49 protein-coding genes are annotated in these 57,619 nt (G+C 70.2%); 22 read left to right on the top strand and 27 right to left on the bottom strand.

Annotated elements, in window-relative coordinates; genetic code table 11:
* Positions 1–270 precede the first annotated feature (270 nt).
* From ACO1X9_RS14545 to ACO1X9_RS14520, 6 genes are all read left to right on the top strand, one after another.
* Entirely contained in the window at positions 271–2,193 is a 1,923-nt protein-coding gene (locus tag ACO1X9_RS14545; protein WP_486351564.1) for an MDR family MFS transporter, read from the top strand.
* Positions 2,194–2,344: 151 nt separating this feature from the next.
* Positions 2,345–3,628: an ABC transporter substrate-binding protein gene (locus tag ACO1X9_RS14540; RefSeq protein ID WP_486351563.1), complete on the top strand. Its 1,284-nt coding sequence runs from the start codon at positions 2,345–2,347 to the stop codon at positions 3,626–3,628.
* 90 nt (positions 3,629–3,718) lie between these two features.
* A complete protein-coding gene (locus ACO1X9_RS14535; RefSeq protein WP_486351562.1) occupies positions 3,719–4,717 on the top strand; it encodes a carbohydrate ABC transporter permease in 999 nt (332 codons plus the stop codon).
* Positions 4,714–5,625 (top strand): carbohydrate ABC transporter permease, encoded by a 912-nt coding sequence (locus ACO1X9_RS14530; protein ID WP_486351561.1) that lies wholly within the window; start codon positions 4,714–4,716, stop codon positions 5,623–5,625. The genes ACO1X9_RS14535 and ACO1X9_RS14530 overlap by 4 nt, the downstream gene beginning before the upstream one ends.
* 38 nt (positions 5,626–5,663) lie before the next feature.
* Entirely contained in the window at positions 5,664–7,076 is a 1,413-nt protein-coding gene (locus tag ACO1X9_RS14525; RefSeq protein ID WP_486351566.1) for a GH1 family beta-glucosidase, read from the top strand.
* Between the two features lie 20 nt (positions 7,077–7,096).
* Positions 7,097–8,077 (top strand): LacI family DNA-binding transcriptional regulator, encoded by a 981-nt coding sequence (locus ACO1X9_RS14520; RefSeq protein ID WP_486351565.1) that lies wholly within the window; start codon positions 7,097–7,099, stop codon positions 8,075–8,077.
* Here the strand turns inward: ACO1X9_RS14520 and ACO1X9_RS14515 are convergent.
* Positions 8,034–8,777, bottom strand: a complete 744-nt coding sequence (locus ACO1X9_RS14515) for an MIP/aquaporin family protein (protein WP_486351560.1) — start codon at positions 8,775–8,777, stop codon at positions 8,034–8,036. The two genes, ACO1X9_RS14520 and ACO1X9_RS14515, sit on opposite strands and share 44 nt — an antisense overlap.
* Positions 8,778–8,812: 35 nt before the next feature.
* Here ACO1X9_RS14515 and ACO1X9_RS14510 point away from each other — a divergent pair, with 35 nt between their 5' ends.
* From ACO1X9_RS14510 to ACO1X9_RS14500, 3 genes are all read left to right on the top strand, one after another.
* The gene (locus ACO1X9_RS14510; protein ID WP_486351559.1) at positions 8,813–9,691 is read left to right on the top strand and encodes a metalloregulator ArsR/SmtB family transcription factor; all 879 of its coding nucleotides are present in this window, start codon (positions 8,813–8,815) and stop codon (positions 9,689–9,691) included.
* A gap of 62 nt (positions 9,692–9,753) precedes the next feature.
* Positions 9,754–10,170 (top strand): arsenate reductase ArsC, encoded by a 417-nt coding sequence (locus tag ACO1X9_RS14505; protein WP_486351558.1) that lies wholly within the window; start codon positions 9,754–9,756, stop codon positions 10,168–10,170.
* A 2-nt stretch (positions 10,171–10,172) separates the two neighbouring features.
* Complete coding sequence (locus ACO1X9_RS14500; protein ID WP_486351557.1) at positions 10,173–10,835, top strand: arsenate reductase/protein-tyrosine-phosphatase family protein; 663 nt, start codon at positions 10,173–10,175, stop codon at positions 10,833–10,835.
* Between the two features lie 6 nt (positions 10,836–10,841).
* Here the strand turns inward: ACO1X9_RS14500 and ACO1X9_RS14495 are convergent, their stop codons facing one another.
* Positions 10,842–12,236 carry a TrkH family potassium uptake protein gene (locus ACO1X9_RS14495; protein WP_486351556.1) on the bottom strand — a complete coding sequence of 465 codons (1,395 nt, stop codon included), beginning with the start codon at positions 12,234–12,236 and terminating at the stop codon, positions 10,842–10,844.
* A gap of 186 nt (positions 12,237–12,422) precedes the next feature.
* On the opposite strand from ACO1X9_RS14495, the gene nhaA reads away from it, so the two are divergent.
* Together nhaA and ACO1X9_RS14485 are read left to right on the top strand one after the other, a co-directional pair.
* The gene (nhaA, locus tag ACO1X9_RS14490) at positions 12,423–13,694 is read left to right on the top strand and encodes a Na+/H+ antiporter NhaA (RefSeq protein WP_486351555.1); all 1,272 of its coding nucleotides are present in this window, start codon (positions 12,423–12,425) and stop codon (positions 13,692–13,694) included.
* A gap of 54 nt (positions 13,695–13,748) precedes the next feature.
* Positions 13,749–14,042, top strand: a complete 294-nt coding sequence (locus ACO1X9_RS14485) for a GNAT family N-acetyltransferase (RefSeq protein ID WP_486351554.1) — start codon at positions 13,749–13,751, stop codon at positions 14,040–14,042.
* Here the strand turns inward: ACO1X9_RS14485 and ACO1X9_RS14480 are convergent.
* From ACO1X9_RS14480 to lplAB, 4 genes are all read right to left on the bottom strand, one after another.
* Positions 14,029–14,397: a hypothetical protein gene (locus tag ACO1X9_RS14480; protein WP_486351553.1), complete on the bottom strand. Its 369-nt coding sequence runs from the start codon at positions 14,395–14,397 to the stop codon at positions 14,029–14,031. The genes ACO1X9_RS14485 and ACO1X9_RS14480 overlap by 14 nt on opposite strands.
* 159 nt (positions 14,398–14,556) lie before the next feature.
* The gene (locus ACO1X9_RS14475; RefSeq protein ID WP_486351552.1) at positions 14,557–15,348 is read right to left on the bottom strand and encodes a heme ABC transporter ATP-binding protein; all 792 of its coding nucleotides are present in this window, start codon (positions 15,346–15,348) and stop codon (positions 14,557–14,559) included.
* Positions 15,345–16,373 carry a FecCD family ABC transporter permease gene (locus tag ACO1X9_RS14470; protein WP_486351551.1) on the bottom strand — a complete coding sequence of 343 codons (1,029 nt, stop codon included), beginning with the start codon at positions 16,371–16,373 and terminating at the stop codon, positions 15,345–15,347. The genes ACO1X9_RS14475 and ACO1X9_RS14470 overlap by 4 nt, the downstream gene beginning before the upstream one ends.
* A gap of 4 nt (positions 16,374–16,377) precedes the next feature.
* Positions 16,378–17,427: a lipoate-protein ligase LplAB gene (lplAB, locus tag ACO1X9_RS14465; protein WP_486351550.1), complete on the bottom strand. Its 1,050-nt coding sequence runs from the start codon at positions 17,425–17,427 to the stop codon at positions 16,378–16,380.
* 131 nt (positions 17,428–17,558) lie between these two features.
* Between lplAB and helR the strand changes: the two genes are divergently transcribed.
* A complete protein-coding gene (helR, locus tag ACO1X9_RS14460) occupies positions 17,559–19,682 on the top strand; it encodes an RNA polymerase recycling motor ATPase HelR (protein WP_486351549.1) in 2,124 nt (707 codons plus the stop codon).
* Positions 19,683–19,780: 98 nt separating this feature from the next.
* Here helR and ACO1X9_RS14455 read toward each other — a convergent pair whose 3' ends face one another.
* Positions 19,781–20,653, bottom strand: coding sequence for an alpha/beta hydrolase (locus ACO1X9_RS14455; protein ID WP_486351548.1), 873 nt, complete (start codon positions 20,651–20,653; stop codon positions 19,781–19,783).
* An 85-nt stretch (positions 20,654–20,738) separates the two neighbouring features.
* Between ACO1X9_RS14455 and ACO1X9_RS14450 the strand changes: the two genes are divergently transcribed.
* A complete protein-coding gene (locus ACO1X9_RS14450) occupies positions 20,739–21,164 on the top strand; it encodes a MarR family winged helix-turn-helix transcriptional regulator (RefSeq protein WP_486351547.1) in 426 nt (141 codons plus the stop codon).
* The gene (locus ACO1X9_RS14445; protein WP_486351546.1) at positions 21,161–22,480 is read left to right on the top strand and encodes an MFS transporter; all 1,320 of its coding nucleotides are present in this window, start codon (positions 21,161–21,163) and stop codon (positions 22,478–22,480) included. The genes ACO1X9_RS14450 and ACO1X9_RS14445 overlap by 4 nt, the downstream gene beginning before the upstream one ends.
* A gap of 25 nt (positions 22,481–22,505) precedes the next feature.
* On the opposite strand, the gene ACO1X9_RS14440 is transcribed toward ACO1X9_RS14445, so the two are convergent.
* Genes ACO1X9_RS14440 through ACO1X9_RS14425 form a run of 4 tightly spaced genes read right to left on the bottom strand, consistent with a single transcriptional unit; the run spans position 22,506 to position 30,799 of the window.
* A complete protein-coding gene (locus ACO1X9_RS14440) occupies positions 22,506–23,303 on the bottom strand; it encodes an HpcH/HpaI aldolase/citrate lyase family protein (protein WP_486351545.1) in 798 nt (265 codons plus the stop codon).
* The gene (locus ACO1X9_RS14435) at positions 23,300–24,769 is read right to left on the bottom strand and encodes an amidohydrolase family protein (protein ID WP_486351544.1); all 1,470 of its coding nucleotides are present in this window, start codon (positions 24,767–24,769) and stop codon (positions 23,300–23,302) included. The genes ACO1X9_RS14440 and ACO1X9_RS14435 overlap by 4 nt, the downstream gene beginning before the upstream one ends.
* Positions 24,770–24,792: 23 nt before the next feature.
* On the bottom strand, positions 24,793–25,530 hold the full coding sequence (gene cuyB, locus ACO1X9_RS14430) for a cysteate racemase (protein WP_486351543.1): 738 nt from the start codon (positions 25,528–25,530) through the stop codon (positions 24,793–24,795).
* Entirely contained in the window at positions 25,508–30,799 is a 5,292-nt protein-coding gene (locus ACO1X9_RS14425; protein WP_486351542.1) for a carboxypeptidase regulatory-like domain-containing protein, read from the bottom strand. Before ACO1X9_RS14425 ends, cuyB begins: the two co-directional genes overlap by 23 nt.
* Before the next feature lie 71 nt (positions 30,800–30,870).
* On the opposite strand from ACO1X9_RS14425, the gene ACO1X9_RS14420 reads away from it, so the two are divergent.
* On the top strand, positions 30,871–31,647 hold the full coding sequence (locus tag ACO1X9_RS14420; protein ID WP_486351541.1) for an IclR family transcriptional regulator: 777 nt from the start codon (positions 30,871–30,873) through the stop codon (positions 31,645–31,647).
* On the opposite strand, the gene ACO1X9_RS14415 is transcribed toward ACO1X9_RS14420, so the two are convergent.
* The 7 genes from ACO1X9_RS14415 to ACO1X9_RS14385 all read right to left on the bottom strand — a co-directional run bounded on the left by ACO1X9_RS14415 (position 31,607) and on the right by ACO1X9_RS14385 (position 39,817).
* A complete protein-coding gene (locus ACO1X9_RS14415; RefSeq protein ID WP_486351540.1) occupies positions 31,607–33,136 on the bottom strand; it encodes a M81 family metallopeptidase in 1,530 nt (509 codons plus the stop codon). The genes ACO1X9_RS14420 and ACO1X9_RS14415 overlap by 41 nt on opposite strands.
* Entirely contained in the window at positions 33,133–33,597 is a 465-nt protein-coding gene (locus tag ACO1X9_RS14410) for a RidA family protein (protein ID WP_486351539.1), read from the bottom strand. Before ACO1X9_RS14410 ends, ACO1X9_RS14415 begins: the two co-directional genes overlap by 4 nt.
* The gene (locus tag ACO1X9_RS14405) at positions 33,594–34,904 is read right to left on the bottom strand and encodes an aspartate aminotransferase family protein (RefSeq protein WP_486351538.1); all 1,311 of its coding nucleotides are present in this window, start codon (positions 34,902–34,904) and stop codon (positions 33,594–33,596) included. Before ACO1X9_RS14405 ends, ACO1X9_RS14410 begins: the two co-directional genes overlap by 4 nt.
* A 23-nt stretch (positions 34,905–34,927) precedes the next feature.
* Positions 34,928–35,929: a lactonase family protein gene (locus ACO1X9_RS14400; protein ID WP_486351537.1), complete on the bottom strand. Its 1,002-nt coding sequence runs from the start codon at positions 35,927–35,929 to the stop codon at positions 34,928–34,930.
* The gene (locus ACO1X9_RS14395) at positions 35,926–37,038 is read right to left on the bottom strand and encodes a hypothetical protein (RefSeq protein ID WP_486351536.1); all 1,113 of its coding nucleotides are present in this window, start codon (positions 37,036–37,038) and stop codon (positions 35,926–35,928) included. The genes ACO1X9_RS14400 and ACO1X9_RS14395 overlap by 4 nt, the downstream gene beginning before the upstream one ends.
* A complete protein-coding gene (locus ACO1X9_RS14390; protein ID WP_486351535.1) occupies positions 37,035–37,997 on the bottom strand; it encodes a 5-dehydro-4-deoxyglucarate dehydratase in 963 nt (320 codons plus the stop codon). The genes ACO1X9_RS14395 and ACO1X9_RS14390 overlap by 4 nt, the downstream gene beginning before the upstream one ends.
* Positions 37,998–38,092: 95 nt before the next feature.
* Complete coding sequence (locus ACO1X9_RS14385; protein ID WP_486351534.1) at positions 38,093–39,817, bottom strand: peptide ABC transporter substrate-binding protein; 1,725 nt, start codon at positions 39,815–39,817, stop codon at positions 38,093–38,095.
* Positions 39,818–39,938: 121 nt separating this feature from the next.
* Between ACO1X9_RS14385 and ACO1X9_RS14380 the strand changes: the two genes are divergently transcribed.
* A complete protein-coding gene (locus ACO1X9_RS14380; RefSeq protein WP_486351533.1) occupies positions 39,939–40,739 on the top strand; it encodes an IclR family transcriptional regulator in 801 nt (266 codons plus the stop codon).
* 13 nt (positions 40,740–40,752) lie between these two features.
* Here ACO1X9_RS14380 and ACO1X9_RS14375 read toward each other — a convergent pair whose 3' ends face one another.
* The 7 genes from ACO1X9_RS14375 to ACO1X9_RS14345 are packed head-to-tail and all read right to left on the bottom strand — an operon-like array spanning position 40,753 to position 48,399.
* Positions 40,753–41,523 carry a creatininase family protein gene (locus ACO1X9_RS14375; protein WP_486351532.1) on the bottom strand — a complete coding sequence of 257 codons (771 nt, stop codon included), beginning with the start codon at positions 41,521–41,523 and terminating at the stop codon, positions 40,753–40,755.
* Positions 41,520–42,242 carry an NAD-dependent epimerase/dehydratase family protein gene (locus tag ACO1X9_RS14370; protein ID WP_486351531.1) on the bottom strand — a complete coding sequence of 241 codons (723 nt, stop codon included), beginning with the start codon at positions 42,240–42,242 and terminating at the stop codon, positions 41,520–41,522. Before ACO1X9_RS14370 ends, ACO1X9_RS14375 begins: the two co-directional genes overlap by 4 nt.
* Positions 42,239–43,561, bottom strand: a complete 1,323-nt coding sequence (locus tag ACO1X9_RS14365) for a polysaccharide pyruvyl transferase family protein (protein WP_486351530.1) — start codon at positions 43,559–43,561, stop codon at positions 42,239–42,241. Before ACO1X9_RS14365 ends, ACO1X9_RS14370 begins: the two co-directional genes overlap by 4 nt.
* Positions 43,552–44,826 carry a mandelate racemase/muconate lactonizing enzyme family protein gene (locus tag ACO1X9_RS14360; RefSeq protein WP_486351529.1) on the bottom strand — a complete coding sequence of 425 codons (1,275 nt, stop codon included), beginning with the start codon at positions 44,824–44,826 and terminating at the stop codon, positions 43,552–43,554. The genes ACO1X9_RS14365 and ACO1X9_RS14360 overlap by 10 nt, the downstream gene beginning before the upstream one ends.
* Positions 44,823–46,436, bottom strand: a complete 1,614-nt coding sequence (locus tag ACO1X9_RS14355; protein ID WP_486351528.1) for a dipeptide ABC transporter ATP-binding protein — start codon at positions 46,434–46,436, stop codon at positions 44,823–44,825. The genes ACO1X9_RS14360 and ACO1X9_RS14355 overlap by 4 nt, the downstream gene beginning before the upstream one ends.
* Entirely contained in the window at positions 46,433–47,320 is an 888-nt protein-coding gene (locus ACO1X9_RS14350) for an ABC transporter permease (RefSeq protein ID WP_486351527.1), read from the bottom strand. The genes ACO1X9_RS14355 and ACO1X9_RS14350 overlap by 4 nt, the downstream gene beginning before the upstream one ends.
* Positions 47,321–47,325: 5 nt before the next feature.
* The gene (locus tag ACO1X9_RS14345; protein WP_486351526.1) at positions 47,326–48,399 is read right to left on the bottom strand and encodes an ABC transporter permease; all 1,074 of its coding nucleotides are present in this window, start codon (positions 48,397–48,399) and stop codon (positions 47,326–47,328) included.
* Between the two features lie 132 nt (positions 48,400–48,531).
* On the opposite strand from ACO1X9_RS14345, the gene ACO1X9_RS14340 reads away from it, so the two are divergent.
* Complete coding sequence (locus ACO1X9_RS14340; protein ID WP_486351525.1) at positions 48,532–49,350, top strand: NAD-dependent epimerase/dehydratase family protein; 819 nt, start codon at positions 48,532–48,534, stop codon at positions 49,348–49,350.
* Positions 49,340–50,398 carry an isocitrate/isopropylmalate dehydrogenase family protein gene (locus tag ACO1X9_RS14335; RefSeq protein WP_486351524.1) on the top strand — a complete coding sequence of 353 codons (1,059 nt, stop codon included), beginning with the start codon at positions 49,340–49,342 and terminating at the stop codon, positions 50,396–50,398. Before ACO1X9_RS14340 ends, ACO1X9_RS14335 begins: the two co-directional genes overlap by 11 nt.
* Before the next feature lie 95 nt (positions 50,399–50,493).
* Here ACO1X9_RS14335 and ACO1X9_RS14330 read toward each other — a convergent pair whose 3' ends face one another.
* Complete coding sequence (locus ACO1X9_RS14330) at positions 50,494–51,207, bottom strand: FadR/GntR family transcriptional regulator (RefSeq protein WP_486351523.1); 714 nt, start codon at positions 51,205–51,207, stop codon at positions 50,494–50,496.
* Positions 51,204–52,391, bottom strand: a complete 1,188-nt coding sequence (locus ACO1X9_RS14325) for a CaiB/BaiF CoA transferase family protein (RefSeq protein WP_486351522.1) — start codon at positions 52,389–52,391, stop codon at positions 51,204–51,206. The genes ACO1X9_RS14330 and ACO1X9_RS14325 overlap by 4 nt, the downstream gene beginning before the upstream one ends.
* Before the next feature lie 170 nt (positions 52,392–52,561).
* Here ACO1X9_RS14325 and ACO1X9_RS14320 point away from each other — a divergent pair, with 170 nt between their 5' ends.
* From ACO1X9_RS14320 to ACO1X9_RS14305, 4 genes are all read left to right on the top strand, one after another.
* Positions 52,562–54,256, top strand: a complete 1,695-nt coding sequence (locus ACO1X9_RS14320) for a gamma-glutamyltransferase family protein (protein WP_486351521.1) — start codon at positions 52,562–52,564, stop codon at positions 54,254–54,256.
* A gap of 2 nt (positions 54,257–54,258) precedes the next feature.
* Entirely contained in the window at positions 54,259–54,801 is a 543-nt protein-coding gene (locus ACO1X9_RS14315; RefSeq protein WP_486351520.1) for a MaoC family dehydratase, read from the top strand.
* Between the two features lie 101 nt (positions 54,802–54,902).
* Positions 54,903–56,384, top strand: coding sequence for an aldehyde dehydrogenase (NADP(+)) (locus tag ACO1X9_RS14310; protein ID WP_486351519.1), 1,482 nt, complete (start codon positions 54,903–54,905; stop codon positions 56,382–56,384).
* Positions 56,385–56,445: 61 nt separating this feature from the next.
* Positions 56,446–57,429, top strand: a complete 984-nt coding sequence (locus ACO1X9_RS14305; protein WP_486351518.1) for an SDR family oxidoreductase — start codon at positions 56,446–56,448, stop codon at positions 57,427–57,429.
* The last annotated feature ends 190 nt before the right edge of the window (positions 57,430–57,619 follow it).

Here is a 57,619-nt window from a genome sequence, read left to right as displayed (position 1 = left end):
GTTACACCTCCGGCAGACATCCGGCAACGTGGGTTGAGTGCCGCCGCAGGCGGTGTATCGAACCCTCCGTAAACTGTCGCGGTGACCGACCAGCCCGCACGCGCACCTGAGGGGTCTCGGCGGGCTGGTCGGTCACCGCGACAGTTTACGGAGGTTTCGATACACCGCCTGCGGCGGCACTCAACCCACGTTGCCGGATGTCTGCCGGAGGTGTAACTTTGCAGTCTGCGCAATTTTCTGCGCGCCGCTTCTCTCTCCGACGAAGGACCCATGTCCACGACTTCCGCCGCGCCCGCCACCGGGCAGCCCCTGCTGACGCACCGGCAGATCCTCTTCATCATCTTCGGCCTGATGGCGGCGATGTTCCTCTCGTCGCTCAACCAGACGGTCGTCGGCACGTCGATGCGCACGATCGCCGACGACCTCGGTCGTCAAGACCTGCAGGCCTGGGCCACCACGGCGTTCCTCATCGTGTCGACGATCACGACGCCGATCTACGGAAAGCTCAGCGACCTCTTCGGCCGCCGCCCGCTCTTCATCATCGCGATCGTGCTGTTCCTCGCCGGCTCACTGCTGTGCGGCTTCGCGAACACCATGTACGAGCTCGCGATCTACCGCGCCGTCCAGGGCCTCGGCGCCGGCGGCCTCATGTCGCTGCCGCTCACGATCATGGGCGACATCCTCGCGCCGCGTGAGCGCGCCAAGTACCAGGGCTACTTCCTCGCCGTCTTCGGTGTCTCGAGCGTGCTCGGGCCGCTCATCGGCGGACTCTTCGCCGGTCAGGCCGAGATCCTCTTCGTCGAGGGCTGGCGCTGGGTGTTCTTCGTGAACCTCCCGATCGGCGTCGGCGCGCTCGCCCTCGTGCTGGCCTTCCTGCACCTCCCGCGCCACACGCACGGCAAGGTGCGGATCGACTGGTGGGGTGCCGTCACGATCGTGCTCGGCATCGTGCCGCTCCTCCTCATCGCGGAGCAGGGCCGCGAGTGGGGCTGGGCGTCTCCCATCGCGTTCGCGTGCTACGTCGTCGGCGTCGCCGGCATCGTCGCCTTCGTCCTCGTCGAGCGCTCGATGGGCGACGACGCGCTGCTGCCGCTCAAGCTGTTCCGCTCACCGACCTTCTCGATGGCGACGGTGCTCGGCATCCTGGTCGGGTTCGGGATGTTCGGCGCGATGATGTCGCTCCCGCTCTACCTGCAGCTCGTCAACGGCGCGACGCCGACCGAGGCGGGGCTGTTCATGATCCCACTCGTGCTCGGGCTCATGATCTCGTCGATCGCGAGCGGACAGCTCATCTCGCGCACGGGCAGCTACCGCATCTTCCCGATCATCGGCACCGGCCTGCTCGCGGGGTCGTTCGCGTTCCTCGCGCTCGTCGCGAACTACACGACGCCCGTCTGGGTCATCATGATCGGGATGCTCGGTGCCGGCCTCGGGCTCGGTCAGCTCATGCAGACCCTCACCCTGGCGAGCCAGAACTCGGTCGGAGTGCGCGACATGGGCGTGGCCACGAGCGCGTCGACGTTCTTCCGTCAGATGGGCGGCACGGTCGGCGTCGCGGTGATCTTCTCGGTGCTGTTCAGCCGGCTGCCGGAGACGATCGCGGCGGCCTTCGGCAAGACCGACCTCGTGCGCACGGCGCTCGACGCGGCCCTCGACCCCGCTGTCGCCTCGGCGCCTCAGAACGCGGGCATCATGGAGGCGATCTACTCTCCCGTCGTGTCGCAGGTGACCGCACAGCTGCCGCCGGGAATCGACCTCGCCGACGACGCCACGCGCGGCGGAGTCGTCGACCAACTGGTCGACGCACTCGGCGATGGTCTCCCGTCCGGCGGCGACTCGTTGGGTACCTCGCTCAACGGCGACACGTCGTTCCTCAACACGGCCGACACCTCGCTCTCGGCGCCGTTCCTCGACGGATTCGCGAGCGCCACGGTCACGGTGTTCTGGGTCGCCGCGGCGGTCGTCGCGATCGCCTTCGTGCTCTCGTTCTTCCTCCGTGCGCAGCCGTTGCGCGACAAGTCGGCGGTACAGGAGGCGCACGACGAGCGTCTCGCGGAGGGCGGCGACGCCCTCGCCGACGAGTTCGCGATGGATGCCCAGGTCGCGGCGAACACGGTCGGCGCGTACGCGGCGCCGGGGCTCGCCGCCGACATCGAGGAAGCCGATCAGGAGCGCCGACCGGCTCGTCGCTGAACATTTCGAAGAGACCCCCGACCAGGGATTTCCCGGTCGGGGGTTTTCTCGTTGTTGACATCGTGGACGCGGTCTGCGTACATTGTGGCTCGTTCGTGAGAGCGCTCCCACGACGTCTCCATCCCCACCGCGCACACACAAAGGAGTGACCGTGAGAATCTCACGCCCCGCCGTGGCGACCGCAGCTGCGAGCGTCGCCGCCCTCTCTCTCGTCCTGACCGGCTGCGCCGCAGCCGGCCCGACGGACGATGGCGAACCCATCACCCTCACCATCACCACGTTCGGCACCATGGGTATCGACGTGAACTACGAGGCGTACATGGATGCCCACCCGAACGTCACCATCGAGGCCACCAACCTCGAGAACGGTGGCGCCGCTCGTGACGACGCCTACGCGAAGATCGCGGCGGGCACCGGCCTGAGCGACATCGTCGCGATCGAGGAGGGCTGGCTCTCCACGATCCGCGACGTCTCCGACGCGTTCGTCGACCTCCGCGACTACGGCATCGAAGAGTCCGACTGGCTCGACTGGAAGTTCGCCCAGGGCACCGACGCCGAGGGACGCGTCTTCGGCGCCGGCCTCGACATCGGACCGCAGGGCCTGTGCTTCCGCGGCGACCTGCTCGAGGCCGCCGGCCTCCCGGGTGACCGGGAGGGCTTCGCCGAGGCACTCGGCGGCGAGGATGCCACGTGGGAGTCGTTCTTCGAGTTCGGCCAGGAGTACACGGCCGCCTCGGGCAAGCCGTTCTTCCACAACCCCTCGTTCATGTGGAACTCCTTCGTGAACCAGCAGGAGGAGGGCTACTACAAGGCCGACGGTGAGACCCTCAACATCGAGGGCAACGAGGACATGATGGCTCAGCTCGACCTCATCGTCGAGAACGCCAACATCGGTGCCGGCCTCCCCGCCTGGGGCGTCGGCGAGCAGGCCAAGAACGACGAGTTCGCCGTCTACGTCTGCCCGTCGTGGATGCTCGGTGTCGTGAGCGGCTACTACGACGCCGGCACGACCGGCACCGGCTGGGACTTCGCTGACGTCCTCCCGGGTGGTGCCGCCAACTGGGGTGGCGCGTTCCTCGGTGTTTCCGAGTCGTCGGAGCACAAGGAGGCCGCCGCCGAGCTCGCGCTCTGGCTCGCCGCCCCCGAGCAGCAGGCTGCCGCGTTCGAGGCCGCCGGCCCGTTCCCCTCGCGGGCCGAGGGCCAGGCGCTCGTCGCCGACTCCGTGAGCGCGTTCTTCAACGACGCGCCCGTCGGGGAGATCTTCACCAACCGCGCCCAGGGTGTCGTCGCCCAGGTCAAGGGTCCGGAGGACTCGAACATCCAGGACAACGTCTTCGGACCGGTGCTGGACTCGATCAGCCAGGGTGAGATCACCACGGGCGAGGCGGCCTGGGAGGCTGCCCTCACCAACCTGAAGAACCTCGGCATCAGCTGACGCTTTAGTAGTTCCACGGAGCGGCCCCCTGACCCCCCACAGGGGGCCGCTCCTCCCTTCACCCACCGCACCATCGAGATAGGCACGACGATGAGCACAACGCAGACGACGCCCCGGGCGCCCGGCCTGACGTTCCGGCAGAAGCTCTCGAACTTCGACTACAAGGCGTCGCCGTACGTCTACATCTCGCCGTTCTTCATCCTGTTCGGCCTGCTCGGGCTCTTCCCCATCATCTACACCGTGAACGTCTCGCTCTACGAGTGGAACCTCCTCAAGGGCCAGGGCGACTTCATCGGCCTGCAGAACTACGTGACGACGCTCACCGACCCGCTGTTCTGGAACGCGACGTTCAACACGTTCAGCATCTTCCTGCTGTCGGCCGTGCCGCAGCTCATCTTCGCGACGATCATCGCGGCGTTGCTCGACCAGGCGATCCGGGCGAGCACCTTCTGGCGCATGAGCATCCTGCTCCCCTACATCGCCGCACCCGTCGCCGTCGCCGTCATCTTCACGCAGGTCTTCAACCAGTTCGGCGGGCCCATCACGGGAGTGCTCGAGATCTTCGGGCTCGAGCCGATCCGCTGGGGCTACGACGTCTTCCCCTCTCACATCGCGATCGCGTCGATGGTGAACTGGCGTTGGACGGGCTACAACGCGCTCATCCTGCTCGCCGCCATGCAGGCGATCCCGCGCGACGTCTACGAGTCGGCCGCGCTCGACGGTGCCGGGCGCATCCGACGCTTCTGGTCGATCACCATCCCGATGATCCGCCCGACCATGATCTTCGTCATCATCACCTCGACCATCGGCGGACTGCAGATCTTCACCGAGCCGAAGCTCTTCGACGGCCAGTCGAACGGCGGCTCGAACCGCCAGTTCCAGACGATCGTGCTCTACCTCTACGAGATGGCGTTCCCCCGCCGCGACTTCGGGCGGGCGGCGGCGACGGCCTGGATCCTCTTCCTGATCATCGTGCTGATCGGTGTCATCAACTACCTCATCTCACGCACGATCGCGTCCCAAGACGTCCGGCGCACTGTCCGGGCCCCCAAGACCGCGGTGCTCGAGTCGAACGGAGCATCCCGATGACCACCACCGTCACCCGACCGCCGATCGGCGCGACGTCCGTCGCCGTCGGCGAGGGTCGCGAGCCACGCAAGCGCCGCGCGAAGTTCTACGACCGCCCGGGCTGGCTCACCTACGGTCTGCTCACCGCCTTCTTCCTGGGTGCGGCATTCCCGCTCTGGTGGTCGTTCGTCATGGGCAGCCGCCAGGCCTCCGACATCAACGCGGTGCCGCCCGTCGTGATCCCGGGGCCGAACTTCATCGAGAACGTCATGAAGGCGTTCGCGACGGTCGACTTCGCCAAGGCGCTGTTCAACAGCCTCATCATCTCGGGCACGATCGCCGTGTCCGTGGTGTTCTTCTCGACGCTCGCGGGTTACGCGTTCGCGAAGCTCAAGTTCCGCGGGCGCGACTGGCTCATGGTCGCCGTCATCGCGACGATGGCCATCCCGACCCAGCTCGGGATCATCCCTCTCTTCATGCTCGTCGCGGAGCTCAAGCTGACCAACACGCTCGGGGCGGTCATCATCCCGGGGCTCGTCAGCGCCTTCGGCGTGTTCTTCATGAGGCAGTACCTCGTCGACACCATCCCCGACGAGCTCATCGAAGCCGCACGGATGGACGGCGCGTCGATGTGGGGCACGTTCTGGCATGTCGCGGTCCCTGCCGCGCGTCCGGCCATGGCCGTGCTCGGGCTCTTCATCTTCATGGCGGCCTGGACCGACTTCCTGTGGCCCCTGCTCGTGCTCGGGCCGAAGAATCCCAGCGTGCAGACGGCGCTCGCGTCACTCAACGCGTCGGGAGGGCACACGCCCGACCACTCCATGGTGCTGGCCGGCGCCGTCATCTCGATCCTCCCGTTGCTCGTGCTGTTCCTCTTCGCGGGACGCCAGCTGATCAGCGGCATCATGTCCGGGGCGGTGAAGGGATGACCCTCGAACAGTCGCGGGGCGCTCTGCTTCTCGCGGACATGGGCCTGCCCACCGACTTCCGCTGGCCCACCGGCTTCGTCTGGGGCGCCGCGACCGCGGCCGCCCAGATCGAGGGCGCCGCGCACGAGGACGGCAAGGAGGATTCCATCTGGGATGCCTTCGCCCGCGTGCCCGGCAACATCGCCGGCGGCGACACCCCCGCGATGGCCGTCGACCACTACCACCGGATGCCGCAGGACGTCGCGCTCATGAAGGAGCTCGGCCTCGACTCGTACCGGTTCTCGGTCTCGTGGGCGCGCGTGCGACCCGGCGACCGCGACTTCAGCCGGAAGGGCCTCGACTTCTACTCGCGGCTCGTCGACGAGCTGCTCGCCGCCGGCATCCTGCCCTGGCTCACGCTCTACCACTGGGATCTGCCCCAGGCCGTCGAGGAGAAGGGCGGCTGGGCGTCGCGCGACACCGCCGCGCGGTTCCTCGACTACGCGATGGGCGTGCACCAGGTGCTCGGCGACCGCGTGCACGACTGGACCACGTTCAACGAGCCCTTCTGCTCGTCGTTCATCGGCTACGCGGGCGGCGAGCACGCCCCGGGCCGTCAAGAACCCCGGGCGGCCCTCGGAGCGCTCCATCACCAGCACCTCGCCCACGGACTCGTGGTCGAGGCGCTGCGTGGGGCGGGGGCCGCCCGGCTCGGCATCACGCTCAACCTCACCAACGCGGTGCCGCTCGACCCGTCGAACGCGGCCGACCTCGACGCCGCGCGTCGGGTCGACGCGCTGTGGAACCGCGCCTTCCTCGACCCGATCCTGCGAGGCTCCTACCCCGCGGACTTCGTCGAGGATGTCGCGGGCCTCGGATTCGACGAGATCGTGCAGGACGGCGACCTCGCGGTCATCCACCAGCCGATCGACTTCCTCGGGGTGAATCATTACCACGACGACCAGGTCTCGGGTCGGCCGATCACGACGCCTCAGCCCCCGGCCATCCGTCCCGTCGAGAAGAAGCTGTCGTCGCCGTTCGTCGGCTCGCCGTCGCTCACCTTCCCCGCGCGCGATCTGCCGCGTACCGCGATGGGCTGGGAGGTGAACCCCGACGGCCCCCGCGTGCTGCTCGAGCGGCTCACCGCCGACTACGAGAACCTGCCGCCGCTCTACGTCACCGAGAACGGTTCGTCGTACGACGACCCCGAGCCCGTCGACGGTCGCGTGGAAGACCCGCAGCGCGTCGAGTACCTCGTGCAGCACCTCGCCGCGATCGCCCGGGCGATCGACGCCGGCGTCGACGTGCGCGGCTACTTCGCCTGGTCGCTGCTCGACAACTTCGAGTGGGCCTGGGGCTACGCGAAGCGGTTCGGCATCGTGCACGTCGACTACGACACGCAGGTGCGTACCGTGAAGGACTCCGGTCTGGCCTTCGCCGAGATCATCCGCGACTCTAGGATCGCTCCGTGACGGCTACTCCCACGTTGGAGATGGTCGCGGCACTCGCCGGTGTCTCGCGGTCGACGGTGTCGCGTGTCATCAACGACTCCCCCAAGGTCACTCCCGAGGCGCTCGCCGCGGTCACCGCCGCGATCGAGCAGCTCGGCTACGTCCCCAACCGGGCCGCGCGCTCGCTCGCCTCACGGCGTACCCACTCGATCGCGCTCGTGATCCCCGAGAACACCGCCAAGTTCTTCGCCGACCCGTACTTCGCGTCGGTCGTGCAGGGCGCCGCGATGCGGCTCGCGGAGACGAGTTACACCCTCACGCTCCTGATCGCCTCGGAGATCGACCCCGAGAAGACCCGCCGCTACCTCCAGGCGGGCAACGTCGACGGGGCGCTCATCCTCTCCCACCACTCCGACGACCGCTCCTACGTGGCGCTCTCGCGCACCCTCCCCGTGGTGTTCGGGGGACGCCCTGCGCGCCACGACGACGGACCGGAGCCGGTGTACGTGGATGTCGACAACTCCGCAGCCGCGCGCGCCGTCACGCAGCTGCTCATCGACGCGGGCCGGAGGCGTATCGCCACTGTCGCCGGCCCGACCGACATGACCGCCGGTCTCGACCGTCTCGACGGCTGGCGTGCGGCGCTCGCCGCCGCCGGCCTGTCGGACGACCTCGTCGAGCACGGCGACTTCACCCCGGCGTCCGGCGCCGCAGCGATGGAGCGCCTTCTCGACCGCGGCGAGCCGATCGACGGGCTCTTCGCGGCCTCGGCCCAGATGGCCGACGGTGCGCTCTCGGTGCTGCGCGAGCGCGGGCTGTCGATCCCCACGGATGTCGGCGTCGTCACGTTCGACGACGACTACTTCGCGCAGCGCGCCACCCCGCCGCTCAGCACGGTGGATCAGGAGGAGGGCGAGGTCGGCCGCACGATGGCCGAACTGCTCATCCGCCTCATCGAGGGCGAGGACGTGCCCCGCATCACGATGATGCCGACGACTCTCGTGCGGCGCGCGTCGGAGTAGCCGCCGGGCTCGGGCCCGGGAACAGGGCGCGCACGACGAGCCAGCCGACCAGGCCGCCGACGAGTTGGGCGGCCACGTAGGCCGGAGCCGACGAGGGCGCGATCCCCGCGAAGGTGTCGCTGAACATCCGGCCGATCGTGATCGCGGGGTTCGCGAAGCTCGTCGACGAGGTGAAGAAGTACGCCGCGCCGATGTAGGCGCCGACGGCCGGGGCGACGACGAGCGCGGCGCGACCCGAGCGCACGAGCCCGAAGATCACGAGCACGAGGCCGGCGGTCGCGACGACCTCGGCGAGGAGGTGCGGCGCGGTCGCCCGCTCGGTCGTGCTCCACGAGACGGCTCCGAACCCGAACATGAGGTTCGCGAGCACGGTGCCGCCGATGCAGCCGAGGATCTGGGCGGGCACGTACCGGGCGACATCGGCCCAGGGCCGCGAGCCGAGCGCCGCGTCGACGAGCGAGACGACGGGGTTGAACTGCGCGCCCGAGACGGGGGCGAAGAGCCAGATGAGCACGGTCAGCCCGAGCGCGGTGACGAGGGCGTTCTCGAGCAGCTGCAGTCCCACGTCGGTGGACAGCGTCTGCGCGGCGATGCCCGAGCCGACGACGACGGTCGCGAGCAGCGCGCTGCCGAGGAACTCGGCCGCGATGCGGCGGAGTCCGTCGACGTTCACCGGGCGACCAGGATGCTCGAGAGCCATACCCTCACGCTAGCGGCACTCATAGACTGCGGTCTATGGATCAGCCGTCGCGCCTCTCACTCCTCGCCGATCCCACGCGGAGTGCGATCGTGCGCCTCATCCTCCGATCGGAGGAAGGACGGGCCGGCGTCACCGAACTCGCACATGAACTCGGCCTCAGTCAGCCGACCCTCTCCCACCACCTGCGGGAGCTGACGGAGGCGGGAGTGGTGGAGCGCTTCCCGGAGGGCCGACGCGTCTGGCACGCCGTCGCCCCCGAGTGGCAGGAGGACCTCGCCGCGTTCGCCGGCGGACCGACGAGCGGCCCCGCCTCCGAATCGGTGCTCGGCCGCATCATCGACGACCTGGCCGAGCGGTTCCGCGGATCGTTCAATCGCGCCACGGTCGCGAGGTACGTGCACGAGAGCCACGACCTGCTCGCGTCGCGCGCCCGGATCACCCGCTATCTGGCGTCGCTCACGGCGAGGTTCGCTGCCGACCGCCTCGCAGCGCTCGCCCGCACGCGGGAGGCGGTCGACGGAATCCCCGAAGTGCTCTTCGTCTGCGTCGAGAACGCCGGTCGATCGCAGATGGCGGCCGCGATCATGAAGCAGCTCGCCGGTGGTCGCGTGACGGTGCGCACCGCCGGGTCGCAACCCGCCGCGGCGGTACGGCAGACCGTCGTCGCGGCCCTCGACGAGATCGGCGTCCCGCTCGACGGAGAGTTCCCCAAGCCCCTCACCGACGAGGTGGTGCGCGCCGCCGACGTCGTCGTGACGATGGGATGCGGCGACGCGTGCCCGGTCTACCCCGGGCGGCGTTACCTCGACTGGGAGCTCGGCGATCCCGCCGGCCAGCCGCTCGCGCGCGTGCGGTCGATCCGGGACGACATCGAGGCGCGGGTTCGCGAGTTGCTCACGACGCTGCCCGCGTGAACGGGAGGTGAAGAGACTCACTCTCGATTCCCTTCACATAGACAGTGATCTATGCTTTTGTCATGACCCCGTCCGAGAAGCCCACCGTCCTGTTCGTCTGCCTGCACAACGCCGGACGCTCCCAGATGGCCGCCGGCTACATGAAGGAGCTCTCGGGCGGTCGCGTCGAGGTGCTCTCCGCCGGCTCCGAGCCGAAGGACCAGATCAACCCGATCGCGATCGCGGCGATGGCCGAGGAGGGCATCGACATCGCCGACAACGTGCCGAAGATCCTCACCACCGAGGCGGTCAAGGAGTCCGACGTCGTCATCACGATGGGCTGCGGCGACACCTGCCCGATCTTCCCCGGGAAGCGCTACGAGGACTGGGAGCTCGAAGACCCGGCGGGCAAAGACCTCGAGACGGTGCGACGCGTGCGCGACGACATCCGCGGCCGCATCGAGAACCTCCTGGCCGAGATCCTCCCCGCGACGGTCTGACGATGTCCGACCTCGACGTGAGCTCGCGGCGCGGGCTGCCGGGGCTCGCCTACCCCGAGCGCTACCTCCAGACTCTCGCCGGCGACCTGAGCGTCCGGTTCGCAGGGACTTTCAACCCCGAGACGGTCGAGCGCTACGTGCTCGAGTCGTACGCGGCGCTGCTGCGCACGTCGACGGTGAAGGCGCACCTCGCCAACCGGGTCACCCGCTTCGCGACCGACCGGCTCACCGCCCTCGCGCAGGCCAAGGGTGCGCTGCCGCGTGAGGTACCCGAGATCCTCTTCGTCTGCGTGCACAACGCGGGCCGCTCGCAGATGGCCGCCGCCCTGACGACGTCGCTCTCCGGTGGGCGCGTGCACGTGCGGTCGGCCGGATCGATGCCGGCGGAAGAGCTCAACCCCGCCGTGCTCGAGTCGATCGGGGAGCTCGGGCTCGACCTGGCCGACGCCTTCCCGAAGCCGCTCACCGACGACGTCGTGCAGGCGGCGGATGTCGTGGTCACCATGGGCTGCGGCGACGCGTGCGCCGTCTACCCGGGCAAACGCTACGAGGACTGGGAGCTCGACGACCCCGAGGGCATGTCGCTCGAGGGGGTGCGCGTCGTCCGCGACGAGATCGAGCGCCGAGTGCGGGCGCTGCTCGCGTCGCTCGACGTCGCGGTCTGACCGCGGTCAGCCGATGATGGGGCGCTCCTCGGGCAGGCTGTAGAGCGTGTTGCGCTGCCGCACCGCGAGGGCGGCGGCGAGCCCGATCGGGCCGATGCGGCCCGCGAGCATGAGCGCACCCAGCACGTACTTGCCGAACGGGTCGAGCTCGGCCGAGAGCCCCACCGAGAGTCCGCAGGTCGCGAAGGCCGAGATCACCTCGAACAGGATGCGGTCGAGTGGCGCGTCGGTCGAGATCATCAGCAGCCCCGTCGCGACGAGCACGAGCGTCGCACCGAGGAACGTCACGCTGATGGCGACCCGCAGCACGCCGTCGGGGATGCTGCGGCGGGCGACCGTCACGACCTTGCTGCCGCGAGCTTCGGCGAGGATCGCCAGCAGGAGCACGGCGAGGGTCGTCACCTTGATGCCGCCCGCTGTCGACGCCGACCCTCCGCCGACGAACATGAGCGCGTCGCTCAGCAGGAGCGTCGCGGTGCCGGACTCGGCGGTGCTCACGAGCTCGAAGCCGCCCGAGCGCATCATCGTCGAGGCGAACAGCCCGTGGAACAGCTTCTCGGGAATCGACATCTCGCCGACGGTCGCCGGGTTCGTCCACTCGAGCAGCGTCCACCCGACGGCGCCGACGAGCAGCAGCACCGTGGTCGTGACGAGCGTCAGTCGGGTGTGCAGGCTCCACCGTCGTCGGCGCCAGCGCACGACGATGAGGTTGAGGAAGACGGGGAAGCCGAAACTGCCGACGAAGACCCCGACCATCACGGGGAGCAACACGAAGAGGTTGCCCTCGAAGACGCCGAGTCCTCCTTCGTGCACCGTGAAGCCCGCGTTGTTGAAGGCCGACACCGAGTAGAACAGGGCGTGCCACAGCCCCAGGCCGAACGACTGCTCGGCCACGACGAGCGCGGGGGCGAGGAAGAGGAACAGCACACCCTGCACCGTGAGCGTCGCGAGGATGACGATCCGCAGCAGACGGCCGACATCGCCGAGCACGGGAGCACCGATGCTCTGCTGAGCGAACAGCTTGCCGCCGAGACCGAGCTGTCGGGAGACCGCCCGGGCGAGCAGCAGAGCGAGCGTCACGATGCCGAGCCCGCCGACCTCGATCGCGATGAGGATGGCGACCTGCCCGACCGGCGACCAGTAGGTGGCCGTGTCGACCGTCGTGAGTCCCGTCACGGTGATCGCCGAGATGGCCGTGAAGGCGGCGTCGTGGAGCGGTGCGCGGGAGCCGTCGGCCGTCGCCACCGGGAGGCTCAAGACGCCGGTGAAGACGACGGCGGCCAGGAGGAAGACGAGCACGGCGCCTCGGGCCGGCGAGCGACGGGCGAGTTCGCCGATCCACCGGGATGCCGAGGTGAGAGCACGCGAGAGGGCCGGGCGGGGTGGGGGCGGAACGCGCAAGAGGGGTCCTCGATCTGCTGGACGTTCGCAAACGCCGCCGACCAGGCTTCCCGGCGCACCGGCAGCCACATTACGCGAGCCGGAGGCCGCGGCGACAGCCCGGTAAGCTGGTCGAGGAGTGTCGGGAAGCCTGGTCGACGACCGCGTCGGCGACCCGCCGCGCGACGACCGTCCGATCGGAACGCGATGACCGAGACCCCCCTTCCCCGCCGCATCCGCCTTCGCCGCTGGGTGACCACGGAGACGACCGGCGGCGTGCTGCTGCTCGTCGCCGCCGCACTCGCCCTGATCTGGGCGAACTCACCCTGGCGCGAGAGCTACGTCGCGCTGTCCGGCTTCACCTTCGGCCCGGAGGTCCTGCACCTCGACCTGAGCGTGTCGACCTGGGCGGCCGACGGGCTGCTCGCCATCTTCTTCTTCGTCGTGGGCGTCGAGCTCAAGCACGAGCTCGTCGCCGGAAGCCTGCGCCGCCCGAAGGAGGCGGCGGTGCCGGTGCTCGCCGCGGTCGGCGGCATGGCGCTGCCCGCCCTCTTCTACGTCGTCATCGTGCTCGCGCTCGGCGACCGCAGCGCCGTCACGGGATGGGCGATCCCCACCGCGACCGACATCGCGTTCGCACTCGCCGTGCTCGCCATCTTCGGCCGCGGCCTGCCGCGCGCCCTCCGCACCTTCCTGCTCACCCTCGCGGTCGTCGACGACCTCCTCGCGATCGTCGTCATCGCGCTGTTCTACACCTCAGGGGTCGACCTGCTCGCGCTGGGAGCCGCGTTCGTCGCGATCGCGGTGTTCGGCATCCTGGTACGGATGCGCCGTCCGCGCTGGTGGCTGCTCATCCCGATCGCCGTCGTCGCGTGGGGCTTCATGCACGCGTCGGGCGTGCACGCCACGATCGCCGGCGTGCTGCTCGGCTTCTGCGTGCCCGCGCGGCTCGTGCACGGCGAGACGGAGCCGCGCACGCATCGTTTCGACGACCGGGTGCGCCCGTACTCGTCGGGTATCGCGCTGCCGGTGTTCGCCTTCTTCTCGGCCGGCGTCTCGCTCGTCGACGGCGAAGGTCCGCTCGCGGTGCTCGGTCAGCCGGTCGTGCTCGCGATCGTCGTGGGCCTCGTCGTCGGCAAGGTCGTCGGGGTGCTCGGCGTCACCGCGCTCGTGACGCGCGTGAGTCCGTTGCGCCTCCCGGACTCGATCGGACTGCGCGACCTGCTGCCGGTCGGATTCCTGACCGGCATCGGGTTCACGGTCGCGCTGCTCATCTCCGAGCTGTCGTTCCCCGACACCGAGCACACGGCGGGCGCGAAGATCGCGATCCTCGCGGCGTCACTGCTCGCCGCCGTCCTCGCCGCCGCGACGCTGCGCTGGGACGCCCGGCGTGCCCGCAGCCGCGACATGAACGAGGACGGCGTCGACGACGTCGACACGGGAACGATCTCGGATCCGAGCGACCTCGAGGCACGGTAGCGCCGACGGCGCAACACCCGGCGCGTCATCGGCATCCCGGGCTACCGTCGGAGCATGGCTGACACCGACATCGTCTCCCACGACCGCGAAGGCTCACGTTTCGTCCTGCGCCGCGGCGACCAGCAGATCGGCGAGGTCGTCTACGAGACGCGCGACGACGGCGGCATCGTCTTCACCCACACCGAGGTCGACGAAGAGCTGCAGGAACGAGGCCTCGGCTCGCAGCTCGTGCAGGGCGCGCTCACCTCACTGCGGGAGGAGACGGATGTTCGCATCGGCGCGACCTGCCCGTTCGTGAAGCGCTACCTCGAGGAGCACCGCGAGTTCGACGACCTCACGACTCGCTGACGTAGCGCTGCTCCGCCGGAGCCATGCCTGTCGTGTCGACGTTGCGAGGACTCGACACGGCGGCCGGCTCTTGCGCGCGCGGGAGATGGATGCGGGCGATGCCGTTGTCGAGGTCGACGATCGGGTCACCGGGGGCGGGTGCCGGGGCGGGCAGCTCGGTCTGACGCTCTTGCTCCTGCAGCGCCTCCTGGCGGCTGGGCGCGAAGAGGCCGTCGATCGGGGCGAGCAGGTTGCCCGAGCTGCGACGCCAGTCCTTGTCGGTTCTGAAGTTCATGAACCCGAAGATCTGGCCGAACACGCACACCACGACGACCGCGGCGGGCACGGCCACCCACCACACCCATCCCAGATCCACCGGGCAAGGATACGCCGCCGCCCTTCCGGAGTCCCGGCCTCGCGAACGTGCGCCGTTCAGGACGCGGGCGGTCGCGACGTCCGGATCCGACCGCGAAGACTCGGATCTCCTGATCCGCGCACGTCGTCTGATCAGCGCACGCCGCGGCGGGCCGAAGGCCTAGGAGCGCGCGGGCACGATGTGCGGGCGACCGTCGAGGTCGATGACGCGCACGACGAGGCCGTAGACCTCCGAGATCGCCTCGGCGGTGAGCACCTCGGCCGGAGTGCCGACCGCCACGAGGGCACCCTGGGAGAGCAGCGCGACACGATCGGCGACGGCTCCGGCGAGCGACAGGTCGTGCACGACCATCACGACCGCGTGACCGGATGCCGCGAGGGACCGGGCGAGGCGTAGAACGTCCTCCTGGTGGCGGAGGTCGAGCGCGGCGGTCGGCTCGTCGAGGAAGACGATGCCGGTCGACTGGGCGAGCACCCGGGCGAGCGAGACCCGGGCACGCTCGCCGCCGGAGAGCTCGGTGAAGCGGCGATCGGCGAGGTTGACGACATCCGCCGCCTCGGCCGCCGCGGAGACGGCGCGCGCGTCGTCGGCGAGCTCCGCCGAACGGGTCCACGGCGCACGACCCATCTGGATGACCTCGATCACCCGGAACGGGAACGCGAGCGAGTTGTCCTGCGTGAGCACCGCCCGCCGACGGGCGAGCTCGAGCGGCGAGAAGGTGGCCAGGTCGCGGTCGTCGAGGGTGACGACGCCGGTCGACGGCTGCCGCTCGCCCGAGAGCACGGAGAGCAGCGTCGACTTGCCAGCGCCGTTCGGTCCGACGAGGGCGAGCACCTCGCCGGGCACGATGTCGAGGTCGACGTCGTGCAGCACCGGTCGGCCGTCGAGCTCGACGGACACCGCGCGCGCCGAGAGAGCAGCGGGAGGCGCGGCGGGAAGGGCGGCGGTCATGCCCATCCTCCCGACCGGCGACGCTGGCGCCAGAGGAGGAAGAAGAAGAACGGTCCGCCGACGAGGGAGGTGAGCATCCCGATCGGCAGTTCCGCGCCGGCGACGATCGTGCGCGCCAGCAGGTCGGCGGCGAGCATGAGCACCGCCCCGCCGAAGGCGGAGAACACGATGAGCGACCGGTGCCGCGGGCCGAGGAGCATGCGGATGACGTGCGGCACCACGAGTCCGACGAAGGCGATGATGCCGACGAACGCCACACCGACTCCGGTGAGCAGCGCGACGACGACGATCGACACGAGGCGCAGTCGCTCCACGTCGAGGCCGAGGTGACGGGCGTTCCGCTCGCCGAGCGCGAGCAGGTCGTACCGCGGGCCGAGCAGCACCGCGAGCACGACTCCGACGACCGCGACGACCGCGACGATGAGCACCTCGCGCCAGAGCGAGCCGTTGAGCGACCCGAGCTGCCAGAACACGATCTGCTCGCGGTTGGCGGTGCTCGTCGAGAACAGCACGAACGCGAGGCCCGCCCCGGCGAACGCGTTGACCGCGATACCGGTGAGCAGGAGGGTGACGACCTCGGTGCGTCCGTTGGCACGGGAGACGAAGTAGACGAGCAGCGTCGCGCCGAGACCCCCGAGGAAGGCGAGCACCGCGATCCCGTAGTCGCCGAACGCGGTGAGCCCGAGCGAGATCGCGACCGCCGCCCCGAGCGCCGCACCCGACGAGACGCCGACGACCCCCGGCTCGGCGAGCGGGTTGCCGAAGATCGCCTGCATGACGGCACCTGCCGTCGCGAGGGCCGCGCCGACGACGACCGCCATGACGATGCGCGGGAAGCGCACGAACCACAGCGACGACTCGACGACCGTGTCGTCCGGCGCCCACGGCGTCGGGATCCAGAGCGCCCGCAGCAGCGAGCCGACGACCTCGGAGGCCGACACCGGCAACTGCCCGAGCAGGGCGGAGAGCAGCATGCCCGCCACGAGGAGGGCGGCCAGAACGAGACCGACGATCAGCTTGCGCACGGCGTCAGGGAACCCGGTAGAGCCACTCGTCGGTGCCGAACTTCGACGCCACGAGCTCGTGCGCCCGCGACAGCTCGAAGTCGGTGAGAGCACCGTCGGTGAGTCCGTGCGCACCGCGGAACGTCTCGATCATGCGCTCGATGATCTCGTCGCGCGAGAGCCCGGTCTGCGAGCGGAGCGGATCGACGCGCTTCGCGGCCGACTTGGTGCCCTTGTCGCTGAGCTTCTCGCGCCCGATGCGCAGCACCTGCGCCATCCGTTCGCCGTCCATGTCGTACGCCATCGTGACGTGGTGCAGTACGCCGCCGTTGCCGAGCCGCTTCTGCGCGGCACCGCCGATCTTGCCGGTCGGCGAGGCGATGTCGTTGAGCGGCACGTAGGTGGCGTCGATGCCGAGGCTCTTGAGCGCCTGCACGGCCCACTCGTCGAGGAACGCGTAGGAGTCGGCGAAGGTCATGCCCTGCACGAGGTCGGCGGGCGCGTAGATCGAATAGGTGACGGCGCCGGGCGGCTCGATGAACATCGCGCCCCCGCCGGAGATGCGGCGCACGACCGGGAACCCGTACTTGGCCGCGTTGTCGGCATCCACCTCGTTCTTCACCGACTGGAACGAGCCGATGACGACCGCCGGCGACGCCCACTCCCAGAAACGCAGGGTGGGGGCGCGGCGGCCCTCGCCGACCTCCTCGGCGAGCACCTGGTCGAGCGCGAGGTGCATCAGCGGGTCGAGGGGGCCGGGACGCAGGAGCTCCCACGCGTAGTCGCTCCACGACGTCGCCCGCTGGAGGGCACGGCGTACCGCGGTGGCGACGGCCTCGGGCGAGAAGCCGAGCAGCACGGCGCCCTCGGGCAGCGCAGCCGAGACGGCGGCGGCGATCGTCTTCGCGTCGGAGGCGACGGGCAGCCCGGTGAGAGCGGCATCGATCCGCGGCAGCGCGTCGTCGGGCTCGAGGAAGAAGTCGCCCGAGAGCCGCGCGTCGGCGAGACGGCCGTCGCGCACGTCGAGATCGACGACGACGAGCTTGCCGCCCGGGACCTTGAACTCTCCGTGCATGGGAAGGCCAGCCTAATCTCGGGAGCGTGAAGGCATGAAAAAGAGGGGCGGAACCCGCTCCCTCTGTTAAAGAGTATCGACCAGCCCGGGGCTTGCCGCAAGACCCCGGGAGTGAGGCAGGATCGACCCTCGTGCCCGTCTTCGACCTTCCCGAGCGTCTCGCCGCCAAGCGCGACCCCGCCCTCATCGACGCGGACGAGCGGCACTTCGCCCGCATCGACGACACGCTCGCCCGCGCGATCGCCGACCTGGAGGCCCGGCGCGAGCAGACGCTGCTCCTCGACGACGGCGACGGCGAGGGCCAGGAGCGCAGCGACCGCGACCAGGAGATCCACCGCCTCACCGCGAGGCTCGGGATGCTGCGCCGCTACGGCGTAGACCTCACGCTCGGCCGCATGGTGGCCGACGACGGCGCGACCCTCTACATCGGACGCCTCGGGCTCACCGACGCGACCGGGGAGCAGCTGCTCATCGACTGGCGCGCCCCCGCGGCCGAGCCGTTCTTCGGGGCGACGCATGCCCAGCCGATGGGACTCGCGAGCCGCCGCCGCTACCGCTGGACGCGCGGCCGCGTCACCGACTTCTGGGACGAGGTGTTCACCGAGGAGGGCCTCGCGAACCCCGCGGCGCTCGACGACCAGTCGGCATTCCTCGCGAGCCTCGGCACCGGACGGTCGTCGCGGATGCGCGACGTGCTCGGCACGATCCAAGCCGACCAGGATGCGATCATCCGCGCCGGGTCGGCGGGCGCGCGCGTGATCGACGGCGGTCCGGGCACCGGCAAGACCGTCGTCGCGCTGCACCGCGCCGCGTACCTGCTCTACTCCGACCCGCGGGTCGGGCGGCGGCGCGGCGGCGTGCTCGTCGTCGGACCGAGCCACGCCTACCTCGACTACGTCGCCGACGTGCTGCCGAGCCTCGGCGAAGACGGGGTGCAGACGTGCACGCTGCGCGACCTCGTGCCCGAAGGTGCCGACGCGCGTCGCGAGCAGGACGCCGCGACCCGGAGTCTCAAGCAGTCGGGCGTGCTCGAACGCGCCCTCGACGAGGCGGTGCGGCGCTACGAGCAGCCGCCCACCACGACCATGGTGTTCGGCTCGGAGTGGGGACCCGTGCGGCTCACGGTCGACGACTGGGCCGACGCCTTCGGGGTCGCCGATCCCGGTACCCCGCACAACGAGGCGCGCGAGGAGGTGTGGCGCGAGCTCGTCGACATCGTCGCCACCCGGCTCGCCGACCACGGCGGCGACGACATCGACGTCGACGAGCTCGAGCCGCTGCTCCGGGCGGGCGACGTGCGACGGGCCTTCCACTCCGCGTGGCCGCTGCTCGACCCCGTGGGCGTCGCCGCCGACCTGCTCGGGGTGCCCGGCTACCTCCGCGCCTGCGCGCCGCAGCTCACGCCCGACGAGGTCGCCGCCCTCACCCGGGAGGATGCGCGGGCCTGGACCGACGCAGATCTCCCGTTGCTCGACGCCGCTCGGATGCGCATCGGAGATCCCGAGGCCGCACGCATCGCCCGCCGCCGCCAGGCCGAGCTCGCGAGCCAGCGCGCCATGATGGATCGCGTCGTCGACGATCTCATCGCGGGCGACGACAGCGAGCTCCTGCTCTCCACGATGCTGAAGGGCGAGGATGCTCAGCAGAGCCTCATCGACGAGTCGGGTTTCTCGAGCCTCGCGCGCGACGTGCTGGCCGGGCCGTTCGCGCACATCGTCGTCGACGAGGCGCAGGAGCTGACCGACGCCGAGTGGGGGATGCTGCTGCGGCGCTGCCCGTCACGCAGCTTCACGATCGTCGGCGATCGTGCTCAGGCCCGTCACGGCTTCGCGGAGTCGTGGCGCGAGCGACTCGCCCGGCTCGGCCTCGACAAAGTCGAGGAGTCGGCGCTCACGATCAACTACCGCACGCCCGAGGAGATCATGGCCGAGGCCGCACCGGTGATCCTCGCGGCCCTGCCCGACGCGAACGTGCCGACCTCGATCCGCAGCTCCGGCATCCCGGTGCATCACGGCGCGGTCGGCGAGCTCGACGCGCTGCTCGACGACTGGATGGCGACCCACGACGACGGGGTGGCGTGCGTCATCGGCGACCCGGGGTTCGCCCCGCGCCCGCGGGTGTCGTCGCTCGACCCGGCGACCGCGAAGGGGCTCGAGTTCGACCTGGTCGTGCTCGTGCAGCCCGCGCAGTTCGGTGCCGTCGATCAGTACGTGGCGATGACCCGGGCCACGCAGCAGCTCGCGATCCTCAGCTGACCTCGGTGGTCGAGTAGCGCCCGCAGGGCGCGTGTCGAGACCTCGACGCGTGGTCTCGACACGCCGCTGCGCGGCTACTCGACCACAGAGTGTCCGCGCTACTCGACGGTCGAGACCTTGGCGTCGAGCCAGGCGACGAGGTCGGCGAGCACCTCGTCGCGGTTGGTCTCGTTGAACATCTCGTGCCGGCCGCCGTCGTAGCTCTGCACGGTGACGTCGGTGAGCCCGCCGCGCTCGCGGTAGGCGGCGGCGAGCAGCTCGACGCTGCGCGGTCCGCTCAACGTGTCGTCGGTGCCGAGGATGATCAGCAGCGGCAGGTCGCGGGCCAGCTTGCGGGGGCGTCCGAGCAGCCGCAGCGTGTCGCGCAGCCCGAAGAGCTTCATGACCTTCGCGTCGAAGGTGAGCGGGTCGTCGGCGAACCGCGTCCACACCTCGGGGTCGCGGCTCAACCACTCGGTGCCGGGGCCGCCGGGCGTGCGGTGGCGCTTCGACAGGTCGCCCCCGTTCATGTGCCGCAGAGTGCGGTACGGCGAGCTCGAGAGCACCGCGGCGTCGTACGGCGTCGCGTCGTCGTTGAGCATCATCTGACCGAAGATCGACCCGAGGCTGTGGCCGAGCAGCACGACGGGCAGGTCGGGGTTCTCGTCGCGCACGAGGGCGGTGAGCTGCCGGATGCCCGCGAGGGTCGCGCGCACGCCTCCCGGTCCGAGGCGGCCGAGCTTGGTGAGGTCGCCGTCCCACTGCTGCACGCCCGTGCGACCGTGCCCGCGGTAGTCGCTCGCGTAGACCGAGTAGCCCGCGTCGACGAGCGCCTGGGCGACGTGCTCGTAGCGTGTCGCGTACTCGCCCACGCCGTGGATGATCTGCACGACGCCCTTCGGCTTGCCCACCCGCCACGCGTAGTAGTGGATGGTGATTCCCTCGGCGTCGACGAAGGTGTCGTCGTCGCGGGTGGCGGTGAATCTCGGCATGCGGGCTCCTCTGTACTAGCGCTCATCGTAGAACGCCCACCGCGAGCCAACGGTTAGCCCGGCTAATGAGCTAGGCTAACGACTCGTGACGGACGACGGGCGGAGCGCGGAAGACGACCTCCGCATCGTCATCCAGCAGGTCGCCCGCGGCATCCGCAACAACCGCAGCGACGAGAGCATGGGCGACACGCAACTGGCCGTGCTCATCCATCTCAACCTGAGCGGACCGCTCTCACCGAGCGAACTCGCGGCACTCGAGCACATCACGCCGCCGTCGATGAATCGCACGCTCAACGGCCTCGAAGACGCCGGGTTCGTGACGCGCTCGAAGTCGGGCGGCGACGCCCGCAAGGTGCTCGTCGAGCTCACGCCGGCATCCCGCGACCTGCTCGCCGAGACCAAGCGGCGACGCGCGGCCTGGTTCTCGCAGCGACTCGCGTCGCTCGACCCCGCGGAGCGCGACGCCCTCCTCGCCGCCGCACCCCTGCTGCGGAAGCTGCTCGCACCGTGAGCGCGATGTTCCGCTCGCTGAGCGTGCGCAACTACCGGCTCTGGTTCGGCGGCGCGCTCGTCTCCAACACCGGGGCGTGGATGCAGCGCATCGCCCAGGACTGGCTCGTGCTCACCCAGCTCACCGACGAAGACGCCACCGCGGTCGGGTTCACGATGGCGCTCAACTTCGCCCCGCAGCTGCTGCTCGTGCCGCTCACCGGACTCGTCGCCGACCGCTTCAACCGGCGCACCATCCTGTTCATCACCCAGATCACGATGGCGGCGCTGGGACTCGGGCTCGGCATCCTGACCCTCACCGGAGTCGTCGAGCTCTGGATGGTGTTCGTCTTCGCCGGCGCCCTCGGCATCGTGTCCGCGTTCGACGCCCCCGTGCGGCAGGCGTTCGTGAGCGAGCTCGTGCCGGCCGACAAGCTCTCCAACGCGGTCTCGCTCAACGCGACGGCGTTCAACGTCGCCCGACTCATCGGCCCCGCCGTCGCCGGCCTGCTCGTCGCCGCCGTCGGGTCGGGGTGGGTCTTCATGATCAACGCCGCGTCGTTCGTCGGCGTGCTCGTCGCGCTCGCACTGCTGCGGCGCAACGAGTTCGAGGTGTTCTCGAGACCCAAGCGCGGCAACGGGCTGCGGGATGGCCTCCGCTACGTGCGGGGCCGGCCCGACATCCTGCTCGTCATGGTCATGGTGTTCCTCATGGGCACCTTCGGGTTCAACTTCTCGGTGTTCCTCGCGACGATGGCGCGCGTCGAGTTCGATCGCGACGCCGACGTCTTCGGGGTGCTGTCGTCGGTGCTCGCGATCGGGTCGGTGGCCGGGGCGCTGCTCGCGGCACGGCGGGAACGTCCGCGACTGCGCACGATCGCGATCGCCGGGCTCGGCTTCGGCATCGGCCTCGGCGCGGGCGCCCTCGCGCCCAACATCTGGGTGTTCGGCCTGACGCTGATCTTCACGGGGTTCTGCTCGCTCACGATGATGGCGACCGCGAACGCCTACGTGCAGACCACGGTGCGGCCCTCGATGCGCGGGCGCGTGATGGCGCTCTACCTCGCGATCTTCCTCGGCGGCACCCCCGTCGGCGCGCCGATCGTCGGCTACGTCGCCGACACCCTCGGCCCGCGCTGGGCGCTCGGGGTGGGGATGCTCGCCGGCTTCGTGACCGTGCTCATCGCCGTGGTGTTCTTCGTACGCACCCGCGAGGTGAGCGTGCGATGGGTGAGGCGCCGGTGGCCGCTCACCCTCCAGTACGGCCGCACCGCGACCGACCGCGAGCTCGCCACCACGGAGATCGCGATCGTCGAGGCGGAGACGCAGCGCTCGTAGCTGGTTGGATGGCGTCGTGACGGCGTCACGCCTCCCGCTCGCCCGCCGCGAGGATGGCGCGCGCACGCGCGATGATCGGCGCGTCGATCATCTGGTTCCCGACCCTCGCTGCGCCGCTCGAGGCTCCCGACAGGACGGTCCGAGCCCAGCCGAGTTCGTCTGCTCCCGGCTGGAATGCCGCGCGCACGATCGGAACCTGACGCGGGTGGAGACAGAACCTGCCGCCGAACCCGAGCCGCGCGGCATGCACCGAGTCCCGACGCACGGCTTCGTCGTCGGCGAGGTCGATCGTGACGCCATCGACGGGTGCTTGAAGGCCCGCAGCGGCTGACGCGGCGACGAGGGTCGAGCGAGCGAAGAGCAAGGCGAGATCGTCGTCGTGGGCGACGTTGAGTTCAGCCGCGAGATCGGCGTTGCCGAGAGCCAACCGGTCGGCGGATGCCGCGAGGGCGTCGGCGTTCCGCACTCCGCGAGCCGTCTCCACAAGTGCGAGGATGCGCACCTCGGGATACGCGACGCGCACACGGTGGAGATACTCCGGATCCTCCGCCTTCGGGACGACGATCCAGGCCGCGAGGTCGGCGACGGCGCGCACGTCGGTCGCGTGCTCCACCGACTCAGGAGCGCCGACGCGCACGGCAGCACGGTTCCCCCGCCGTAGCCACTCAGCGGCCGCATCGCGGGCACCGGCCTTCGACTCTTCCGCGACACCGTCCTCGAGGTCGATGACGACGAGGTCGGCCCCGGATTCGGCGGCGGAGGAGAACCGGTCCGGGCGATCGCCCGGGACGAACAGCAGCGTGCGCTCCGGCCGGACACTCATGCGGCGCCCCCGACGATCGCTCGGCCCGGCCGCGCGTCGAGCACCCGTCCGTCGCGCACGACGAACTCGCCGCCGACGACGAGGTGTCTCACGCCCTCCGACGACAGCGTCGGATCGGCGTAGGTCGCGCGATCGCTGATTCGAGCAGGGTCGAAGACCACGAGGTCGGCGTCCGCCGCTGCCTGCACCCTTCCTTTGCGACGCATCGCGGGGACGAGCCGCTCCAGAATCCGCGCCGGAACGATGGTGCATCGGGCGATCGCCTCCGGCAGCGTGTACAGGCGGTGGTCGCGGACGAGGGGCCCGACCGAGCGAGCGAACGTGCCGCTGCTCCGAGGATGTGAGACCGCGTCGCGCGGGATCGGCCACATGTCGCGCACCACTCGACCGTCGGGCATCTGGAACGGGATCGCGTCGGACGCGATGGCGGCTCCCGGGATGCGCAGAGCGCGCTCGAGCAACCGACGGTCGTCGTCCACGGCTTCATCAAGGTAGTGGGTGATGACGGTGAGCTCCGGCCGGACGTCGCGGAGATCGAGCAGCCGTCGGGCGGATGCCGGGCGCTCGCGTGTCGTCGCGATCTCGAGATGTGACGGTGTGATCCCGAGTCTCGGCAGGTTGTCGGGGTGCAGGAAGGGCGCCGTCACCGTCGTCATGCCCGCACCGTAGGGATAGACCTCCGTCGTGAGTGGCAGACCGGCGTCGCGCGCCCCTTCGAACTGCTGCGCAACCTCGTCGACGGCTCGCAGCGACGTGCTGTTGAGGTGACAGACATGCATCTGTGCGCCCGTCCCGGCGGCGACTCCGATGATCTCGGCGATGCCCTCGAGCGCAGTGGCGGGATCGTCGAAGTTCTTGCTGCGCGAATGGGTGAACGTACCCGACCCCGCGGCAGCCGCCAACTGGGCCACACGGTAGAACTCCAGGCGACGCGTGTCGGGGGCGTAGCCCAGCAGCACACCCACGCCGATCGCCCCGGAAGCCAGCTCGATCGCGAGCCGGTCGAGGATGCCCGCGAGCTCGTCGTCGTCCGCCGGCCGACGCCACCCGTCACCCCACTCGCGCGGCGTCGGGAGCTCGAAGGCGCCGGTGTCCGGCGTCCCGTCCAGCACCCGCATCCGCGCCATCGCCCACGAGGCCGAGTACCCGAAGTTGAGTGGTCTGCCCTCGTCTGCCGCCGCCTCGAGGACCTCGGCGACGGAGAGTGCCCCGCCCTCGAGATCGAGCGCCGTCGTGACTCCGTCGAGCGCCTGCATCCTCATCGAGGAGACGTTCTGCGCATGACTGTGCAGATCGATGAACCCCGGGGCGAGCACCAGGCCGCCGACCTCGACGATCTGCCGTCCCGCGACGGGTTCTCGCGAGACGACGGCGATCCGGTCGCCGATGAGACCGACGTCGCGCACTTCGTCGAGTCCGGAGTCCGGGTCGATGACCCGTGCGCCGGTGAAGACGAGATCACACACCGCTAGCGACTGCGTCGGTGCGCTCACGCCGTCGCGCGCGCGAGCGGGAGCCCGGCCCAACGGAGGATGCGCTCGATGATGGCGTCGACCGGGTCGATGAGTCTGACCTGCGCGTGCTCGGGCCGCAGGACGAGCGTGATCTCCGTGCACCCCGCGATCACGTGGGAGGCGCCGCGCGCCGCGAAACGATCGGCGACGCTGCCGAACACGTGGCCGGCCGTCCCATCGGCATCGCCTGCTTTGACCGCACGGATCGCCGCCGCGACCGCCTCTTGCTGCTCGTTGTCCGGCACGAGCACTCCGACGCCGCGTTGCGCGAAGGCGTCGTGATAGACGCGGGAGACCACCGTCCCCGTCGTCGCCAGCAGCCCCGCGCGGGCCCCAGGCGGCATCGTGCGAATCGCCTGGTCGGAGGCGGCCTCGACCATGCTCAGCACGGGGACGCCGCTTGCCGCTCGTATCGGTTCGAGGTAGGCGTGCGCCGTGTTGCAGGGCATGACGATCACCTCCGAGCCCGCGTCGACGAGCCGCCGCACGCCGTCGATGAGCGCCGCCGTCGGGTCGGCACCGCGACCGAGCAGCCCTTCGGAGCGGTCGGGGATCGAGACATCCGACCACACGAGCGTCCGGAGGTGCTCCTGATCCGTGCGCGCAGGCGTTGCGCGGACCAGCCGTGCGAGGAACTCCGCGGTGCTGGCCGGGCCCATGCCGCCGAGCACCCCGAGCACGGGTCGACGATCAGCCAGCGGTAATGAGGGCATCGAGGCTCACGTAGTAGTTGGTCGCTGAAGCGTTCTTCGTCCACGTCGCTTCGAGGCGCAGGACGTGCGCCCCGAGCGTGAGTCCCGTCACGTGATGGAGGACCTGTTGGTATGCCGCGGACCCGGCGTAGGTATCGACGGTCGCGACGAACACGTCGTCGACATACAGGTCGGCGATCCCGTTCGCGGGGGCCTTGCTGCCGATCACCTGCACCGACGACCCGTAGAACGGGATCTCGACCGAGGCCCCCGTGCTCTGCGCACGCTTGATCCCGCCCCCGGAGTACGAGCCGCCGGAGATCGCGGCCCACGTGCCGGTGTAGGTCGCGAGCGCGCTCGACTCCTGAAGGGTCCCGGTCACGGGCTCCAGCACCACGATCGGGGACGAGGCCGCCGAGAGGTTATCGTCGGCATCCGCCGCGTACACGACGTACCGTCCGGTCGCGAGTCCGGTCGTGTCGATGGTCGTCGCCGTGGCCGCGACCGCGACCGCGTCGGCGCCCGTCGAACCGGCGGCGGCGACGACAGCGGTGAGATTCGCCGCCGTGGCCTCGGGAACCACGTAGAGGGTGCCGGACTCGTCGGCCGTCGCGGGGATGCTGTCTCCCTCGACGTACGGGCCGGATCCCACCGCACTGAGCACCGGGGGCAACTCGGCGTCCTGGAGGATCGAGATGTAGTCGAGCGAGACAAACGTGCCGCCCGAGGCCGGCCGTCCGGTGCCCGTCAGTTCGAGGCGAAGGGTGTGCACCCCCGACGCGAGCTTGCCGGTATCGAAGACAAGCTGCTGATACTGGGTGCTCGTGCTGTAGCTGTCGAGGGTGCCGATCGGAACGCCATCCAGGATCACGTCGGCGTACCCGCCATTCGCGGTCGTTGCCGCATAGATCCGCGCGGCGCTTCCCGAGAAGCGGAGCTCGGCCCAGGCACCTTCGGTGTCGGCCCGTCGCGAGGTTCCCCCGAAGTGGCTGACGTTGGTGAACTGCTGCCAGCCGCTCGACAGAGTGACTGTGGGATCGGACTCGTCGACATCGCCCGGGTCGGGGTCGAGCAGGTGCACGGTGGCGCCGAGTGAGATCCCGCCCTGCGCATCGATCGCGTAGACACGGTAGCCCCCGGTGTCGAGTGCGGTCGTCGAGAGCTGCACGGCGATGTTCGCGTCCGCGCCCGTCACCACATCGCCGCCCGACGCCGCCGCGGCCGTGATGGCCGCCACGTCCTTCGGCGTCCCGATCGGCACGAGGTAGACATTGGCATCCTTCGACGACGTCGCGGCGACATCGTCGCCCCCGGCGACGGCACCCGGGACCCCGCTCAGCACCGGCGGCAGTTCGGCGGCGACCTCGACGTCGACGACCGTCGAGCCGGACGCGGCGACCGCCACGGCATCCGAGACGACCGTCTCGAACCCCGCGACGCTCACGACGACTCGGCGGATACCTGCCGGCACGCCCGTGAGGGTGAAGGCGCCCGAGCCGTTCGTCGTCGCGGTGACCGAGGAGAGTCCGCTGACGCTGACCGTCGCTCCGACGATCGGCGACGACGATCCGTCGACGACCGTCCCGGTGACCGTCCCGGTGCTCGGACTGTCCGCCACCGGGGTGCCGGTGAGAGCCGAGCGCCCTGGGATGCCGAAGGTGTGGTCTCCCACCCAGGAGGTCATCGGGTAGAAGTCGAGCGCGGAGTCGGTCCCGTCGATCGTGAAGCCTGGGTCCTGCGCCGCGAGGTCAAGAGCCGCCCCGCCGCCGTCCGCCGTCACGTCGGTGATCCGATAGCCGCGCGCCGTTCCGTCGGGGTGCTCGACGACGACGGTCTCGCCGATCGCCGACGACGACACCGGGACGTCCGTGATGATCGCGTTCTCCGCGTCACCCGCCGCGACGCGGAGGGTGTCGACGACATCGCCCTCCGTCGGACTCGCCCCGGTGATGCCCACTCCGCCCTTGCTGAGCGAGGTGCCGTTCATCAGACGCATCTCGACGATGTCGCCGTCGACGATGCGGATGAAGCCGAGCTCACCGGTCATGCTGACGTCGCCGACCGTCATCGCCGTGCCCGGCGCCTCGGAGTTGCTGAGGATGATGTCGGTGACGTCTCCATACGTCACCTGCACGGCGACGGCGTGATCCGGCCCGGAGTCGAGTTCGAGCCTCTCAGCACCCTCGACGACCCCCGCCACATCCCCGTCGTGCGCCTCGAGCACCGTCGCGAAGGTGCTGCTGAGGTCGTTCCCCTCGCGTCGCAGCACGAGCTTGGGCATCGTCTGGTCGTCGAGGATGTCGATCTGATCGCCATCCCTCCCGAGATCACGGGTGTTGGCGATGGAGGGTGCGCGCCCGAGGAAGAGCTCGGTGGCGCCGTCCTCGAGCAGGCCGAAGATCTCCAACGACGCGCCCTCGCCGCCGTCCGGAGCCGTGCTCTCGACGGTGACCCGATAGGTGTCGGCGCCGGAGATATCAGCTTCGTCGACGTCGGTGACGTAGATGTACCCGGGGTAGTGCCCCTCGGCCGACCCTCGCTCGCTCGCGTCGGACGCCTCCGTCGCGACGACGCCCGGGGGCAGCAGCCGATCTCCGTAGGCGTCGAGGGCGAGGTCGGTGATGAATCGCGAATCGGCGGCGTAGCCGTTGAGCGTGTATTCGTGCCGGTCGCCACCCTCGACCCGGAACACGTCGAGCAGGTATCCGTCGTCGGACCCGGGGAACTCGATGAACCACGGCTCGCGGCTGTACTCGCTCGTCTGCGGATAGGCGCTTTCCTGGGCGGCGCGCATGACCGAGATCGACCCGGCGTCGGGAACGAACTGCTCGATCTGCCCACCGTGCTTCGACGTGCTGTCGATCACCATGTCATCGGCGTCGACGACCACGGTGTTGTGGCCGAGGGTTGAGGTCGTGAAGTAGTAGTACTTGGAGTGCGTGTACCCGAGGTCGGGCAGAAGCTCGCTGCGCTGGTCGTAGAAGGTGAGCGACAACGGGTCGAGGTGATTGTGCCCGTACTTCGGCACGTAATGCAGGTAGACCTGCGACTGATCGACGCCGCCCCCCGAGGCTGTGCGCGCGAGACCTGCCGAGGGGAACAGCAGGGCGCCGGCTCCGAAGTCGGGCGTCGCCGCACGATTCGCTGCCCAGGTGTCCTGGAGCGGGAGGGTCTGACCGTCCGGATACACCAGCCGTCCGACGAACTGGGAGGCCGGCGAAAGCACCGGGAACTGTGCGACGAGGTCGAGGTCGTCGAACCGGGTGCCCGAGCGGGGTGAGACGTATCCCGCGGGGTCGGTGTACCCCTCGAGCGTGGCGAGGGCTCCGACGAGTCCGCGGTACGCCTGGTTGTGATACGAGGTGGTGACCTCGTAGAAGGTGCCGTCGGTGAGGAACCGGCTCTCGACGAAGGTCTCGATCCACTCGACCGCGCGATGCACGTGGTCGGGTTCGCCGAGCAGCACGCTGAACTTCGCGAGGGCGTTCCAGATCGGATACGTGAGGTTGCCGTAGGTGTTGGGGTAGCTGAGGACGTAGTCGAACGCGGGACGAAGAGTCTGCTCGACGAGCAGGTCCTCGACATCGACGCCGAGCTCGGTGCTGAGCACCGCGAGGGCGTCGGTCTGCTGCACGAGGGCGTAGGCGTCGAGCAGGTAGCCGAGGCTGGTGAGGTCGTTGACGACCCACGAGTTCCACATCCCGCCCCAGTAGTTGTACGGAGCACCGCCGCCGACGTCCATGGGGAAGTTGTAGCCGCGCTGGTCGGTCGTCGGCACATAGTCCTGGGCGGTCTGAGCGAACCGGTGCAGCAGACGCGCGGCGCCGAGCGGGTCGGTTTTGGCGAGCGCAGCCGTCTGGGTGAGGGCGGCTTGGCGCTGCAGATACCAGAGGTGCGCCGAGAGGAAGAACCGGTTGCCTTCGCCGTCCTCGTAGTACGGATACTCGACGGGATCGCCGTCCTTGTCATACGCCGTGATCGACTGGGTCTCCGCGTAGGTCGTATTCGGATAGACCGTCGACGTGCGGGTCGCGATCATGCTCTGCCCATCGGGCGCGAGGGTGAACTGATCCTCGGGGGAGAGCTCCGGCAATTCCGGCAGTCCGACGAAGCGGAAGCCGTTGTGATCGGGGATGAGGTCGAGGATGTCCTGCACAGCGGGCGACGCCGCGGCGGGCGTCACGGTGACCGTCGGCGCGGGCGGCGACGCAGAGAAGCCCTGGGCCGCGTGACCAGCCTGGACGAGAGCCTCGCGGTCGAAGGCGAGCACGCCGACCCGGTCGGGCGAGCCGTTCGCGGTCACGCGCAGTTGATGCAGACCGTCGACCGCGACGGGCGGATGCTGCAGTTCGAGGGTCACGCGTCCGCTCGAACTCGACACGGCGGGGCTGGCGAGCTCCGCCCACTCGCCGTCGGGTGACCGCCAGGAGAGCTCGTAGCCCGACGGCGCCGGTGAGGGCGCATCGAACGTCAGCTCCTTCTGCGTGAGGCCTGTGAAGTCGAGCTCGGGGTCGCCCGGCTCCCAGCGGTCGCCGCCGGTCGGACCGGAGAGGGTGAGCACGCCCCACCGGCCCTCGTCGACGAGGTTGGTGGTGTAGCTCACGGTGCCGCCGTCGCGATCCATGTACCGCGTCCGCGCGATCGGCACCCACGACGTCATCGGCGCGGCGCCGGGGTTGTGGACGTGCACGACGTTCAGGCTGAACGAGTCCCCCGCGGTCGGCGTCGTGACGTCGAGGTCCCCCCAGGGGATCTCGACCTCCACGACCATCTCGCCGGGATCGCCGTCGCCGAACTCGGCGTCCGCGTCGACATCGATCCGATCCGTGCCGTCCGGCGGCACGACGGGGTTGTTCCAATCCGCCTCGATCGTGCGCTGCGGGTCGACGGGAACCGTCGCCACGTAGTGCACCGACGTGGCGTCCTCGTCGCCGAGGACGACCGCGATCTCCGCAAGGGTCGCAGCCTCCTCCTCGGAGAACGTGCCGCCGAGATACAGCGCGTCGTCGTCCCATCCGACCCGATACGAGATCGGTTCCGCAGCGGTCGCGTTCGACGCGGCGACCTGGAAGCCGGTGAGCACCGCCCCTGTCGTCCAGACCGCTTCGGCGAGGTCGCCGTCGACGGTCGGGGATGTCGTCCACTCCTCGGCGTCGGCCACCCACGCGCCGAGCTCGATCAGGCCTCCGAGCGTGAAGGGCGAGACGGGCGCGGCGACCGCGGGAACCGCGGGGAGCAGGGAGAGCCCCATCACGGCGACGACAGTTCCGGCGACAGCAGTTCCACGCATGTGCACTCCTAGGCAGAAAATGGAACAACGTGTTCCGAATCATGAACCATCGGCTCGGGTACGGTCAAGGGGTGCGCGAACCCGAGACGGGAGAGAGGCCCGAATCCATCCGGGCCGTCGAGCGCGTCTGCGACATCCTCGACCTGGTTCAGACGCACCCTGAGGGCGTCACGCTCGCCGACGTCGTAGCTGCGGTCGAGCTTCCCAAGACGTCCGCCTTCCGCTACCTCGCGACGCTCGAGGAACGCAGCTACCTGCATCGCGACACCGTGACCGGACGGATGCGGATCGGTTCGGCGTTGCTGCGCCTGCGGTCGAGTCGGCTGAGCGCGCTCACCGAGCATGCCCGGCCTCTTCTCGAGAGGCTCCGCGACGAGCTCGGCGAGACCGTCAACCTGGGCTTGCTCGACGGCCACGTCGTGAGCTACCTCGCGATCGCGGAAAGCCCGAGGACGGTGCGGCTCGCCGCCCGCCTCGAGGACCGCGAACCCCTCCACTGCACGGCTCTCGGCAAGGCGATCGCCTCGACCCTCGACGACGCCCGCGTCACCGGCATCCTCGAGGCCGAGGGCATGGCGGCCCGCACACCTCGCACCCTCACCTCCCCATCCGCCTACCTCGCGGACCTCGCGGTCACCCGTGCGCGCGGCTACGCCCTCGATGACGAGGAGAACGAGGAGGACGGTCGCTGCGTCGCGGTGCCCCTCATCGGGATCGGGCTCCCCGCCGCCATCAGCGTCTCGGCGCCCGCGTCGCGATTCCTCGATCATCACGTCGCCCACGCCGTGCGGGTCCTCAGCTCGGGAGTCACGGCCCTGCTGACCAGCCTGCGCTCCGCGGAGGGATGAACGCGCGCCCGACCCGCGCGCCCGGTTCGAACGGGTACATCGGCCGCGGACGGTGCCGGTAGGGGAACGACGCGAGGTCGTTGCTCGTAGCTCCGAGCGTCGACGACTGGATCAGACGTGTGGCGATCGGCTCGAAGGCCGCCCGAGGCGAGTGCACCCCCTTCGCGATGAGGATGCGCGCCGACTCAGGATGGATGCCGGCGATACGGAACTGCTCCCGACTGAACGCACCCGACGGACGCGAGTGGATCGCGAGGAGGAGGCCGTCGTCCGTCCGGAGGCCGGCGGTCGCACCCACGTCGTAGAAGCGGATGCCGCCGTGGGTCGGCGTGGGGTCCTCGAAGCGCCCGTCGTGGAGGGCGATGACGGTGCCGCGCACCGGAAAGGGGACGCCGTGCATGTCATCCGTGCGGCCACCGACCGTCAACTCGACGCGAGCGCCGACGCCCGCAGCCGCGCAGAGCTCGACCGCGCGGGGATCGCTCAACGCGATCGCCACCCCCGTCGCGCCGACCGCACGCGCGGCATGCAGCAGGTGTGTCGAGTCCCCCGCGCTCCCTCCGCCGACGTTGTCTCCGACGTCGAGCACGACCACCGGACCGGTCGGCTCGGCGAGCGCGAGGCGGAGGGCGTCCTCTGCACCCGGGGCGTCGCCGATCAGCTCCGCCCGGGCCGACCACAGGTCGGCGGCCAGGGACTCCGCCGCCCGTGCCGCGACGTCGGGGCGGCCATCGGCGATGGCGACCACGCTCGCACCCATCTGCGGTGTGTCCCCCCAGGGGAACCCCTCGACGAGGCTCACCGACAGCACGTCTTCCCAGCCCGCCACCTCGCCAGCCCGCGCGAGGAGCCCGCGCATCGGCTCGTCGTCCGTGCCCTGCCGAAGGATGTCGATCGCGATCGGCACGCGCGCGAGCGCGAGCGCCGGGCGCACCTCACCCCGGATCGTGCGGATGAGCAGCCGCGCGCAGGCGAGGCCCTGTTCCGCCGCGTCGATGTGCGGGTTGGTCTGGTAGACCGTCAGCACGTCCACCTCCGCGACCAGTCGCTCGGAGACGTTCGCGTGCAGGTCGAGCGTCACCCCGATCGGCACATCCGGACCGACGACCGCGCGAACCCGTCGCACGAGCTCGCCGTCGGCATCCAGCTGCCCGTCCGCGATCATCGCGCCATGCTGTGCGAGCAGCACCCCGTCCCAGGGTCCACCCTCGCGTACGGCCGCGACGATTCGACCGGCGATGTGCTCGAACGCGTCCGCCGTCGCCACGCCCGTCGCGAGCAGACGAGCGGAGACCAACGGCACGAGCTCGACGTCGGAGGCCTCGCTCTCGGCCGCGAGATACCCGGCGATGATGGTCGCCGCGGTGGCGTGTTCGTCTCGGATGCGCTCGCCGTCGAGAATCCCGCGCGCCTGCCAGATCGCGAGCGTCGCCTGTGTCGAGGCGAAGGAGTTCGCTTCGAGCGCCATCCCCGCAAGCGCGATCCTCATCGCCGCACCCTCGCGATCATCTCCACTTCGACCGGGGCGCCGAGGGGGAGACTGGCGCAGCCGATCGCCGAGCGGGCGTGCCGCCCGCGTTCGCCGAGCACCTGCAGGAGCACCTCGCTCGCGCCGTGCGCGACCTCGGGCTGATCGACCAGATCCTCCGTGGCGTTGACGAACACCGTGAGCTTCAGCATCTGCTCGACGTTCGCGAGCGAGCCGATGGCCGACGCGAGGCGGTGGAGGCCATTCGCCGCCGCTAGGCCAGCCTGCACACGGGCGTCGGCGACCGTCATGTCGCGGCCGACCTTCGCGGGGGCCGGGCGCTCGGCGCCCCGGAACGCGACGACACCCGAGACGTAGGCGGTGTCGCCGTCGAGGAGGACCCCTTGGATCGGCGAGTCCGGGCGACCCGGCGCCGGGGGGATCGCGAGGATCTGCACGAGGCGTTCGTCTGCCGTGGTCATCGCGTCGGCTCGATCCACGCGGCGAGTGCGTTCCGGAATGCCGAGACCGTGTGATCGACGTCTACCTCCGAGTGCGCGGTGGAGAGGTACCACCGCCCGCCCGGCATCACGAAGATCCCGCGGCGGAGCAGCTCGACGGTGAGGCGGTCGTACGCACCTTGATCGATGCGGAGGAAGTCGTCGAAGGTCGAGATCGCCGCGACGCCGGGACCGACTTGGACGACCGGCCCGACCTGATTGACGGCCATGACGACCTCCGCCTCGGCGATCGCGGTGCGGAACCCCGCCGCGAGGGCCGAGGCGGCGGCCTCGAGACGTTCGTAGGTACCCGCACGGGAGAGTTCGCGGAGCGTCGCGTCCGCTGCCGCGAGCACGACGGGGTTGCCGTTGTAGGTTCCGGCGTGCACGACACCGTTACCGGTGAGATCGATGAGATCGGCCCGACCGCCGACGGCGGCGAGCGAGAAGCCGCCCGCGATTGCCTTCGCCAGGATCACGAGGTCGGGGGTGACCCCGTAGCGCTCGGTCGCGCCACCGGCGGCCATCCGGAAGCCGGTGATCACCTCGTCGAACACGAGGACGACTCCCGCCTCGCTGCACAGGCGACGCAGCTCCTCGAGGTAGCCCGGCGGGGGCGCGATGACGCCTGAGTTGCAGAGCACGGGCTCGAGGAACACCGCTGCGATGTCCGCCGCGTCGGCGAGCACCGTGCGCGCCGCGTCGAGGTCGCCCCACGGCGCGATCACCACGTCGCCGACCGACGTCTCGCTCTGGCCGCGCGTCCCCGGGACGTCGAGCGCGCCGGAGGAATCCGGCCGGTAGCCGACGAGCGCAGGATCGGTCCAGCCGTGGTAATGCCCGGCGAACTTCACGAACCGCTGGCGTCCGGTGGCAGCACGGGCGAGGCGGAGCGCGATCTGGAACGCCTCGGACCCGGTGTTGGAGTAGAGCACCTTGTCGACGCCGGGGATCGCGGCGACGATCCTCTCCGACACGCGGTACTCGTACTCGTGACCGCTGCCGTAGGTGGCCCCCCGCGGGAGTTGAGCGGCGACCGCCTCGACGATCGCCGGAGCACCGTGACCCAGGATGACGGGGCCCCAGCCGAGCACGTAGTCGAGGTAGTCGTTGCCGTCGACATCGGTCAGGCGCGAGCCGGCGCCTCCCACGAACGAGAGGGGATGCGGTTTCATCGCTGCGCGGAGTCCCGTCGAAACGCCGCCGCCGAGCGTGCGTTTCGCGCGCTCCCACGCCGCGAGCGATTCCGGCCACGAACCGATCAGGCTCTCCGCAGAGGTCTCGGCCACGTGTGTCTCCTTGTCTTTATAGGTCAGCACGCCGCCACCCAGACGGGACGTTCGAGCTCGATGACGCTGTGCCGGCCGCTGAGGCGACCGGTGTGTCCGTCGACGGTCCACCCGACGACCACGCCGTCGTCGCGCGCGGCGCAGTACAGGCGCCCGCGAGCGTGGACGAGCTTCAGGGGCCAGCGTCCCGACGCGACCTCATCGACGGCGACGAGCCGCCCCGCGCCGATGGCGAGCTGGGTGATCACGCCGGCGCCGCGGGTCGCGACGTAGACGTGCTCCCCGACGACGACGACATCCGACGGGTAGTCGCGCGCCGCCTCGCCGGGAACGCGGGGGAGGCTCAGCCTGTCGACCAGCTCGCCGACGGGATCGCGCGGGTCGAGGCGGAAGAGGCTCACCGACGCGCCGAGCTCGTCGGCGGAGACGAGCCAGCTTTCGCCGACCAGGGCGGCGTGCCGGGGGCCGGACCCCGCGGCGGCGGCGGCCCGGGAGCGCTCGATGAGGCTCCCGTCAGACGACCACTCGTGCCGGGTGATCGCATCGGCGCCGAGGTCGACGGTGATGAGCTCGGTGCCGCGCACGAGTACGGCGTGCGGGTGCGGGCCGTCCTGACGCCGCGGATCGGGGCCGGATCCCGCCCCGGGATGCACGTGCTCCGCCTCCCCCGGCAGGCCTCGATCGTCGAGGGCGTGAATGCCGATCGACCCGGACCGGTAGTTCGCCACGGCGAGGTGACGCCTCGTGGGCGAGACCGCGATCGAGCAGGGCAGCAGGCCGCCGGCGGCGACGTCCCCCGCGAGTTCCAAGCCGTCGTCGCGCGATCGCACCGACAACAAGCGGCCGTCGCGGGCCGTGCTCGCGAGATGCACGAGCGTCTCGTCGTCGCGGCGGGTCAGAGCCAACGCCATGATCCGCCCCTCGAGCTCGAGGCTCGTCGGTGCGGCCCACCTCTCGCCGTCGGCCGTGAGTCGCATCAGAGTGTCTTCGCCGGCGACGAAGAGGGCGGATGCCGTGGTCGTCATCGCACCCGCCCCAGCTGGGAGAGCGCCTCGAGCTCCGCCTGGCCGCTGAGTCCGAGGTGATAGAGGTGGAGCTCCGACGGGGCGGGCTCGAGCGTCGCGATGAGGTGGGCCGGGAACTCCGGGCGCACGTAGAGCCCGAGGGCGGCATCCGGGGCCAGGTCGCGAAGGGCCGCGAGGTTGCCGGCGGCCGCCGGTGGGTCCCAGCCCGACGCGACGAGGGTGTCGAGCGAGGATGCGGCAGCGGGGTGCAGCGGAGGGAACGGCCCGGCGGACGTCGGGTCGGCGCCCACGTGCATCGCGACCCGGAGGCCGGGCGCCGCCTCGTGCGCGGCGGCGACGGTCTCGACCACCAGGGCGCCCGAACTTTCGAGCCTCACGGCGAACGCGCGGTCGATGGCGGCGGCGTGATCGAGCGCGGATGCTGCGCGGCCCAAGGTGGCGCGAACGCCGTCGGCGAGCGAGACGGGATCGAGGCCCCCCGCTCGGTAGGCATCGCCGCAGGCTGAGCAGAAGCACAGCGACAGGAGTGCCCGGTCGCGCGCCGTCCAGCCCGTGAGATCCGTCTTGTCGTACGCGCCGCGGTGGTCGACTCCCATCGGGCCGGCGGATTCGAGGACGAGGCCGTCCAGTGATCCCGCGGCGACGACCTCCCGGACCAACGACGAGCAGTACTCGACGATCGCCGCTGAGCTCGGGCAGAGCGCCCACGGATAGCGATCCCCCCAGGCGGAGACCACGCAGAGGTCGGGATGACGGGCGCCGAGCACGTCGTGATGGGTGAGCACCGTCCAGGCCGCGACCGAGAACCCCGCGGCCCGCGCTGCGTCCCGGGCGCGGCCGAAGGCATCCTCCTCGATCCAGCGCGGATAGACCGGCTTCAACAGGCCAGCCCACGGGGCGCGACGTCCGTAGAAGGCGGCGTGCGCGGCATCCACGAAGAGGTGTCGGGGGTGCAGCGGCGTCGCCGCGCGCGTCTCGTGATAGCTCGCCGCGATGGCGAGACGGTCGATTCCCCGCTCCTGCCAGCGGTCGAGCGCGGCCGGGTCGCCGACGACGTCCCAGGGGAAGACATAGCCGATCCTTGTCGGCTCCTGGGGGGACTCGGTCACGACCCCGCGGCGACGGCGAGCTCGCGGTCGGCCGCGCCGACGGCCGCCAGGCCCGCGTCGAGGATCCTTCGCATGTCGGCGACGTCCGCGGGAGCAGGGTCGACCAACGGCGGGCGCACGGCGCCGGCGTCGATTCCACGCAGCCGGAGGCCGGCTTTGACCAGCGCGACCGCATAGCCGGGCACCCGGCTGCGTACCTCCGCGAGCGGGAAGTAGAACGTGTCCAAGAGCTCCTGCACCGTCGCGGTGTCGCCGGAGGTGAAGGCGCGGTAGAAGCCCTGGGAGATCTCGGGAGCGAACGAGAAGGCCGATGATGAGTAGAGGTCGATCCCGACCCCCGCGTAAGCGTTCATGGTCGTCTCGGCCGCCGGCAAGCCGTTGAAGAACCAGAACTCGCGGCCGCTCTCCGAGGCCGAGCGCCGCGCGATCCGTGTCGCCCAGCCGATCGACTCGAGGTCTCCGACACCGTCCTTGTATCCGATGACGTTGGGGATCGCGGTGAGACTGGGAAGTGACGACGGTGCGAAGACACCGTTGTCGCGGCTGTAGACGACGATCGGGAGTTCCGTCGAGGCAGCGATCTCGCGAACGTATGCGATCAGACCGGACTGCGGACCTCCGACGAGGTAGGGGGGCATGAGCAGGAGACCGTCGACCCCGGCACGCTCGGCGCCGGCGAGTTGGTCCTTGACCGCTCCGAGTGCACCGCCGACGCCCGCGAACACCGGCACCGAGGACGGAACCGCCCCGCGGGTCACGCGCAGGATGTCGGTGTGCTCGCTGTTGCTGAGTGCGTGGAACTCACCGGTTCCGCACGCCGCGAATACGGCGCTCGCTCCGGCGGCCACGCCGTCAGCGACGAGGCGCTCGTGGAGCGCAGGGTTGAAGGAGCCGTCGGCCGCGAACGGCGTGACGGGGAAGAAGAGCGGTCCGGTCGTTCCGAACTCGACTGTCGACATCGTCGATCCCTTGATTCGTGTGTCCTGGGGCTGTCGTGCGGGGGCCACCCGCGCCGCCGAGTTCGTCGGCGACGCGGGCGACCCGAGGGTCCGATCTAGTCGGCGATGATGTGCACGCCCTTCGTGGAGAACACGGTGCTCGTGGCCCAGGGGCTCAGGCCGACGACGCGGGGGTTCACGATGAGGTTGTAGCCGCCCCACAGCACCGGGATGCGGGCGTACGCCGCCTCGAGTGCGGAGGCCGCCTCGAGCAGCGCCTCGTCCTGCTCGGCGCCGGCGGGGAGTTCCTCCGCCTCCGCGAGCAGCTCGAGGTACTCGAGGTACTCCGCGGGAGACTCCTCCGCGAGGATCGCGGCCAGGGCCTTCGCCTTGTCCGCGGCGGCGAGCGTCGCATCCGCGTTGACGGCCTTGTACTCCGCGGTCGCGTCCGCATCGAGGAGGAAGGTGTTCCACCGCTGACCCGACGCGCTCGTCGCCGCCCTGTAGGCCGTCGCCGGCGTGACCGAGTAGTTGATGTAGTAGAAGCCGGCGTAGTCAGCCTCGTGGAGCTGCGCGCGCTTCTGCACGTACACGCCCGCCTCCACGACGTCGAGCGAGAACTCGACGCCGAGCTCCGTGCGCCACATCTCGCCGATGGCCTCGAGGAACGGGGCGGCCTGGCTGGTGAGGATCGTGACGGTCGGCATTCCCTCACCGTCCGAGTAACCGGCGTCCTCGAGGAGCTCGCGCGCACGGTCGGGGTCGAAGCCCGTCTGGTCGACCTCCTCGTAGCCGGGTACGGCGTCGGGCACGAGACTCGTCCCGGCCACGTCCGGCGCCTGGAGCGCTGCAAGCGCCTCACGGTCGATCGCGAGCGAGAGCGCTTCGCGGACGCGGGGGTCCTGCAGCGCCTCGTTCTTGCTCGACATGAGCTGGAGGCTGCGGATCTGGTTCGCGGGCGCGGAGACGAGCTGTCCGAGGAGCTCCGGGTCGGCCGTCACCGCCGACAGGTCGGATTCCACGCGGAGGATGTCGATCTCATCCCCCTGGAAGGCGAGGATCTGCGCGGTGTCACCGCCGTCCGAGAAGCGGAACTCCCACGTGTCGAGGAAGTACTCGTCGGTGTTCCAGTACTCCTCGTTGCGCACGAGGGTCGCACCCGAGTTGATCCGGAAGTCGTCGAGCACGTAGGCGCCGTTGCCCACCCAGTTCTCCGGCGTCGACCAGTCGTCAGGATGCGCCTCAACGGTCGCGGGGTGGAGCGGAAGGCCCCAATGCAGGCCGAGCATCGTGAGGAAGTCGGGGTTGGGCTTCGCGAGAGTGAACTCGACGGTCTCGTCGTCGAGGGCCTTGACGCCGACGGTCGAGAAGTCGTCGGTCGAGCCGGCGAGGTAGGCGGACGCGCCGACGACACCCAGCTGCGCCTCGTAGGCCCGCGCTTCGCCGCCCCCGGTCACCGGCGTGAGGAGGCGCTGCCAGTTCCAGACGAAGTCCTCGGCGACGACGGTGTCGCCGTTCGACCAGTGGGCGTCGGGGTTGAGGGTGAACGTGTACGTCAGGCCGTCGTCGGAGACTTCCCACGATGCCGCGACGCCGGGCGTCACCTCGCCGCCGGGCTCGACGACCACGAGGCCCTCGAGCAGCCCGGCGAGCATGATGTGCCCGCCGCCCGCACCGGTGCGGAACTGGGGGTCGAGGTTGCTGATCGGACCGGAGCCCTGACGGAGGATCTGCTCGACGTTGGGGTCGACCGTCGGCTCGACCGTGGTGCAACTGGTCAGCGCGAGCGTGCCGGCCAGGAGCATGCCGGCCACGGCCGACATGCGCAGGGTCTTCTTCACTGCGATTCCTTTCGAGTCATCGGATGTTCGTATACTTGAACAGTGATCACACTGCAGAACAGGGGGCAGCCTAGGGCGTGCCCGGGGGCATGTCAACGAATCGCAGATAAGGTGGGGAGTCATGGCGGATCCTGTGGCTGAGCCAGGCCCGGCGAAGGAGCTCGTCGGAGCGCGGATCAAGTCCGCCGATCGCACCATTCAGCTGCTCGAGCTGCTCGCCGACAGCGACCGCGCACTCACCTTCACCGAGATCCAGAAGCGTCTCGCGGTGCCGAAGTCGAGCCTGTCGGGCCTTCTCGCGACCCTGCGGGTTCTCGGCTGGATCGAGTCGCGCGACCGCGGCCACACCTACAGCGTCGGACTGCGCGCCCTCCGGGTCGGAACCCAGTACCTCGATCGCGACCCCGTCGTCGCGCTGTCGGGTCCCGTGCTGACCGACCTTCGGCGCGAGCTCGACGAGACGGTTCACCTCGCACGACTCGACGGCGAGTCGATCCTCTACCTCGCGAGCCGCGAGACCCAGCACCACCTCCGAGTGGGATCCCGCATCGGGCGCCGGCTTCCGACCCACGCGACGGCCCTGGGTCAGGCGCTGCTCGCCGAGCGCGACTGGGACGAGATCGACGCGCTCCTGCCCGCAGAGCTCGCCGCGCTGACGCCCGAAACGATCACCGACCGTGACGCCTTGCGGGAGCGCCTCGAGGAGACGCGATCGCGCGGTTGGGCGATCGAGCAGGGCCAGAGCACCCCGGGGCTGTGCTGCATCGCGGTCGTGATCCCGCGTGCCGACGGGCCGGCGGTGGATGCTCTCAGCTGTGCGATCCCGACGGCCCGCGTGACCCCCGAGCTCCAGCGCCGGGTCGTCGACGCGCTCGCGACGGGCGCGCTCGACGTCGCGCGCGCTCTGCGCGTTCAGCTCTAGGCCCCGTCGCCGGTCAACGGACGGCAGGTGCATCGCCGATGAACTCGCGCGTGAAGCGCAGCGCTCGCTCGAGCGCCGTCGTGAGGATGCGCTCGCCGAACTCGGTCGACGAGGCGCGGGGGCGTCCCCAGACCCCGTTCGCGGTCAACTCCCCGAAGTCGACGGAGAGGTCGACGAACCCGCGGGGTGGTCGCGCGTCTCGGGGGACGACATCGCGGAACTCCGGCTCCGGGAGCTCGGCGGGGCGGAGGAGCGGCGGGGCGAGCGCCATCGCGAGGGAGGTCTCGCTCTCGCACGCGTGGCCGCGCTCCTGACCGGCGGATCCGTCGGCGATGACATCGCTCGCGAGGCGGGCCCACATGAGCGTGGCGACCGGTAGCGCCAGCTCGGTGCGCGCGCGGCTCGACAAGATGCTCAGCGCGGGCATGTTCCCGCCGTGGCCGTTGACGATCACGACGCGGTCGAGCCCATTCCTCTGGAGTGACGAGACCACGTCGAGCATCAGTTCGATGAACGTCGTCGCCCGGACGGTGATGGTGCCGGCGAAGCCCTGATGATGATCCGAGATGCCGTAGGGCTGAAGAGGACAGAGCACCGCCTGGTCGCCGAGATCGCTCGCCAGTCGAACGGCGAACTCGGCGGCGATGCGCGCATCCGTCTCGAGAGCGAGGTGCGGCCCGTGCTGCTCGATCGCGCCGACCGGCACGATGCCGACGCGGGCCCGCGCGAGATGCTCGCGAGCCTCGACGGTGCTGAGCTGGGCGAGATGCACGGCCGAGCTCATGCGCGCACCGGCCACGCACGTTCCGCCGCCAGGCGATCCTGGGGCTCCCACCCGAGCAGTGCGCGCGTGGGAGCGAGATCGACGTATCTGTTCTCGGCGTCGCCGCTCACCGGCACGGCGGCGAAGCCGCCGGTGCGGGCGAGCGCGAGCGAGAAGGCGCGGCCGAGGTCGCCGGGCGACGTCGCCGTGCCGTAGAGAGGCGTCCGCCCAGCACCCGCCCACTCGTCGTCGGTGGCGGGATGCGCGAGCCGGAGCGCCGTCACCGTCATCCCGGATCGCTCGGCGGCGGCACGCGCGACCTCCTCACCGCAGCGCTTGGCGAGTCCGTAGGGAGCAGTCGCATCCGGCGGGGCGTCGTTCGGCGGGTAGTGCTCGCCGGGCGGGGTCGCGAAGACCGTCAGACTGCTCGCGTAGACGGCGGTTCGGGCACCCGACCTCGCCGCCCAGTCGAGCCCCAGATACAGGCCCACGACCTGGACGCGGAGTTGCGCGGCTGCCGCCGCGGCGTCGTGGCCGGGCCGCGCCATCGCCAGGAACACGAGGCCGTCGACTGGGTCGAGACGGTCCCACGCCGCCGGCTCCGTGATGTCGGTCGCCACGTGACGCACCGGGCCGGGTGACGGGAACCGATCGAGCACCGTGATCTCGTGGTCGCTCGCGAGCTGCGGCACGAGGATGCCTCCGACCTTTCCCGCGCCGCCGACGACGAGGAGCCTCACGCGAGGACCGCCGCGCGGATCCGGTCCGCGGCGAGAACGGTGAGCTCCTCGAGGAGCTGCTCGGCGGCCCGCGCGAGGCGCCGGGTCTCCGTCCGTGGCACGGTGCCGTCGAGCAGTGCCGAGGTGAGGCGCATCGCATCCTCGCCCGTGGCACCGACGAGTTCGAGGATGCGGTCGGGCATCCCGAGGTCTGCCCACATCCGCCCCTTGATCGTGTCGGTGGGCTGCCGGAGATAGAGGGCCGGGACGCCGACCCGCCCGGCGAGGATCGGCGAATGGCACTCCATGCTCACGACGACCGCGGCCCCGGCGAAGACGGCGGTCGCCTCCGCGGGAGTCCAGAATCCCGTCATCGCGACCACCGAGGGGCGCACGTCGTCGGGGAGCGACGCGGCGATGTCGGCGCCGAGCTGGTCGGCGTAGCTCATCTCCGGACACAGCAGCACCCTGATTCCACGCTCGCGCACCACTCTCGTGATGAGGTCGCCGAGCACTCCGAGCTCATGCTCGGCCGCGACCGCGTTGATCGCGTCGCGGAGCTGCTCGGGCTGACCCGCCCACGTGCCGAGCATCGCGTGGTACGGGGTATAGCGCAGTCGCGGCACGACGCAGACGTAGCCGTCGGCCTCGAGACCGTGTGAGCGACGGAAGGCGTCCGCGTCGGAGTTCTCGGGCGGGTCGAAGGCGAAGACCGCGTCGGGTCCGAGGCGTGCCGCCGGAATCCCCTGTGCGTGCAGGTAGGCGACCGAGATCGAGTCCCGGCAATAGACGAACTCGGCGTGCTCGACGAGCGTCTTCTGCTCCAGGCTCATGAAGGCGGGGGTCAACCCGGCGACCACTCGCGCCATGTCGTCGAGGGTCGACGCGTACGTCGGCGTGAGCGGATCGACCGAGATTCCGAAGAACCCGTAGGGCTTGCCGGTGGCCGCCGCCCAGCGCCGGACATCCGGCTCGCCGGCGAGGAGCCGGCCTGAACCGTGCAGGAGGAAGTCGCAGCGGGCGAGCTCCTCAGCCAGCTCGGACGTACTCGCGCGACCCAGTTCGTCGAGCTCTCCCGTGATGACCCGCAGACCCGGATACCAGCGTTGGAGGGTGGCGCGCTCATCGTCCGAGATGCGGCGCGCCCACAGCACGAAGTCGAGGTCCGGCGCGAGACGGTCGAAGAGTCCGATCGCCGAGGGAGCGTGCGCCATATCGCCGATGTTCGCCATCTGCCACGACGATCGCAGGAGTACGCGCGCTTCCGCTCGTCGATCGCGGGTCGCCCCCTCGCCCGTCGTCACGGCATCCTCCTTCTCGTCGGTGAGGGTTAGCGCCATCGCGGCGCCCCCTCGAGTTCGCGGTAGGCGGCATCGAACGCCGCGCTCCCGTCGTCGTCCCGTACTTCGAGGGCGGCGCCCTCGCCGGTCAGCGGGACGTTGCCGTGAACACGGCAGTCCCGCCAGAGCTGGCCGATGGTCGCGTAGTCACGACGGCGGTCGCCCGGAAGGGAGAGCGTCAGGATGCGACGGGGATACTCGATCCGGTGCCCGAACGGCACGGCGTAGCGATCGAGCACCTCGACGTCGACGTCGACGCCGAGTCCCGGACCGTCCGGAACGAAGGCCTGACCGCCGGCGATGCGGATCGGCTCGCAGATCAGATCGTCGGTGTAGATGTTCATGGCGGTCACGAGCGGCCAGCGCGCGGCAGGCGCGACCGAGGTCACCTGCAGGGTGAATGCCGTCGTGATCCCCGTGCCGACCATCTGCAGCCACCCGCTCTTGCCGAACGCTTCCGCGAGGAGGACCTGCCGCAGGAGTCCCCCGACGCCGTTCCCCTGGGTGTTGGGCGAGAAGACGTAACCGTCATACGAGTGGGCCAGAGCGCCCGGAGCGAACGGCCCCTGGTCGAAGTGCTCGACGACGGGATGTCGCAGCTGCTCGCGCAGCAGGCGGTAGTCGTCGAATCGGCCGTCGGACATGGGGGCCTCAAACAGGCCGACCTTCGGGTGATCGTCGAGCTTGCGGAGCAGCCCGAGCGCCGTCGGGCGGTCGAGCAGCATCCTGTTCCAGTCGATGTCGAGCCGGTACTCGTCGGGGGTCACGGCGGAGATCGCCTCCACCTGCGCGATCGGGTCGAACCACGGGCGGGCCTTGAACTTGTGAGCGAGGTACCCCGCCGCAACGGCGTCACGAGCCTCGCCTGCGAGCACGTCGGGTGGCATCTTCGTGCTCCACCACGCGATGGGCGCACTCGACCGCACGACCGGAAGGTTCAGCAGCCGCGCCATCGGCACCTCGAGCGCCTTGCCGACCGCGTCGAACAGCGCCATCTGCAGACCCATGCCGAGCGAGGGATCCCAGAGGTGGTCGGCCGGGTTGGCGCCGACGAGGCGCTCGAGTTGCGCGTCCGGTACCCGGTCCGAGGTGTAGGCGGGCACCGACTCGCCCCAGCCGACGACCGACGGATCGTCGGTGCGAACCTCGATGACCTCGACGATCGCCCATTGGCCCACGAGCAGCGAATTCCACGGCGCGGAGCGCTCGGTGAACGGGACGTGCAGCGTGTGCCGCCGCACGTCGCGGATCCGCGGGGCGGTCACGCGACCACCTCCGACGGACTGGCGTCGCGCGTGATCGGCAGCACGGCGGCGAGCAGCGCTCGGGTGTAGGCGTGCTGGGGTCGCTCGAAGACTTCCGCGGTCGGGCCGCTCTCCACCACGCGGCCGGCGCGCATCACGACGATCCGATCGCAGAGGCGTTGGGCGACGGCGAGGTTGTGGGTGATGAAGACCATCGCGAATCGTTCCTGCTGCTGGAGGCGCTGGAGCAGTTCGAGGATCTGACCCTGGATCGAGACGTCGAGTGCCGAGGTCGGTTCGTCGCAGACCAGCAGCGACGGCGAGAGGGCGAGGGCTCGCGCGATCGCGACCCGCTGCTGTTGCCCGCCGGAGAACTGGCGCGGGTAGGAGCGTGCGCGCTCCGCCGCAATGCCGACAGCGTCGAGGATCTCGACCGCCGAGTCGAACCTGCTCTTCGCGGTGCCGATTCCGTGAACGCGCAGCGGCTCGCTGACGTTGTCGGCCACCGTGAGCTGGGGCAGGAGCGAGCCCAGCGGGTTCTGGAACACCATCTGCATCGACTTGCGCGCATCGCGCTGCTCTGCTCGGGACAGCTTCGCGAGGGGGAGCCCATTCCAGAGCACCGTCCCGTCGGTCGCCGGGGTGAGATTCATGAGCAGACGCGCGAGGGTCGACTTGCCGGAGCCCGACTCCCCGACGATGCCCACCGTCTCGCCCTCGCGCACGACGAGATCGACCCCGTCGACCGCGGGCGGGACCGACGACGAGAACGATTTGGTGAGCGCGCGGGCTTCGAGGAGCGGCACGTCCGAGCCCCCCTGGGTCGCCCGCGCCTCGTCGGCGGTTGTCTCGATCTCGACGGATGCCGCGAGCAGCTGCCTCGAGTACGGATGCTCGGCGCCCGAGAGGAACCCGGCCATCGTGTTCGCCTCCACGATCTCGCCATGGCGCATGACGACGATGTCGTCGCAGACGTAGCGCGCCGCGCCGAGATCGTGGGTGATGAACGCCATCGTGAGGCCGTCGCCACGCAGGTCGCGAAGGAGGTCGAGCACCTGCCGCTGGATGGTGACGTCGAGTGCCGTGGTCGGCTCGTCGGCGATCAGGATGTCGGGCTCGGTGACGAGGGCCATCGCGATCATGGCCCGCTGCCGCATTCCTCCCGAGAACTGGAAGGGGTACCAATTGATGCGCTTCTCGGGCTCCGGGATGCCGACGCGGTCGAGGGCCCGGATGGCTCGCTCGACCGCCTCGTCGGCCGCACACAGCCGGTGCCAGCGCAGGTGTTCGGTGAGCTGGGTCCGCAGCTTGATGGTGGGGTTGAGCGCCTGCATCGCGTTCTGGAAGACCATGCCGATGCGCTTGCCGCGCACCTGCCGCAGCCCGGGCTCGTCAAGGCCGACGAGGTCGACACCGTCGAACCGGGCCGAGCCCGTCACGTCGGCGGTCGCCGGCAGGAGGCCAAGCAGCGATCGCATCGCGACGGTCTTGCCGGAGCCCGACTCGCCGACGACGGCGAGCGCCGCGCCGCGATCGAGTCCGAACGAGATGCCCTTGACAACCTCGACGGGCGCGCGGCCACGGTTCCGGAAGGCGACCCGCAGGTCGCTCACCTCGAGCAGCGGGCTCACGCGGCATCCTCCTCGTTGGCATCGAACGCGTCGCGCAACCCGTCGCCGAGCCACGTGAACGCGAGCATCGTGATGGCGAAGAGCAGGAGCGGCGCGGCGATGAGGTACGGGGCGGTGAGGGCGTACCGGTAGCCCTCGACGATCATCCCGCCCCACGACGGTGTCGGTGGGGCGACGCCGAGACCGAGGATCGCCAGCCCCGATTCCGCCATGATCGCCGCGGGGATCCCGAAGCTGGTCGTGACGAGCAGGGGACCGACCGCGTTGGGGAGGATGTACCGCGTGGCGATGACGCTGCCGCGAGCTCCGAACGCGCGGGCGGCCTCGACGAACTCGAAGTTCTTCACCTTGAGCACTTGAGCTCGCACGAGTCGCGCCTGGGTCACCCACGAGGTGACGGCGATCGCGATGATGATGGCGTAGGTCTCGCGACCGAGGATCACGACCACGAGCACCGTGAAGAGGTACGCCGGGAACGCGTACATGATGTCGGTGAGCGCCATGAGGGCTTGGTCCACGCGCCCACCCCGGTAGCCGGCGATCATGCCGATCACGAGGGCGATCAGCAGCGCGCCGAGCTCGGCCGAGAATCCGATCGTCAGCGCGGTGCTCAGGCTGTAGAGCTGCCGGGAGAGAAGGTCGCGACCGAGCACGTCGGTCCCGAACAGGTGGCCCTCCGAGAACGGCGGAAGCAGTCGCGAGGCCAGGTCCTGCTCGGCATAGCCGTAAGGCGCGATGAGCGGGGCGAGGACTGCGAGCACGACGAGCACGACGACGAGCCCGAGCCCGAAGACGGCGAACCCGTTGCGCCGGAACCGGTTCCAGGCACGCGCCGCCTCGCTCTGCGCCACCACCGGGGACGTGGGGCGGCTGCGATCGGTCAACGCGCTCAAATGCTCATCCCTCTCGCGAGATCGGTCGGTTGCTCTCCCTGAGCGGCTCGCCTGATCGCGGCGCGCATCTTCCGAGTGGAGGAGAGGGGACCCGCGTGGCGGATGCGCGGGTCGATCACCCCGTACAAGAGGTCGACGATGAAGTTCGTCAGCACGAGCACGAGCGCGAAGAAGAGGGTGGTGCCCATCAGGAGTGGGATGTCGCGGGTCCGCGCGGCGACCGTGAAGAACATCCCGAGGCCGGGGATGCCCATGAGCGCCTCGATGAAGACGGTCCCGGTGGCGAGGCCGGCAAAGAGCGGGCCGACGACGGTCACGACGGGGATGAGCGAGTTGCGCAGCGCGTGCTTGACCAGTACCACGGAGGGTCGGCCGCCCTTCGCGATCGCCGCGACCACGTATTCCTCGCGGAGCGATTCGAGCATCGAAGATCTGACGTAGCGGGCGAGGATCGCGGTGGGACCTACGGCGAGCGCGAGGATCGGGATGACGGCGTTGTCGACATCCCCCCATCCCCCGGTGGGGACGAGTCGCAGCCAGGAGGAGAGGATCAGCACCAGCACGAGCGCCGCGAGATAGCCCGGGAACGCGCTGGCCGTGGTGACGACGAACATGGGGACGTAGTCGCCGGGGCGGTCCTTCTTCACGGCCGCGAGCACGCCGAGCGGTACGGCGACCAGCACGGTCAGCAGCGTGGCGCCGACCGCGAGCGTCAGCGAGACCGGGAAGGCCCCGGCGATGATGCTCTCGACGCTCGACTGGGGGTACTTGTAGCTCGGCCCAATGTCGCCCGTCACGACGCCGAGCATGAGTTCGGCGTACTGCTGCCAAGCGGGGCGGGTGTCGGTCGAGCCGGTCGAGCCACTCTCCCCTCCGCCCGTGCCGCCGCCCAGGCCGGAGCCCTCGATGTCGGCGAGCTGCTCGAAGGAGCCGGGGACGAGCTTGAGCAGGGCGAATGTCACCACGGACACGGCGAGAAGTGTCAGCGCGAGGCGCACGATGCGTCCGAGGATGTACCTCAACACGACGAACGCGCTCCGGGCGGGGTGCCGTCGGGGATCATAGGCCATCCTCGGTCGTTCGGATATGCGAACAGTGATCGCGCTTGCGAACACTTCCGTGAACTGTAAGACTGCCCCGCGATCATTGTCAACGCGCCGTCCTTCGACTCTAGGCTGACGGCCACGCGAAGGAGCCCCTCGATGCCCTCCGAGATCGTCGTCGTCACCGGAGCGGCGGGCGGCGTCGGCACGGCCCTCAGACCGCGGCTAGCCCGGAGCGGTCGCACGCTCCGCCTTCTCGACCGCGCCCCCCTCGCGCCACTCGCCGACGCGGGGGACGAGCAACATGTGGTCGCCGAACTGGAGGACGTCGACGCGATCCGTGCGGCCGTCTCCGGCGCGAGCGCGATCGTCCACCTCGGTGGACTGAGTCTCGAGGCTCCATGGCGCGACATCCTGCGGGTCAACGTCGATGGGACCCACACCGTGCTCGAGGCCGCGCGGTTGGCGGGCGTTCCGCGCGTCGTACTCGCCAGTTCCAATCACGTCGCCGGCTTCGTGCCGGTAGACGGCGCGCCCCTCGCCGACGACGTGGCACCGGCGCCGGACACCTACTACGGCGTGTCGAAGGTCGCGGTCGAGGCACTCGGCTCCCTCTTCCACCACCGCTACGGTCTCGACGTCGTGGCGATCCGCATCGGGTCGTCCTTCCCGCAGCCGCGCGACCGACGACAGCTCTCGACCTGGCTCTCCTACGACGACGCGGCTCGCCTCGTCGAGGCCGCGTTGAGCGTGCCGTCCCCGGGCTACCGCGTCGTCTGGGGCCAGTCCGCCAACACGCGTGGCATCTTCTCGCTCGAGGGCGCGCGTGCACTCGGATACGAGCCGCAGGACGACGCGGAGAGCTTCGCCGACCGCATCGGCGATCTCTCCCCCGGCCCGTTCGACCATCTCGTCGGCGGTGCGTTCTGCTCGCCTGACCTCGACGCCGCGCTGCCGGGGGTTGACGATGCCCGCTGAGTCGCGCCGCCACCGCATCGCCGTCCTCGCAGGAGACGGGATCGGCACCGAGGTCATCCCTCCCGCCATCGCGACCATGGATGTCGTCGGGGCCAGACACGGCGCCCGCTTCGCCTGGGAGCACCTCCCCTGGGGATCGGATCACTACCGGGCCCACGGACGCATGATGCCGGTGGACGCGCTCGAGACGCTCGCCGGCTACGACGCGATCCTGCTCGGCGCCGTCGGCGACCCGGACATTCCGGACACCGAGACCCTGTGGGGCATGCTCATCCCGATCCGCCGGACCTTCGACCAGTATGTCAATCTGCGTCCGGTCCGGACGCTCGCCGGAGTGCCTGCGGCGAGCTCTTCGGCGATCGACCTCCTCATCGTGCGCGAGAACACCGAAGGCGAGTACTCGACGGTCGGGGGTCGATATGGAAGCGGGCAGGCGGAGACCGCCGTTCAACAAGCGATCTTCACTCGCGCGGGCATCGAGCGGGTGACGCGCTACGCCGTGCGTCGCTCGCTCGAACGCTCGGGACGTCTGACGTCGGCGACGAAGTCGAACGGCATCATCCACTCCATGCCCTTCTGGGACGAGGTGGTGCACGACGTCGTCTCCAGCGAGGACGGCGTCGAGCTCGACAGCGTACTCATCGACGCCCTCAGCGCCGGCTTGGTGCTGAAGCCGGACCGCTACGACGTCATCGTCGCCTCCAACCTCTTCGGTGACATCCTCTCCGACCTCGCGGCGGCACTCGCGGGGTCGATCGGCATCGCTCCGAGCGCGAACCTCGACCCCGAGAAGAGGCATCCCTCCATGTTCGAACCCGTCCACGGCTCCGCCCCCGACATCGCGGGGCTCGGTGTCGCGAATCCGGTGGGCGCGATGTGGGCCGGCGCGATGATGCTCGACCACCTCGGAGAGACCGCCGCGAGCGCGGAACTGACCGCGGGCTTCGAAGCGGTGCTGGCGTCTGGTACGCGGACGCGTGACCTCGGCGGCACCGCAACGACCAAGGAGTTCTCGGCCGCCGTGCTGTCCGAGCTCGCGGGCCGGTGACGGCGTGAGCTCCGCCCGCCCTGACCTCCCGGGCTCGGAGAGCACCGGGCGGCAGCGCACGGAGCTCGGTCAGGCCTGACGGTGAGCGCCGTGTCTCAGCGAGCGCGGTCGATCGCCTCGTACGTGGTCCGCAGATAACGCAGATGCGCGCGCACGGCTTCCCGGGCCCCGACCTGATCGCGCACCTCGATACTCGCAAGGATGTCGCGGTGGTCTTCATCGACGCGCGCCCGGAAATCGGGCGCCGCGCGCTCGCGAGCGAAGCGATCCTCCAGAATCCGGAAGACGGGAGCCGCGACGAGCTCGAGGAGCGGGTTGTGGGTCGCGCGCAGCAGGAGGGTGTGGAAGGTGCGGTTGTGGTGGAACACGGCGTCAGGGTCGGCGGGGCTCGGCTCGGCGATGCTCGCCCGAAGCCCCCGGAGCTCGTCGCCGGTCCGACGGAGCGCCGCGAGCTCCGCCGCCTGAAGCTCGATGATCTCCCGCACTTCGAGCAGCGACGACACGGGCAGGCGATCCGACGCCGTGAGCAACCCGAGGCCGGTCGCGAGGGCGTCGCTCAACTCCTCCGGCTCGGGGTGCGTGATGAACACCCCACCGCCGACACCACGCCGGCTCGTCAGGTATCCCTGGCTCGCCAGTGCGCGAATGGCCTCGCGCGCGGTGTTGCGACTCACCGAGTAGGCCGCGCTGAGCTCGGATTCGGCGGGAAGCCGATCCCCGGGGCGCAGGTCGCCCGCGCGGATCTCGTCGAGGATGCGTGCGGCGACCCGGTCGTAGGCGGGCGCGTTCGCCTCGCCCGGTGTCATCATCCCCCCATCATCCCCGCAACCCGTCGGATCGCCGTGTCGTCGTACCCGAGCACATCGCGCAGGACCCGGTCGGTGTCGGCGCCGAGGCCTGGGGCCGCGCGGTGACCGGCCGAGGGCTCGCCGACCCGCACGGGACTCGCGGGTGCGACGATCTCACCCCACTCAGGGTGCGGGACGTGCGTGAAGCCGCCGCGCGCGATCACCTGCGGGTCTGCCGCCACCTCGGTGAGGGAGTTGACCGGACCGCACGGGACGCCCGCTGCCGTGAGGGCCTGGAGCCACGCCGTGACCGGTCGGGTCGCAAACACCTGATCGAGAAGGGGCAGCAAGACGTCGGCGTGCTCACGGCGATCGCGGAAGGTTGCGAACCGCGGGTCGTCGCCGAGGCTGGGGTCGACGGTCTCGACGAGGCGCTCCCAGAACTTCTCCTTCGCGCACGCGACGACGATCCAGCCGTCGGCGGCGGCGAAGTTCTGGAACGGGACGAGCGAGGGATGAGCGGATCGTGCCGTGCGGGTCGAGGCGTACCCCGCCGTCTCCTGCCAGGTCCCGACGTAGCCGAGCATCGAGACGGCCGTGTCGAGCAGGCTCAGGTCGCAGTCCATCCCGACCCCGTCGCGTCGCGCGGAGTGGATACCTGCGACGAGAGCCGCCGTCGCCGCAAGCCCCGCCGAGAAGTCGACGAGCGAGAGTCCCGACTTCGCGGGCGGGCCGCCCGGCTCGCCCGTGAGGTCCATCCAGCCGGCGAGCCCCTGCACGATGTAGTCGTACGCGGGCTCGGCAGCGCGGGGCCCCGTCATCCCGTAGCCGCTCAGCGAGCAGCACACGATCGCGGGGTTGATCGGCGCGAGGTCTGCGTAGCGGATACCGAGCCGCTCGGGCACGTCGCCCCGCAGGTTGCTGAAGACGGCATCCGAGACACGGACGAGATCCTCGAACACCGCACGCCCCCGCGGGTCGCGCAGGTCGAGGGCGACCGACGACTTGTTGCGGTTGTACGTCTGGAAGAAGAGGGAGTCCTCACCGTCGGCGAAGGGCGGGACATAGCGCGCGACGTCCCCGCCCGCGGTCGGGTCTTCGATCTTGATCACCTCGGCGCCGAGGTCCGCGAGGTGCAGGGTCGCGTACGGTCCCGCGCCGTACTGCTCGAGGCTGATGATGCGGATGTCGGCGAGCGGTCTCACCTCGTCACGGTAAAACTCGGAGGTATATCCCGTCAAGTCACCTTCGGGTGCGACCCGGTTGCCGAAATACCGGGCGCGGCGCTACGCTCGATCGCGAAAACCTCCGAGGAATGGTGATGACACGCACAACGAGATTGATCGGGAAGACGGCGGCACGCGGTACGCGCGGGATGGCAGTCGCCCACAACCGTGAGGGCGCGGAGGTCGGCGCGGCGATCCTCGATCAGGGCGGCAACGCCTACGACGCCATGGTCGCGATGAGCTTCGTCACGGCAGTGCGCGAGACGGCCATGAACAGCATCGGAGGATGCGGCGTCCTTCTCGCCCACTCGGCGGCAACCGGGATCGTCGAGGAGATCAACTTCTACGGGCGCACGCCGGCGGGACTCGCCGAAGACGTCTTCGTGCCGTACGCCCAGCCGGCAGCGGACGGCGGGGCCGCGATGGGCTGGGATGCGCTGCGGGATGCGGTCAACGAGCGCGGTGCGCTCTCGGTCGGAGTTCCGACCTACGTCGCAGGTCTCGCAGCGCTCCACGAGAGCGGCGCGACGATGCCGTGGGAGGAGCTCCTGCAGCCGGCGATCGCTCTCGCGCGAGACGGATTCACCGCCGACGAGGAAGACGTCGTCTACGCCGCCAACCACCTCCGGCACCTCGAAGCAGGCGGAGAGATCGCCCGTGTGCTGCTCGCCGACGGACTTCCGATGCCGACAGGCTTCTACCAGGGCGCCGGTCGGCCCGTCGTGCAACCGGACCTCGCCCGAACGATCGCGGCGGTCGCGGAGGGCGGCGCCGACGCGTTCTATCGGGGACCGATCGCCGAGGCGATCGCTCGGTCGGTCCAGGCCGGCGGCGGAGTCCTCACGACCGAGGACCTCGCGCGCTACCGCCCCTCGACCGAGAAGCCCTTGCGCGCGCACTACCGCGGCTACGAGGTCGTCGCGACCTCAGGGATGACAGGCGGGCTCACGCTCATCCAGATGCTCAACCTGGCCGAGCAGCTCGACCTCGGCTCGCTGCCCCGGTGGTCGGGTCGATGCCTCCACCTGATCGCCGAGATCATGAGGCAGGCATGGACCGATCGGTTCGTCTACGTCGGTGACCCGACAGGGGCTACGGTGCCGCTCGACGCCCTCACCGATCCGGCCTACGCGACCTCGCTGCTCGACGGCTTCTCCCGCGAGCGCGTGGCCGACAGGACCCGACCCGGCGATCCCTGGCCGTTCTCGGCACTCGTCGAGCCGGGCGAGCCCGCGTTGTCCGGCGACCCCGGTGGCCATGAGACGACCCACTGCGCGGCGGCGGATCGTGACGGGAACGTCGTCACCCTCACGCAGACCCTCGGCCTGGCGTACGGGTCGTGCGTCATGCCGGAAGGGACGGGCGTCAGCCTCTACGACGTGACGATGTGGATGAACCCGCGCCCCGGCACGCCCAACTCGGTCGGACCATGGAAGACCCAGCTCGGCCATGCGACTCCCGTGATGTTGCTCAAGGATGGGAAGCCCGTCGCAGCGCTGGGCGCCCCGGGAGGACGCCGCGTCGTGACCTCCATGTTCCAGACGATCATCAACATGATCGACTTCGGCATGGACGTGCAGGAGGCGATCGGCGCACCGCGTCTCCACCTCGAGGGCGCTCATCCATCGCGTCCGGTGGGACCGACCGTGCGCACTCTGATCATCGATGACCGCGTTCCCGCCGACGCACTCGACGATCTGCGCAGCCGGGGTCACGATGTCCGGGCTGTCTACGAGTCGGGGACCACGAACTTCCTGGCCAAGCCGCTCGGCATCGCGTACGACGACGGCGGTCTCGTCGGTGGCGTCGACGTCTTCCACAAGTCGCTCGGGATCGGCGTCTGATCGTGGTCGTACGCGACGGATGGACCGGTCGGTTCTTCGAGGACTTCGAGGTCGGAGACGTCTATCAGCATCCGCTCGGCCGCACGATCACGGAAGCCGACAATACGTGGTTCACCCTCCTGACCATGAACACGAACCAGTCGCACTTCAATCGCGAGTACGCCGCGCGGTCGGAGTTCGGTGCCCCGCTCGTCGTCTCCACCCTCACCCTCGCGATCGCGGTCGGCCAGAGCGTGACCGACCTCACCCAGAACGCATTCGCCAATCTCGGCTGGGACGACATCCGCATGACCCACCCGGTCTTCGCGGGCGACACCCTCTACTCCGAGTCGATCGTCCTCGAAACCCGCGGGTCGTCCTCCCGCCCACATGCCGGAGTCGTGACGGTGCGGACGCGGGCGCTCAACGGCGAGGGTCGCGAGGTCTGCACCTTCCGCCGCACGTTCTACGTCTACCGTCGCGGCGCCGCGCAGATCGCGGGACTGTTCCCGACTGCCGCCGCCCCGCTGACCCTCGACGACGCAGTTCGGCTATCTGAACACTGATCGCTGTTGCGAACAGTGTTGCTAAGCTGGCCGTGTCGGGCAGGCGCTCAGTGACGCACCGGATCCGGCTCAACTCAAGACCTCGGGAGCAGATCATCTCCATGTCAGCGATTTCCGACGACCCGAACCCGCGTCAGGTCGTCAGCCGAGACGCGCGCACTCGTGAGGTGCTCGAAGAGTTCGTCGAAACGACCGAGGCCGAGCTCGAACAGCTCTGCCGGTCGGCGCAGCAAGCGGCGCGACCGCTCGATGAGATGGGTCGACGCGGGCGTGCGGCGATGCTGCGCGACATGGCCGGGGCGCTCAGAGCGCGAGAGGACGAGATCCTCGACATCGCCGGCCGCGAAACGGCGCTCACCCGTGCGCGTCTTTCGGCCGAGCTCAGCCGGACGTGCCACCAGCTCGAGTTCTTCGCGGGCATCCTCGACGACGGTGCCTACCTCGAGGTCTCGATCGTTCCGGCACACGATTCGGCGCTCGGCCCCCAGCCGGACCTCCGACGAATGCTCGTTCCGATCGGGCCGGTGGCGGTCTTCGCGGCGAGCAACTTCCCCCTCGCGTTCTCGGTGCCCGGCGGTGACACCGCCTCCGCTCTGGCGGCGGGTAACCCGGTGATCGTCAAGGCGCACGGTTCCCACCTGGCGACCTCGGCGCTGTGCGCGGAGATACTGCAGGACTCGGCTCGTCGTGCGGGCGCTCCGGAGGGGACCATCGCTCTCGTGCGCGGGCGCGACGCCGGCATCCGCCTGGTGGCCCACCCCGTGATCTCCGCCGTCGGCTTCACCGGCTCCCCAGACGGCGGCCGCGCACTCATGCGGGTCGCGGAACAGCGTGATCGTCCGATCCCTTTCTACGGCGAACTGGGAAGCATCAACCCGCTCGTCATCTCTGAGACCGCGTGCCGCGACCGGCGGGACTCGATCGCGTCCGGACTCGTCCAATCGGTCACGGCGTCGGCGGGGCAGCTCTGCACCAAGCCGGGGCTCGTGCTCATCCCGAGGGGACCTGCGGGCGATGGACTGCTGGCCGCGATCGACGACGAACTCGCACGAGTCGAGGCCCAGTACCTGCTCGACGATCGCATCCTCGGAAGCTTCCGGGCCGGGATGGAACGACTCGAGGCGCTGCCGGGCGCGTCCACCCGTATCGGCGCGCTCTCCCAAGCCGGCGCCTCGACCGTGTCGGCGGTGTTCGTGGAGATCGCGAGCGAGGATGCCGGATCCGAGGCGTTCGCCGAGCACTTCGGCCCGGCGGCGGTCGTCGTGCGCTACCGCGACGAAGGCGACCTGCTGCGCGTGCTCTCCCAAGTCGAGGGGTCGCTCACCGCGAGTTTCCATGGACCTGTCGCTGAGATCGGGGCGGCGGTGGAGGCCCTCTCCCCGGTGTCGGGACGTCTGGTGTTCGACGGCTTTCCGACCGGCGTCGCCGTCTCGATGGCGCAGCACCACGGTGGACCCTGGCCCGCTTCGAACTCGCTGCACACGTCGGTCGGGGGCTCGGCGATCCGACGCTTCCTCCGCCCGATCACGTGGCAGGACGCCCCGTTCGATCTCCTGCCCGACGAGCTCCGGCCGGGCCGGTGAGAGCGCCGTCGCCGAGGGGGCCCCGGCCCCCTCGGCGACGCGCTCCGCATAGCCTGAGCCCATGGCTCGACGCATCCTGTTCCTCGGCGGCAACGGCACCATCAGCGCGTCGTGCAGTCACGAGGTGCTCGCGCGCGGCGACGAGCTCACGCATCTGACCCGCGGGATCGGCTCGACGCGGGAGCCGATCGAGGGTGTGCGGACGCTCACGGGAGACGCGACGGACGCCGCCTCGGTGCGCGCCGCGCTCGGCGCGGAGGAGTTCGACGTGGTCGTGAACTTCCGGGCGTTCACCCCCGAGCACGTCGCCGCCGACATCGAGACCTTCGCCGGACGCACCGGCCACTACGTCTTCATCTCCTCGGCATCCGCCTATCAGAAGCCGGTCGCGGCCCTGCCGATCGTCGAGTCGACGCCGCTCCGCAACCCGCACTGGCAGTACTCGCGCGACAAGATCGCCGGCGAAGACGTGCTCGTCGCCGCCTACCGCGAGACCGGCTTCCCGATGACGATCGTGCGGCCGTCGCACACCTACGACGGCGGCTCCGTCCCGCTCGAGGGCGGCTGGACGGCACTCGACCGCATGCGCCGCGGCGTGCCGGTGATCGTGCATGGCGACGGCACCTCCCTGTGGACGCTCACCCACTCCCGCGACTTCGCCCGCGCGTTCGTCGGCCTGCTCGGCAACCCGCACGCCCTCGGCTCGCCCGTGCACATCACGGGCGACGAGGTGCTGACCTGGGATGCCATCGCCCTCGCCCTCGGATCTGCCCTCGGGGTCACCCCGGAGATCGTGCACGTCGCGTCGGACACGATCGCGCGCGTCCTCCCGGACCTGGGGCCCGGTCTGATCGGCGACAAGGCGCACTCGGTCGTGTTCGACAACACGCGCGTCAAGCGTCTCGTGCACGGGTGGGAGGCGATCATCCCGTTCGCCGACGGCGCCCGCGAGATCGTCGAGTGGCACCTCGCCGACCCCCGCCGGCAGACGGTGCGGCCCGAGCTCAACGACGCCTTCGACACCCTGGTCGCTCTCGCGGGTTGAGTAGCGCCGCGCGCAGCGCGACGCGTATCGAAACCGCACCGGCGAGAGACGCGGGTTGAGGAGCGCGCCGCGCAGCGGCACGCGTATCGAAACCGCACCGGCGAGAGACGCGGGTTGAGGAGCGCGCCGCGCAGCGGCACGCGTCTCGAAACCGCACCGGCGAGAGACGCGGGTTGAGGAGCGCGCCGCG

This window comes from Pseudolysinimonas sp., assembly GCF_057350545.1.
Note: the sequence above shows the minus strand (reverse complement) of the source record. Positions and strands in the feature narration are given on the sequence as shown.

Coding starts and splice junctions, on each gene's coding strand:
- ACO1X9_RS14545 (WP_486351564.1), top strand. CDS start 271: ATGTCCACGACTTCCGCCGCGCCCGCCACCGGGCAGCCCCTGCTGACG.
- ACO1X9_RS14535 (WP_486351562.1), top strand. CDS start 3,719: ATGAGCACAACGCAGACGACGCCCCGGGCGCCCGGCCTGACGTTCCGG.
- ACO1X9_RS14530 (WP_486351561.1), top strand. CDS start 4,714: ATGACCACCACCGTCACCCGACCGCCGATCGGCGCGACGTCCGTCGCC.
- ACO1X9_RS14525 (WP_486351566.1), top strand. CDS start 5,664: ATGGGCCTGCCCACCGACTTCCGCTGGCCCACCGGCTTCGTCTGGGGC.
- ACO1X9_RS14520 (WP_486351565.1), top strand. CDS start 7,097: ATGGTCGCGGCACTCGCCGGTGTCTCGCGGTCGACGGTGTCGCGTGTC.
- ACO1X9_RS14515 (WP_486351560.1), bottom strand. CDS start 8,777: ATGGCTCTCGAGCATCCTGGTCGCCCGGTGAACGTCGACGGACTCCGC.
- ACO1X9_RS14510 (WP_486351559.1), top strand. CDS start 8,813: ATGGATCAGCCGTCGCGCCTCTCACTCCTCGCCGATCCCACGCGGAGT.
- ACO1X9_RS14505 (WP_486351558.1), top strand. CDS start 9,754: ATGACCCCGTCCGAGAAGCCCACCGTCCTGTTCGTCTGCCTGCACAAC.
- ACO1X9_RS14500 (WP_486351557.1), top strand. CDS start 10,173: ATGTCCGACCTCGACGTGAGCTCGCGGCGCGGGCTGCCGGGGCTCGCC.
- nhaA (WP_486351555.1), top strand. CDS start 12,423: ATGACCGAGACCCCCCTTCCCCGCCGCATCCGCCTTCGCCGCTGGGTG.
- ACO1X9_RS14485 (WP_486351554.1), top strand. CDS start 13,749: ATGGCTGACACCGACATCGTCTCCCACGACCGCGAAGGCTCACGTTTC.
- ACO1X9_RS14475 (WP_486351552.1), bottom strand. CDS start 15,348: ATGACCGCCGCCCTTCCCGCCGCGCCTCCCGCTGCTCTCTCGGCGCGC.
- lplAB (WP_486351550.1), bottom strand. CDS start 17,427: ATGCACGGAGAGTTCAAGGTCCCGGGCGGCAAGCTCGTCGTCGTCGAT.
- ACO1X9_RS14455 (WP_486351548.1), bottom strand. CDS start 20,653: ATGCCGAGATTCACCGCCACCCGCGACGACGACACCTTCGTCGACGCC.
- ACO1X9_RS14440 (WP_486351545.1), bottom strand. CDS start 23,303: ATGAGTGTCCGGCCGGAGCGCACGCTGCTGTTCGTCCCGGGCGATCGC.
- cuyB (WP_486351543.1), bottom strand. CDS start 25,530: ATGCCCTCATTACCGCTGGCTGATCGTCGACCCGTGCTCGGGGTGCTC.
- ACO1X9_RS14425 (WP_486351542.1), bottom strand. CDS start 30,799: ATGCGTGGAACTGCTGTCGCCGGAACTGTCGTCGCCGTGATGGGGCTC.
- ACO1X9_RS14415 (WP_486351540.1), bottom strand. CDS start 33,136: ATGAGGATCGCGCTTGCGGGGATGGCGCTCGAAGCGAACTCCTTCGCC.
- ACO1X9_RS14410 (WP_486351539.1), bottom strand. CDS start 33,597: ATGACCACGGCAGACGAACGCCTCGTGCAGATCCTCGCGATCCCCCCG.
- ACO1X9_RS14400 (WP_486351537.1), bottom strand. CDS start 35,929: ATGACGACCACGGCATCCGCCCTCTTCGTCGCCGGCGAAGACACTCTG.
- ACO1X9_RS14390 (WP_486351535.1), bottom strand. CDS start 37,997: ATGTCGACAGTCGAGTTCGGAACGACCGGACCGCTCTTCTTCCCCGTC.
- ACO1X9_RS14380 (WP_486351533.1), top strand. CDS start 39,939: ATGGCGGATCCTGTGGCTGAGCCAGGCCCGGCGAAGGAGCTCGTCGGA.
- ACO1X9_RS14375 (WP_486351532.1), bottom strand. CDS start 41,523: ATGAGCTCGGCCGTGCATCTCGCCCAGCTCAGCACCGTCGAGGCTCGC.
- ACO1X9_RS14365 (WP_486351530.1), bottom strand. CDS start 43,561: ATGGCGCTAACCCTCACCGACGAGAAGGAGGATGCCGTGACGACGGGC.
- ACO1X9_RS14345 (WP_486351526.1), bottom strand. CDS start 48,399: ATGGCCTATGATCCCCGACGGCACCCCGCCCGGAGCGCGTTCGTCGTG.
- ACO1X9_RS14340 (WP_486351525.1), top strand. CDS start 48,532: ATGCCCTCCGAGATCGTCGTCGTCACCGGAGCGGCGGGCGGCGTCGGC.
- ACO1X9_RS14335 (WP_486351524.1), top strand. CDS start 49,340: ATGCCCGCTGAGTCGCGCCGCCACCGCATCGCCGTCCTCGCAGGAGAC.
- ACO1X9_RS14330 (WP_486351523.1), bottom strand. CDS start 51,207: ATGATGACACCGGGCGAGGCGAACGCGCCCGCCTACGACCGGGTCGCC.
- ACO1X9_RS14320 (WP_486351521.1), top strand. CDS start 52,562: ATGGCAGTCGCCCACAACCGTGAGGGCGCGGAGGTCGGCGCGGCGATC.
- ACO1X9_RS14310 (WP_486351519.1), top strand. CDS start 54,903: ATGTCAGCGATTTCCGACGACCCGAACCCGCGTCAGGTCGTCAGCCGA.
- ACO1X9_RS14305 (WP_486351518.1), top strand. CDS start 56,446: ATGGCTCGACGCATCCTGTTCCTCGGCGGCAACGGCACCATCAGCGCG.